Source organism: Shigella sp. SIG3 (genome assembly GCF_053555855.1).
The window spans coordinates 1-55409 of sequence record NZ_JBQZXE010000013.1 but is presented as its reverse complement, the minus strand read 5'-3'; the positions used below and the strand labels follow the sequence as shown (position 1 = coordinate 55409).

The window sequence follows — 55409 nt, the reverse complement described above, 5'->3', positions numbered from 1 at the left end:
GATTAGTCATTGCTGATTTAGCCGGTGAAAGTGAAGATCCACGTTCTGTTTGTGAACATTATTATTCTTTAATCTCACAATATCGGGAAATTCACTGGGTTTTCATGGTGTCACGCTCCTGGTATTCCCAGGCTGTAGAACTGCTCATGTGCCCTACGGCGACGTTATTGTCTGATGTTGAACCCATTGAGAATCTGGTCAAGACCGTACGTTCCGGCAATACGCATGCAGAGCGTATCAGCGCCATGCTGACCTCTCCGGCAATGACTGAAACTCATGATTTTAGCTATCGCTCCGTCATTCTCACTCTTTCAGAGCGCAAGGTACTGCGGCTATTAGGTAAAGGATGGGGCATCAACCAGATAGCTTCATTGCTTAAGAAAAGTAATAAAACTATCAGCGCCCAAAAAAACAGTGCGATGCGTCGACTGGCAATTCACAGCAACGCTGAAATGTATGCATGGATAAATAGCGCGCAGGGTGCAAGAGAACTTAACTTGCCTTCTGTTTATGGAGATGCCGCAGAATGGAACACAGCCGAATTAAGAAGAGAAATGTCGCACTCATAGAAAAATGCGTCATGAGTAGTATCGGTATTGAGAGTTTATTCAGAAAGTTTGCGGGCAACCCTTATAAGCTCCATACCTATACCAGTCAGGAGTCATTTCAGGATGCCATGTCGCGGATCTCGTTTGCGGCGGTCATTTTTTCTTTTTCTGCCATGAGAAGTGAGCGGAGAGAGGGATTATCTTGCCTGACTGAGCTGGCGATTAAGTTTCCGCGTACCCGGCGTTTAGTTATTGTGGATGATGATATTGAAGCTCGGCTGATTGGTTCATTGTCGCCATCACCGCTGGACGGTGTATTAAGTAAAGCGTCAACGCTGGAGATTTTTCATCAGGAATTCTTTTTGTCATTAAATGGTGTACGTCAGGCGACCGACCGACTGAACAATCAGTGGTACATTAACCAAAGCCGGACGTTAAGCCCGACGGAGAGAGAAATATTGCGCTTTATGTCGCGTGGCTACTCAATGACACAAATTGCCGAGCAGCTTAAACGTAATATCAAAACGATCCGAGCGCATAAATTTAATGTGATGTCGAAACTGGGCGTCAGTTCTGATGCAGGGTTGTTGGAGGCCGCAGATATTCTGTTATGTATGCGGCATTGCGAAGCAAGTAATGTGTTGCATCCCTATTAATCCGCATGATGCCGGGTTTACTTCCCCGGCAGTGCTTTCATTTCAGCGTACAATAGCCACATTGCTGCACATCCGGTAAGCGATAACGCTGGCAGCAAGTGCGGCGCACCAGCAGGCCGTCGCGCAGTACCACGGTACGCCAGAGTGGATTATCTTCACCGTTCGTGAGCGTTTTCTCAAAAAAGAGGGCATGGCGCAGCGATTCAACAGTAGCCTCGCCGAGCAGTTGCTTCATCTCAGTGAGATACCAGTTGATCAAATAACCGGTATTACTCCAGATAAGTTTGCCGTTGATCTCTCCGGTCGCTTCTAGTGCTTGCACAACCGGAACCAGCGCCTGGCTGATTAACGTTTCCATTCGCTGCTGCGGCGAATGTGGTGTTGCGTTTTTATCTTCACACACATCGACCCAGAAACAGGCGACGCGTCCGGTTTCGTGAAACTCAGCATGGAAATGTTCCGGCGACACATCTAATGCTTTTTCCTGCGTCAGTAGCGCCAGCATTAATGGTGGCACCATCAGGCCGATATACCATTGTGCCCATAGTGAGATCAGCGGTTTGTTCTCGCGGATCATCGTTGGTTGGTTGCGATAGATATGATCGGAATAGACCGCCAGTAGAGAACTTAGCGCATTCGGTGATGACCATTGCGCCAGCGTCATGGCGTTAAGCGGAGCGGGTTCATCCAGGCGGATAAACTCCAGCAAATGTTCACGATGTTTGGCGATCATCGCCCGTACGGCTTGTGCAAGCCCAGCATCCTGCGGCTGGAGATGCGTTCGCCAGATGACATCTTCATAGAGCGGTGCGGAACGATAGGCCATAATCGTGATAGTAATCTAAATGATAATGATTGCTAATCCTATCGATAGGTTTACTCGATAGCAAGGGATTTCTCTGGCTTGCAAATGATAAAAATTATCATATGATATTGGTTTTCATTATCAATGAAAGAGATGAAACCATGTTGCAACGTACGCTGGGCAGTGGCTGGGGAGTGTTGCTGCCGGGATTGCTGATTGCAGGGCTGATGTATGCGGATTTATCGCCGGATCAGTGGCGGATTGTCATTCTGATGGGATTAGTATTGACGCCGGTGATGCTGTATCACAAACAGTTGCGGCATTACATTTTGCTACCATCGTGCCTGGCGCTTATTGCTGGCATCATGCTGATGATAATGAATTTGAATCAGGGATGACAAAACAGGGAAGAAACAAGAAAGGAAGTAAAGATAATTGGTGCGAGGGGGGGGACTTGAACCCCCACGTCCGTAAGGACACTAACACCTGAAGCTAGCGCGTCTACCAATTCCGCCACCTTCGCACAGTCATCTTACTTTTTTTGATATCGCCTCGTTTGGTGCGAGGGGGGGGACTTGAACCCCCACGTCCGTAAGAACACTAACACCTGAAGCTAGCGCGTCTACCAATTCCGCCACCTTCGCCCAGTGCGAGCAATATCAACGTGGTTTTTGGTGCGAAGGGGGGGACTTGAACCCCCACGTCCGTAAGGACACTAACACCTGAAGCTAGCGCGTCTACCAATTCCGCCACCTTCGCATACCATCAATTCTTAAAAAGAATTGCTACCACGGAGGCGCATTCTAGTGGTTTTCAGCTTTTCGTCAATAGTTAATTATCGCCTGATGTGTAATTGCTGGAAAAATGTCCATCAGGAAACTAGCGTGCAGGTTTGGTAGGCATGCGGGGGCAGATGCCAGATGCGACGCTGGCGCGTCTTATCTGGCCTACGAAGGGCTAACGTGCAGGTTTTGTAGGTCGGATAAGGCGTTCACGCCGCATCCGACACGGTATGCGGCGACAGATATCAGATACTCAACCTTTCTTCGCCTGGCGGGTCATAATGGCGCGATATACCTTGAAGCGCCCGGTTTGCGTGATAACTTCATGGAAGCCAAATGTCTCATCCAGCACGTCCGGGTAAGGCAGGAAGGCGTTCGCTACAATTCGCAGCTCGCCGCCGCTATTAAGATGACGCACCGCGCCACGAATCAGCGTTTGCGCCGCATCCAGGCTGGTTTGCATCCCATCGTGGAACGGCGGGTTGGAGATGATCATATCAAAACAACCTTTCACCTCGGAAAAGACGTTGCTGGCAAAGACTTCACCTTCAACACCGTTGGCTGCAAGTGTTGCGCGGCTGGCTTCTACCGCCGGGGCAGAGACATCGCACAAGGTGAGACGAATTTTCGGCGAATGGCGCGCAAAGGCAACTGAAAGTACACCCGCGCCACAGCCGACATCCAGCACTTTACCTTTCGTGTGCGGAGTTAACGTCGAGAGCAGCAACTGGCTACCGACATCCAGACCGTCGCGGCTAAACACGCCAGGCAGCGTTTTGACCGTCAGGCCATCGACGCTGTATTCGCCCCAGAATTTATCCGCATCAAATACTGGCTGTTTTTCCAGACGACCAAAATAGAGGCCACAGCGACGAGCGCTGTCGACTTTATTCAACGGCGCATAATCTGCCAGCATCTGCTCAGCGCTGCGCACGCCGCTGCGGTTCTCGCCAACGACAAAAATATCTGTCCCCACTGGCAGCAGAGAAAGTAAATTCATCAACTGGAACTGGGCTTCCGGTTTGTTCTTCGGCCAGTAGTAAATCAGCGTATCGCAATCTGCGACATCATTCGCCGTGGCGACCAGACTAAAACGGGCGTTATCCCCCATCTGGCAGCTTAACACCTGCCAATGGTGGAATTGCTGGGTATGAGCACGGCTGGCCGCGGTATCTAAACGCGCGGGCAGGTCATCCTGTAAGTCTCCGGCAAACAGAATACGGCTTTGTTCGAAATCATCACTGTGACGCAGCAAGACTTCACTTGCCGGGGTAAATGCAGACATGGAATGCTCCTCAATTGATACTGGCGGCGATTATAGCCATATGTTGGCGCGGTATCGACGAATTTGCTATATTTGCGCCCCTGACAACAGGAGCGATTCGCTATGACATCCCGACGAGACTGGCAGTTACAGCAACTGGGCATTACCCAGTGGTCGCTGCGTCGCCCTGGCGCGTTGCAGGGGGAGATTGCCATTGCGAGCCCGGCACACGTCCGTCTGGTGATGGTGGCAAACGATCTTCCCGCCCTGACTGATCCTTTAGTGAGCGATGTTCTGCGCGCATTAACCGTCAGCCCCGATCAAGTGCTGCAACTGACGCCAGAAAAAATCGCGATGCTGCCGCAAGGCAGTCGCTGCAACAGCTGGCGGTTGGGTACTGACGAACCGCTATCATTGGAAGGCGCTCAGGTGGCATCACCGGCGCTCACCGAATTACGGGCAAACCCAACGGCACGCGCCGCGTTATGGCAACAAATTTGCACATATGAACACGATTTCTTCCCTCGAAACGACTGATTTACCAGCGGCTTACCACATTGAACAACGCGCCCACGCCTTTCCGTGGAGTGAAAAAACCTTTGCCAGCAACCAGGGCGAGCGTTATCTCAACTTTCAGTTAACGCAAAACGGCAAAATGGCGGCGTTTGCGATTACGCAAGTGGTGCTGGATGAAGCTACATTGTTCAATATTGCGGTCGATCCCGACTATCAGCGTCAGGGGCTGGGTAGGGCGCTGCTGGAACATCTGATCGACGAACTGGAAAAACGCGGCGTGGCGACACTATGGCTGGAAGTCCGTGCCTCAAATGCTGCCGCCATTGCCCTGTACGAAAGTTTAGGCTTTAACGAGGCGACGATTCGCCGCAATTACTACCCCACCACGGACGGTCGCGAAGACGCCATCATCATGGCGTTGCCAATCAGTATGTAAGACAAGGTGGAATAATGAAGTGGGACTGGATTTTCTTTGATGCCGATGAAACGCTGTTTACCTTTGACTCATTCACCGGCCTGCAGCGGATGTTTCTTGATTACAGCGTCACCTTTACCGCTGAAGATTTTCAGGACTATCAGGCCGTTAACAAGCCACTGTGGGTGGATTATCAAAACGGCGCGATCACTTCATTACAGCTTCAGCACGGGCGTTTCGAGAGCTGGGCCGAACGGCTGAAAGTTGAAGCAGGCTTGCTTAACGATGCCTTTATTAATGCGATGGCGGAAATCTGTACGCCGTTGCCGGGCGCGGTTTCTCTGCTTAACGCCATTCGTGGCAACGCTAAAATCGGCATCATCACCAACGGTTTTAGCGCCTTGCAGCAAGTGCGTCTGGAACGGACGGGCCTGCGTGATTACTTCGATTTGCTGGTGATTTCCGAAGAAGTTGGCGTTGCCAAACCGAATAAGAAAATTTTCGATTATGCGCTGGAACAGGCGGGCAATCCTGACCGTTCACGCGTGCTGATGGTTGGCGACACTGCCGAGTCCGATATTCTCGGTGGCATCAACGCCGGGCTTGCGACCTGCTGGCTGAATGCGCACAATCGCGAGCAACCAGAAGGCATCGCGCCCACCTGGACCGTTTCTTCGTTGCACGAACTGGAGCAGCTCCTGTGTAAACACTGATTGCCTCCCCCCCGTTGATGGGTAAAATAGCCGCAATTTTTCGTTTTCAACAAGCGCGGCGCGATGCCGCTTACTCAAGAAGAAAGAATTATGACGTTGTCTCCTTATTTGCAAGAGGTGGCGAAGCGCCGCACTTTTGCCATTATTTCTCACCCGGACGCCGGTAAAACTACCATCACCGAGAAGGTGCTGCTGTTCGGACAGGCCATTCAGACCGCCGGTACAGTAAAAGGCCGTGGTTCCAACCAGCACGCTAAGTCGGACTGGATGGAGATGGAAAAGCAGCGTGGGATCTCCATTACTACGTCTGTGATGCAGTTTCCGTATCACGATTGCCTGGTTAACCTGCTCGACACCCCGGGGCACGAAGACTTCTCGGAAGATACCTATCGTACCCTGACGGCGGTGGACTGCTGCCTGATGGTTATCGACGCCGCAAAAGGTGTTGAAGATCGTACCCGTAAGCTGATGGAAGTTACCCGTCTGCGCGACACGCCGATCCTCACCTTTATGAACAAACTTGACCGTGATATCCGCGACCCGATGGAACTGCTCGATGAAGTTGAGAACGAGCTGAAAATTGGCTGCGCACCGATCACCTGGCCAATTGGCTGCGGCAAGCTGTTTAAAGGCGTTTACCACCTTTATAAAGATGAAACCTATCTCTATCAGAGCGGTAAAGGGCACACCATTCAGGAAGTCCGCATTGTTAAAGGGCTGAATAACCCGGATCTCGATGCTGCGGTTGGTGAAGATCTGGCACAGCAGCTGCGTGACGAACTGGAACTGGTTAAAGGCGCGTCTAACGAGTTCGACAAAGAGCTGTTCCTTGCGGGCGAAATCACTCCGGTATTCTTCGGTACTGCGCTGGGTAACTTCGGCGTTGATCATATGCTGAATGGCCTGGTGGAGTGGGCGCCTGCGCCGATGCCGCGTCAGACCGATACCCGTACCGTAGAAGCGAGCGAAGATAAATTTACCGGCTTCGTATTTAAAATTCAGGCCAACATGGACCCGAAACACCGCGACCGCGTGGCGTTTATGCGTGTGGTGTCCGGTAAATATGAAAAAGGCATGAAACTGCGCCAGGTGCGCACTGCGAAAGATGTGGTGATCTCCGACGCGCTGACCTTTATGGCGGGTGACCGTTCGCACGTTGAAGAAGCGTATCCGGGCGATATCCTCGGCCTGCACAACCACGGCACCATTCAGATCGGCGACACCTTTACCCAGGGTGAGATGATGAAGTTCACCGGTATTCCGAACTTCGCACCAGAACTGTTCCGTCGTATCCGCCTGAAAGATCCGCTGAAGCAAAAACAGCTGCTCAAAGGGCTGGTACAGCTTTCCGAAGAGGGCGCGGTGCAGGTGTTCCGTCCAATCTCCAACAACGATCTGATCGTTGGTGCGGTTGGTGTGCTGCAGTTTGATGTGGTGGTAGCGCGCCTGAAGAGCGAATACAACGTTGAAGCAGTGTATGAGTCAGTCAACGTTGCCACTGCCCGCTGGGTAGAATGTGCAGACGCGAAGAAATTCGAAGAGTTCAAGCGTAAGAACGAAAGCCAACTGGCGCTTGATGGCGGCGATAACCTCGCTTACATCGCTACCAGCATGGTCAACCTGCGCCTGGCACAGGAACGTTATCCGGACGTTCAGTTCCACCAGACCCGCGAGCATTAATTCTTGCCTCCAGGGCGCGGTAGCCGCTGCGCCCTGTCAATTTCCCTTCCTTATTAGCCGCTTACGGAATGTTCTTAAAACATTCACTTTTGCTTATGTTTTCGCTGATATCCCGAGCGGTTTCAAAATTGTGATCTATATTTAACAAAGTGATGACATTTCTGATGGCGTTAAATACCGTTCAATGCGTAGATATCAGTATCTAAAGCCGTCGATTGTCATTCTACCGATATTAATAACTGATTCAGAGACTGTAATGGTCGTTATTCATCACCCATCGCTTTTGTGATGGCGACCATTGACTTCTGTAGAGGGTGAAGTCTCTCCCTATTCAGCAATGCAACCTCGTGTTGCTAGGCTCAAATTACGAGCAAACATACAGGAATAAATCGATGACTATGACAAGACTGAAGATTTCGAAAACTCTGCTGGCTGTAATGTTGACCTCTGCCGTCGCGACCGGCTCTGCCTACGCGGAAAACAACGCGCAGACTACCAATGAAAGCGCAGGGCAAAAAGTCGATAGCTCTATGAATAAAGTCGGTAATTTCATGGATGACAGCGCCATCACCGCGAAAGTGAAGGCGGCGCTGGTGGATCATGACAACATCAAGAGCACCGATATCTCTGTCAAAACCGATCAAAAAGTCGTGACCCTGAGCGGTTTCGTTGAAAGTCAGGCCCAGGCCGAAGAGGCAGTGAAAGTGGCGAAAGGCGTTGAAGGCGTGACCTCTGTCAGCGACAAACTGCACGTTCGCGACGCTAAAGAAGGCTCGGTGAAGGACTACGCGGGTGACACCGCCACCACCAGTGAAATCAAAGCCAAACTGCTGGCGGACGATATCGTCCCTTCACGTAAAGTGAAAGTTGAAACCACCGATGGCGTGGTTCAGCTCTCCGGTACCGTAGATTCTCAGGCACAAAGTGACCGTGCTGAAAGTATCGCCAAAGCGGTAGATGGTGTGAAAAGCGTTAAAAATGATCTGAAAACTAAGTAATTCGTCGTAATTCGTCCTCCCGAACTTTGTCGGGAGGCGCGATGTGCACCACACTAAAAATATCGCATTGAGTGATTTTCACGCTCATATCAAGCGGTGACATTAACTATGGTAAAGGAGACGCTTATGTTTCGTTGGGGCATCATATTTCTGGTTATCGCGTTAATCGCCGCCGCACTTGGGTTTGGTGGTCTGGCCGGTACCGCTGCAGGCGCAGCTAAAATTGTCTTTGTCGTCGGGATTATTCTGTTCCTAGTGAGTTTGTTCATGGGCCGAAAACGACCCTAGATTTCAGACCATTAAGAAAATTTTATCCAAAGCCAGTCCAGCGGACTGGCTTTTGCGGTTTTAGCGAATAATAAATTGCGTTACTTTGTCTTTCTTTCACAACAAAAACAGGAAGGCAGAAGTGGGGCAGAGAATACCTGTAACGCTTGGTAATATTGCGCCGTTGTCGCTAAGGCCGTTCCAGCCTGGACGAATAGCTCTGGTGTGCGAAGGCGGCGGACAGCGTGGAATTTTCACGGCTGGCGTGCTGGATGAGTTTATGCGCGCGCAGTTTAATCCTTTCGATCTTTATCTCGGCACATCTGCCGGGGCGCAGAACCTCTCGGCGTTTATCTGCAATCAGCCCGGTTACGCGCGCAAAGTCATCATGCGCTATACCACAAAACGCGAATTTTTTGATCCATTGCGCTTTGTCCGTGGAGGAAATCTTATCGATCTCGACTGGCTGGTGGAGGCCACCGCAAGCCAGATGCCGTTGCAAATGGATACCGCCGCGCGGTTGTTTGACAGCGGCAAATCGTTTTATATGTGCGCCTGTCGTCAGGATGACTACGCGCCGAATTACTTTTTACCAACCAAACAAAACTGGCTGGATGTGATTCGCGCCTCCAGTGCGATACCTGGCTTTTATCGTAGCGGAGTGTCGCTGGAAGGCATTAACTACCTGGATGGCGGGATCAGTGATGCGATTCCGGTTAAAGAGGCGGCAAGGCAGGGCGCTAAAACGTTGGTCGTCATCCGCACTGTGCCGTCACAAATGTACTACACGCCGCAGTGGTTCAAACGCATGGAACGCTGGCTGGGTGACAGTAGCCTGCAGCCGCTGGTCAATCTGGTGCAGCATCATGAAACCAGCTATCGTGACATTCAGCAATTTATTGAGAAACCACCGGGCAAGCTGCGGATATCCGAAATTTATCCGCCGAAGCCATTACATAGTATCGCGCTTGGCAGTCGGATTCCGGCGCTGCGTGAAGACTATAAACTTGGGCGTTTATGCGGTCGTTATTTCCTCGCCACGGTTGGCAAGCTATTAACTGAAAAAGCGCCGCTTACCCGCCATCTGGTGCCAGTGGTGACGCCGGAATCGATTGTCATTCCGCCTGCGCCAGTCGCCAACGATACGCTGGTTGCCGAAGTGAGCGACGCTCCGCAGGCGAACGACCCGACATTTAACAATGAGGATCTGGCTTGATTTGCCGTTTTATCGACACTCACTGCCATTTTGATTTCCCGCCTTTTATTGGCGATGAAGAGGCCAGCCTGCAACGCGCGGCACAAGCGGGCGTAGGCAAGATCATTGTTCCGGCGACAGAGGCGGAAAATTTTGCCCGCGTGCAGGCGTTAGCGGAAAATTATCAACCGCTGTATGCCGCATTGGGCTTGCATCCTGGTATGTTGGAAAAACATAGCGATGTGTCTCTTGAGCAGCTACAGCAGGCGCTGGAAAGGCGTCCGGCGAAGGTGGTGGCGGTGGGGGAGATCGGTCTGGATCTCTTCGGCGACGATCCGCAATTTGAGAGGCAGCAGTGGTTACTCGACGAACAACTGAAACTGGCGAAACGCTACGATCTGCCGGTGATCCTGCATTCACGGCGCACGCACGACAAACTGGCGATGCATCTTAAACGCCACGATTTGCCGCGTGCTGGTGTTGTCCACGGATTTTCTGGCAGCCAGCAACAGGCTGAACGGTTTGTACAGCTGGGCTACAAAATCGGCGTAGGCGGTACTATCACCTATCCACGCGCCAGTAAAACCCGCGATGTCATCGCAAAATTACCGCTGGCATCGTTGTTGCTGGAAACCGATGCGCCGGATATGCCGCTCAACGGTTTTCAGGGGCAGCCTAACCGCCCGGAACAGGCTGCCCGTGTGTTTGCCGTGCTTTGCGAGTTACGCCCGGAACCCGCGGATGAGATTGCCGAAGTGTTGCTTAATAACACGTATGCGGTGTTTAACGTTCGTGGGTAGTTTGCCCTTCGTAGGCAGCATCCGGCAGTCGGCGCATAATGCCTGATGCGACGCTTAACGCGTCTTATCAGGCCTACAGGTTTGTGCCGAACCGTAGGCCGGATAAGGCGTTCACGCCGCATCCGGCAGTTGGCGCACAATGCCTGATGCGACGCTTGACGCGTCTTATCAGGCCTACAAGTCTGTGCCGAACCGTAGGCCGTATCCGGCATGTCACAAATAGAGCGCCGGAAATATCAACCGGCTCACCCCGCGCACCTTTAATGCATCAGCCAACGGCTCAACGTCTTCCGGCGTGGCGCTCGCCCAGCTTTGCGCCTCGCCATACACGCCGTGGGCATGAAACGCGTTCAGGCGAACCGGAACATCTCCAAGTCCCTTGATAAACGCCGCCAGTTCTTCGATGTGTTGCAAATAATCCACCTGGCCTGGGATCATCAGCAAACGCAGTTCCGCCAGCTTGCCGCGCTCTGCCAGCAAATAGATGCTGCGCTTAATCTGTTGATTATCGCGTCCGGTTAATTGTTGATGACATTCGCTACCCCATGCTTTGAGATCGAGCATTGCGCCGTCACACACCGGGAGTAATTTTTCCCAGCCGGTTTCGCTCAACATACCGTTACTGTCCACCAGACAGGTGAGATGGCGCAGTTGCGGATCGTTTTTGATAGCAGTAAACAGCGCCACTACAAACGGCAGTTGGGTCGTGACTTCGCCGCCGCTTACCGTTATCCCTTCAATAAACAGCACCGCTTTGCGCACATGGCTAAGCACTTCGTCCACGCTCATGGATTGCGCCATTGGTGTGGCATGTTGCGGACACATCTTCAGGCAGGTATCACATTGCTCGCAGACCACAGCGTTCCACACCACTTTGCCGTCAACAATCTGCAACGCCTGATGCGGACACTGTGGCACGCACTCCCCACAGTCATTGCAACGTCCCATCGTCCACGGATTGTGACAGTTTTTGCAGCGCAGATTGCAGCCCTGCAAAAACAGAGCCAGACGACTGCCTGGCCCGTCAACGCAGGAGAAGGGGATAATCTTACTGACTAAAGCGCATCTGCTGTTCATGGCTTATCACGCGCGGCTGGCGTTCCAGAATACGAGTGTTGCGTGCGGCTTCTTCGCCCAGCCAGGTGGTGTTGGTGCGTGAACCTTCGGCGCGATATTTTTCTAAATCCGACAAACGCACCATATAACCGGTAACGCGAACCAGATCGTTACCGCTGACATTGGCGGTAAATTCACGCATTCCGGCTTTAAAGGCACCGAGGCAAAGCTGTACCAGTGCCTGCGGGTTACGTTTGATGGTTTCGTCGAGCGTCAGAATGTCGCTGATGCCGGAATAATAATAAGCATGATGCGGGGCGACAGTTTGCAGATGGGTGATCGGATCTGGCTCATCGCCATACGGCAAACGCGCGCCCGGCGTGGTGCCGATATCGGAACTGATCCCCGACTGTGCGTGTAACATGGCGCGTTTTTGCCAGCCATATTTCACGGGGGTATTGGCGACAAACTCCGCCAGTTGCGCGCTGATGCGATAACCCACTTCATTTGCGGCGGCTTCTTTACCGTAGCGCGCGGCAATCCCTTCTTTCTCACACAGCAAGTTAACCGCTTCCGCCAGCCCATACATGCCAAACATTGGCACAAAACGTTCAGGGTTAATCAGCCCTTCTTTCACCAGGAAGCTATTCTCAAAGAAGTGTGATTGTTGATAGAGGAATTCACACCGCGTATCGATGATGGCGATCTGCTGCTGGCAGTAGTGCGGTAGAGTGCGCGTAAAGAAGTCATCCAGCGATTCGCTGCGCTCGGCAATGGCTTTCAGGTTAAGGCGTACCAGCGTGCTGCCACCACCCGCCAGCGGCAGTGAGTTGTAACAGCTCACAATCCCGTAGCCCCCTTTTGTGAAAATTTTATCATGCACCGGACCGTTGGCGATGTGCGGTTTGCTACATTCACAGATGTTCTTCGCCACTTCCAGCAGCAGGTCATCAGGGGTGATTTCAGGATCGTAGATAAAGGTCAGGTTCGGTGAAACCTGCGCGTCTGCACGTAAGATCGCGCGGGTAATGGGCGAATCAGACGGGCCGATATTGGCGTGCATAAAGGCATCTGGCAGGGTTCTGTCGAGGTAACGCCAGAAACGTTTTATTCGAACATCGATCTCGTTTTGTGTTAGAATTCTAACATACGGTTGCAACAACGCATCCAGTTGCCCCAGGTAGACCGGCATCGATGTGACCGACGGTACGTGGTGGTAAAGAATGGTCAGCAGAGAGAGTGCGTCATCAAGATCTTTCGCGCCTTCCAGCTCCAGCCATTCGGAACCGTTCGCCAGAAAACGAGCGTAATCGGGTAAGACATAGCGCGGTTTGTACGGCGCATGACCTTCAAACATATCGCAGATTACACCTTCATCCAGCGCGCGGCGGGCTTCGGCAGGAAGCTGTGGGTAAGGCAGATTGTTTTCTGCTTCCAGTGCCAGAAAATGGCGCTTCTGCTCCGGGCTAAGCACTGGGCTGGTGACAATTTGCTGGCAACGTTGTTGCAGTGCATTTTCATGAGAAGTGGGCATCTTCTTTTCCTTTTATGCCGAAGGTGATGCGCCATTGTAAGAAGTTTCGTGATGTTCACTTTGATCCTGATGCGTTTGCCACCACTGACGCATTCATTTGAAAGTGAATTATTTGAACCAGATCGCATTACAGTGATGCAAACTTGTAAGTAGATTTCCTTAATTGTGATGTGTATCGAAGTGTGTTGCGGAGTAGATGTTAGAATACTAACAAACTCGCAAGGTGAATTTTATTGGCGACAAGCCAGGAGAATGAAATGACTGATCTGAAAGCAAGCAGCCTGCGTGCACTGAAATTGATGGACCTGACCACCCTGAATGACGACGACACCGACGAGAAAGTAATTGCTCTGTGTCATCAGGCCAAAACTCCGGTCGGCAATACCGCCGCTATCTGTATCTATCCTCGTTTTATCCCGATTGCTCGCAAAACTCTGAAAGAGCAGGGCACCCCGGAAATCCGTATCGCTACGGTAACCAACTTCCCACACGGTAACGACGACATCGAAATCGCGCTGGCAGAAACCCGTGCGGCAATCGCCTACGGTGCTGATGAAGTTGACGTGGTATTCCCGTACCGCGCGCTGATGGCGGGTGACGAGCAGGTTGGTTTTGACCTGGTGAAAGCCTGTAAAGAGGCTTGCGCGGCAGCGAATGTACTGCTGAAAGTGATCATCGAAACCGGCGAACTGAAAGACGAAGCGCTGATCCGTAAAGCGTCTGAAATCTCCATCAAAGCGGGTGCGGACTTCATCAAAACCTCTACCGGTAAAGTGGCTGTGAACGCGACGCCGGAAAGCGCTCGCATCATGATGGAAGTGATCCGTGATATGGGCGTAGAAAAAACCGTTGGTTTCAAACCGGCGGGCGGCGTGCGTACTGCGGAAGATGCGCAGAAATATCTCGCCATCGCAGATGAACTGTTCGGTGCTGACTGGGCTGATGCGCGTCACTACCGCTTTGGTGCTTCCAGCCTGCTGGCAAGCCTGCTGAAAGCGCTGGGCCACGGCGACGGTAAGAGCGCCAGCAGCTACTAAGTAAGATGCTTTACGCCTGATGCGCTGCGCTTATCAGGCCTACGAGACGTATCTACCCGTAGGCCGGATAAGGCGTAGACGCATCCGGCAAAAGCCGCCTCATACTCTTTTCCTCGGGAGGTTACCTTGTTTCTCGCACAAGAAATTATTCGTAAAAAACGTGATGGTCATGCGCTGAGCGATGAAGAAATTCGTTTCTTTATCAACGGTATTCGCGACAACACTATTTCCGAAGGGCAGATTGCCGCCCTCGCGATGACCATTTTCTTCCACGATATGACAATGCCTGAGCGTGTCTCGCTGACCATGGCGATGCGAGATTCAGGAACCGTTCTCGACTGGAAAAGCCTGCATCTGGATGGCCCGATTGTTGATAAACACTCGACCGGCGGCGTCGGCGATGTCACTTCGCTGATGTTGGGGCCGATGGTCGCAGCCTGCGGCGGCTATATTCCGATGATCTCCGGTCGCGGCCTCGGTCATACTGGCGGTACGCTCGACAAACTGGAATCCATCCCTGGCTTCGACATTTTCCCGGATGACAACCGTTTCCGCGAAATTATTAAAGACGTCGGCGTGGCGATTATCGGTCAGACCAGTTCACTGGCTCCGGCTGATAAACGTTTCTACGCGACCCGTGATATTACCGCAACCGTGGACTCCATCCCGCTGATCACTGCCTCGATCCTGGCGAAGAAACTGGCGGAAGGTCTGGACGCGCTGGTGATGGACGTGAAAGTGGGTAGCGGCGCGTTTATGCCGACCTACGAACTCTCTGAAGCCCTTGCCGAAGCGATTGTTGGCGTGGCTAACGGCGCTGGCGTGCGCACCACCGCGCTGCTCACCGACATGAATCAGGTACTGGCCTCCAGTGCAGGTAACGCGGTTGAAGTTCGTGAAGCGGTGCAGTTCCTGACGGGTGAGTATCGTAACCCGCGTCTGTTTGATGTCACGATGGTGCTGTGCGTGGAGATGCTGATCTCCGGCAAACTGGCGAAAGATGACGCCGAAGCGCGCGCGAAATTGCAGGCGGTGCTGGACAACGGTAAAGCGGCAGAAGTCTTTGGTCGTATGGTAGCGGCACAAAAAGGCCCGACCGACTTCGTTGAGAACTACGCGAAGTATCTGCCGACAGCGATGCTGACGAAAGCAGTCTATGCTGATACCGAAGGTTTTGTCAGTGAAATGGATACCCGCGCGCTGGGGATGGCAGTGGTTGCAATGGGCGGCGGTCGTCGTCAGGCATCTGACACCATCGATTACAGCGTCGGCTTTACTGATATGGCGCGTCTGGGCGACCAGGTAGACGGTCAGCGTCCGCTGGCGGTTATCCTCGCGAAAGACGAAAACAGCTGGCAGGAAGCGGCGAAAGCGGTGAAAGCGGCAATTAAACTTGCCGATAACGCACCGGAAAGCACACCAACTGTCTATCGCCGTATCAGCGAATAACGGTATACTGATCTGATCATTTAAATTTGAAGCACTGAGTACGGAGAACATATGAAACGTGCATTTATTATGGTGCTGGACTCATTCGGCATCGGCGCTACAGAAGATGCAGAACGCTTTGGTGACGTCGGGGCTGACACCCTGGGTCATATCGCAGAAGCTTGTGCCAAAGGCGAAGCTGATAATGGTCGTAAAGGGCCGCTCAATCTGCCAAATCTGATCCGTCTGGGGCTGGCGAAAGCACACGAAGGTTCTACCGGTTTCATTCCGGCGGGAATGGACGGCAACGCTGAAGTTATCGGCGCGTACGCATGGGCGCACGAAATGTCATCCGGTAAAGATACCCCGTCTGGTCACTGGGAAATCGCCGGTGTCCCGGTTCTGTTTGAGTGGGGATATTTCTCCGATCACGAAAACAGCTTCCCGCAAGAGCTGCTGGATAAACTGGTCGAACGCGCTAATCTGCCGGGTTACCTCGGTAACTGCCACTCTTCCGGTACGGTCATTCTGGATCAACTGGGCGAAGAGCACATGAAAACCGGCAAGCCGATTTTCTATACCTCCGCTGACTCCGTGTTCCAGATTGCCTGCCATGAAGAAACTTTCGGTCTGGATAAACTCTACGAACTGTGCGAAATCGCCCGTGAAGAGCTGACCAACGGCGGCTACAATATCGGTCGTGTTATCGCTCGTCCGTTTATCGGTGACAAAGCTGGTAACTTCCAGCGTACCGGTAACCGTCACGACCTGGCTGTTGAGCCGCCAGCACCGACCGTGCTGCAGAAACTGGTTGATGAAAAACACGGCCAGGTGGTTTCTGTCGGTAAAATTGCAGACATCTACGCCAACTGCGGTATCACCAAAAAAGTGAAAGCGACTGGCTTGGACGCGCTGTTTGACGCCACCATCAAAGAGATGAAAGAAGCGGGTGATAACACCATCGTCTTCACCAACTTCGTTGACTTCGACTCTTCCTGGGGCCACCGTCGCGACGTCGCCGGTTATGCTGCGGGTCTGGAACTGTTCGACCGCCGTCTGCCGGAGCTGATGTCTCTGCTGCGCGATGACGACATCCTGATCCTCACCGCTGACCACGGTTGCGATCCGACCTGGACCGGTACTGACCACACGCGTGAACACATTCCGGTACTGGTATATGGCCCGAAAGTAAAACCGGGCTCACTGGGTCACCGTGAAACCTTCGCGGATATCGGCCAGACTCTGGCAAAATATTTTGGTACTTCTGATATGGAATATGGCAAAGCCATGTTCTGATGGATTTGGGCGGAGCGTTGACTCCGCCTTTGTTATGTCACAAAAAGGATAAAACAATGGCTACCCCACACATTAATGCAGAAATGGGCGATTTCGCTGACGTAGTTTTGATGCCAGGCGACCCGCTGCGTGCGAAGTATATTGCTGAAACTTTCCTTGAAGATGCCCGTGAAGTGAACAACGTTCGCGGTATGCTGGGCTTCACTGGTACTTACAAAGGCCGCAAAATTTCCGTAATGGGTCACGGTATGGGTATCCCGTCCTGCTCCATCTACACCAAAGAACTGATCACCGATTTCGGCGTGAAGAAAATTATCCGCGTTGGTTCCTGTGGCGCAGTTCTGCCGCACGTAAAACTGCGCGACGTCGTTATCGGTATGGGGGCCTGCACCGATTCCAAAGTTAACCGCATCCGTTTTAAAGACCATGACTTTGCCGCTATCGCTGACTTTGACATGGTGCGTAACGCAGTAGATGCAGCTAAAGCACTGGGCGTTGATGCTCGCGTGGGTAACCTGTTCTCCGCTGACCTGTTCTACTCTCCGGACGGCGAAATGTTCGACGTGATGGAAAAATACGGCATCCTCGGCGTGGAAATGGAAGCGGCTGGTATCTACGGCGTGGCTGCAGAGTTTGGCGCGAAAGCCCTGACCATCTGCACCGTGTCTGACCACATCCGCACTCACGAGCAGACCACTGCCGCTGAGCGTCAGACCACCTTCAACGACATGATCAAAATCGCACTGGAATCCGTTCTGCTGGGCGATAAAGAGTAATTGTGTTTCGCTGAAAGGCGATTGTCGTGTTAAGCCGGAGTGGGGGACTGCTCCGGCTTTTTAGTATCTATTCATCAATAGCAACTGATTTATAGATTTACTATTATTTTTCATATGGATAGAAAATAAAATACATTCAAGTATCTATTCACGAATCTATTCATTTATGTTCAGCCGTCATCCAGGAAGGGCATATCAGCAACTCTGGTGGACAACCATAAATTTCTGCCATTTTGCTTTTGATGTTTGAGCTAAGCCGTTCCGTCTTTTCGATCTGTTTTAGAGAATTAATCGAGATACCTAACATTTTACTTACTTCAGCAAGCGATAATTTATGCCTGATACGCACGGCGGCTAGCCAGGAAATACGCTGGCTGAACATTAAATTGATAATCTCCCGTTCCTGGTTTTCCAGATCGATCATATTTCCTTCCTTGGATATTTTAATCAGCGAGTTACCTTACCGCCCCCGCTATCCACGTCGACAACTCCCGTAGCTCTTTTTCCTGGTCCGGGAAGTCAACCAACAGCGCTTCGCACTCTTGTTGCAGCATATCCGCGCGGTACAGGCAGCCTTGCAGTCGCCCGGCGAGGGCTTCCAGCGGCGCGGGGTTGAGGCTGTCGGTAAATACCTGGGCGCGGGTGATATGGCCTTTTTCAACGTCGAAATGCAGTTCCACGCCGCCCCAGCTAAAGCGTTCATCCAGCAGATGCGAGAATGCCGGAGCCTGACCGAAGTTCCACTCTCAGCTACTCTGACGGGCAAAGGTTTCGGCGAAGTTTGGCAAGTCTGGCGTTTTGTCCGGGGAGATGATTTCCGCTTCCACGTGCTCGCCATAATGGGCGAAAAAGGCCTCGGTTATGGCCTCGCAAACCTGCTCATGGGTGAGCCCCGGCAGCAGCTCGGTGAGGTTGGTCACGCGGGAACGCACTGAAGTAATGCCTTTCGCCGCCAGTTTCTTTTTATCCGGATTGAGATAGTTTGCCAGGCGGCTGAGGTCGGCATTGAGTAGCAAGGTGCCGTGGTGGAAGCCGCGATCTTTGGTTTCGCGATAGGCCGAGCCTGAGACTTTGCGGTCGCCTTCGACGGTTTTCACCACCAGATCGTTACGTCCGGACGCTTCGGCGCTGACGCCGAGCGCGTTCAGCGCATTGAGCACAATCGACGTGGAGATAGTTTTATCGTACTCCGGCTTGCCAGCCATAAAGGTAAAGCAGGTATTGCCGAGATCGTGGAACACCGCGCCGCCACCGCTACTGCGCCGCGCCAGGCGGACGTTATCTTCTTCCATCCGCCGGGTATTACACTCTTTCCACGGGTTCTGCGCGCGACCAATTACTACCGTGTCGGCATTGCGCCAGAGAAACAGAACGCGCTGCGTGGCGGGCATTTGGCGAAAAATACACTCTTCCACCGCCAGGTTAAACCACGGGTCGTAAGAGTCAGAGATGAGCAGGCGTAATGTGGACATAACGATTTCCTTTCTTGTAGTAATGGGTCACTCTTTTTTCTCGCTTTCTTCCTCTTCCGGCACCGGTTTGCTGGCGGTTAACAGGAAGGGCGATTGCTGCCAGCGGGTGCGTTTACCCTGTAGCAGCGTGCGGGTCAGCACTACGCCGATTGCCAGTGAGAGCAGCAACATCAGGCGTAAAATGTTAGTGGTGTTATCCACCTGTTGGGCTTCGGTGGCGAGCGTATGGGTGTCGAGTGTCAGGCGCAGATAGCCGAGCGGTCCGTTTTTACCCGCAATTGGCTCGACAATCTGCTGGTTAAAATAGCCGCCTGCTTTTTTACCGTCGAGCGCCAGCCGATCGCGCACTTCGACGCTTTCGCCAGAACGTGCGATAAGATCGCCTTGTTCGTCATACACACCCGCGTCGAGGATACGGCTTTCATCCGTTAACTGATCGAGGATCGCCTGAATGCGTTTTTCATCCGGTGAGTCGGTACGCATCAGCGGTGCAACGTTCAGCGTCACCTGACGCGCCAGGGTGCGGGCCAGTTCTTCCAGCTGTGGATTACGCTGTCGCTGGTGGTTTTGACTAAACCATGACGCTCCCTGCATCAGTGCCACTAACAAGGCAAGACAGAACAGGACAATCACTGCCCGATGTAGCCGGAATTTCAGTTTTGTGCGAGCCATCTTCCACCCTTTGAAAATTTGAGACTTAATGTTGCCAGAAGCAATGGATACAAGGTAGCCTCATGCGTTATTTTCCCTGCTTCGAACGATTTTACAGGAGCCTTAATGCCTAACATTACCTGGTGCGACCTGCCTGAAGATGTCTCTTTATGGCCGGGTCTGCCTCTTTCATTAAGTGGTGATGAAGTGATGCCACTGGATTACCACGCAGCTCGTAGCGGCTGGCTGCTGTATGGTCGTGGGCTGGATAAACAGCGTCTGACCCAATACCAGAGCAAACTGGGTGCGGCGATGGTGATTGTTGCCGCCTGGTGCGTGGAAGATTATCAGGTGATTCGTCTGGCAGGTTCACTCACCGCACGGGCTACACGCCTGGCCCACGAAGCGCAGCTGGATGTCGCCCCGCTGGGGAAAATCCCGCACCTGCGCACGCCGGGTTTGCTGGTGATGGACATGGATTCCACCGCCATCCAGATTGAATGTATTGATGAAATTGCCAAGCTGGCCGGAACGGGCGAGATGGTAGCGGAGGTAACCGAACGGGCGATGCGCGGCGAACTCGATTTTACCGCCAGCCTGCGCAGCCGCGTGGCGACGCTGAAAGGCGCTGACGCCAATATTCTGCAACAGGTGCGTGAAAATCTGCCGCTGATGCCAGGCTTAACGCAGCTGGTGCTCAAGCTGGAAACGCTGGGCTGGAAAGTGGCGATTGCCTCCGGCGGCTTTACTTTCTTTGCTGAATACCTGCGCGACAAGCTGCGCCTGACAGCCGTGGTAGCCAATGAACTGGAGATCATGGACGGTAAATTTACCGGCAATGTGATCGGCGACATCGTAGACGCACAGTACAAAGCGAAAACTCTGACTCGCCTCGCGCAGGAGTATGAAATCCCGCTGGCGCAGACCGTGGCGATTGGCGATGGAGCTAATGACCTGCCGATGATCAAAGCAGCAGGGCTGGGGATTGCCTACCATGCCAAGCCAAAAGTGAATGAAAAGGCGGAAGTCACCATCCGTCACGCTGACCTGATGGGGGTATTCTGCATCCTCTCTGGCAGCCTGAATCAGAAGTAATTGCCTGCCCGTCATCCTGCGGGCGGCACAGCATTAACGAGGTACACCGTGGCAAAAGCTCCAAAACGCGCCTTTGTTTGTAATGAATGCGGGGCCGATTATCCGCGCTGGCAGGGGCAGTGCAGTGCCTGTCATGCCTGGAACACCATCACCGAGGTGCGTCTTGCTGCGTCGCCAACGGTGGCGCGTAACGAGCGTCTCAGCGGCTATGCCGGTAGCGCCGGGGTGGCAAAAGTCCAGAAACTCTCCGATATCAGCCTTGAAGAGCTGCCGCGTTTTTCCACCGGATTTAAAGAGTTCGACCGCGTACTAGGCGGCGGCGTGGTGCCAGGAAGTGCCATTCTGATTGGCGGTAACCCTGGTGCGGGGAAATCCACGCTGTTGCTGCAAACGCTGTGCAAACTGGCCCAGCAGATGAAAACGCTGTATGTCACCGGCGAAGAGTCGCTGCAACAGGTGGCAATGCGCGCTCATCGCCTTGGCCTGCCGACTGACAATCTCAATATGTTGTCGGAAACCAGCATCGAGCAGATCTGCCTGATTGCCGAAGAAGAGCAACCGAAGCTGATGGTAATTGACTCGATCCAGGTGATGCATATGGCGGATGTACAATCATCGCCTGGTAGCGTGGCGCAGGTGCGTGAAACGGCGGCTTATCTGACGCGTTTCGCCAAAACGCGCGGTGTGGCGATTGTCATGGTTGGACACGTAACCAAAGATGGTTCGCTGGCTGGCCCGAAAGTGCTGGAACACTGTATCGACTGTTCGGTGCTTCTGGATGGCGATGCCGACTCTCGTTTTCGCACCTTACGCAGCCATAAAAACCGCTTCGGCGCGGTGAATGAGCTGGGCGTCTTCGCGATGACCGAACAGGGGCTGCGTGAAGTCAGCAACCCTTCGGCAATTTTCTTAAGTCGCGGAGATGAAGTGACCTCCGGCAGCTCCGTGATGGTGGTGTGGGAAGGAACGCGTCCGTTGCTGGTGGAGATTCAGGCGCTGGTCGATCACTCGATAATGGCGAATCCGCGCCGCGTGGCAGTGGGGCTGGAACAAAACCGTCTGGCAATCCTGCTGGCTGTCTTGCACCGTCACGGTGGTCTGCAAATGGCCGATCAGGATGTGTTTGTGAACGTGGTCGGCGGCGTGAAGGTAACCGAAACCAGCGCCGACTTAGCGTTACTGCTGGCGATGGTTTCCAGCCTGCGTGACAGACCGCTGCCACAGGATCTGGTGGTGTTTGGTGAAGTCGGGCTGGCAGGGGAGATCCGCCCGGTGCCCAGTGGCCAGGAGCGGATTTCTGAAGCGGCGAAACACGGTTTTCGCCGGGCGATTGTTCCGGCGGCTAACGTACCGAAAAAAGCGCCGGAAGGGATGCAGATTTTTGGCGTTAAAAAACTCTCCGACGCGCTTAGCGTGTTCGACGACTTATAATGAGAGATACGGAGGGAGATATGTCGTCATTTGATTACCTGAAAACTGCCATCAAGCAACAGGGCTGCACGCTACAGCAGGTAGCTGATGCCAGCGGTATGACCAAAGGGTATTTAAGCCAGTTACTGAATGCCAAAATTAAAAGCCCCAGCGCGCAAAAGCTGGAGGCATTGCACCGTTTTTTGGGGCTTGAATTTCCCCGGCAGAAGAAAACCATTGGTGTCGTATTCGGTAAGTTCTACCCGCTGCATACCGGACATATCTACCTTATCCAGCGCGCCTGTAGCCAGGTTGACGAGCTGCATATCATTATGGGTTTTGACGATACCCGCGACCGCGCGTTGTTTGAAGACAGCGCCATGTCGCAGCAGCCCACGGTGCCGGATCGTCTGCGCTGGCTATTGCAAACCTTTAAATATCAGAAAAATATCCGTATTCATGCTTTCAACGAAGAGGGCATGGAGCCGTATCCGCATGGCTGGGATGTGTGGAGCAACGGCATCAAAAAGTTTATGGCTGAAAAGGGGATCCAGCCGGACCTGATCTACACCTCGGAAGAAGCCGATGCGCCACAGTATATGGAACATCTGGGGATCGAGACGGTGCTGGTCGATCCGAAACGTACCTTTATGAGTATCAGCGGTGCGCAGATCCGCGAAAACCCGTTCCGCTACTGGGAATATATTCCTACCGAAGTGAAGCCGTTTTTTGTGCGTACCGTGGCGATCCTTGGCGGCGAGTCGAGCGGTAAATCCACCCTGGTAAACAAACTTGCCAATATCTTCAACACCACCAGTGCGTGGGAATATGGCCGCGATTATGTCTTTTCACACCTCGGCGGTGATGAGATCGCATTGCAGTATTCCGACTACGATAAAATCGCGTTGGGCCACGCACAATACATTGATTTTGCAGTGAAATACGCCAATAAAGTGGCGTTTATTGACACCGATTTTGTCACTACCCAGGCGTTCTGCAAAAAGTACGAAGGGCGTGAGCATCCGTTCGTGCAGGCGCTGATTGATGAATACCGTTTCGATCTGGTGATCCTGCTGGAGAACAACACGCCGTGGGTGGCGGATGGTTTACGCAGCCTCGGCAGTTCGGTGGATCGCAAAGAGTTCCAGAACTTGCTGGTGGAGATGCTGGAAGAGAACAATATCGAATTCGTGCGGGTTGAAGAGGACGATTACGACAGCCGTTTCCTGCGCTGCGTGGAGCTGGTGCGGGAGATGATGGGGGAGCAAGGATAACCGTGACGAAACTGCTCAAAGGCGAGGTATAAAATGAGTTTTTTTGATGAGTTGAAAACCTCTCTGGAAGAGGCTGTCGAGATTAAACAAGGTTTGAAAAAACCTGCACGGGTGACCCGCCACGAAATTGAGGATGCTAAGGCTGTTGTAGACCGGAAAAGGTGTTCACGCCGCATCCGGCATTCGGTGCTCAATGCCTGATGCGACGCTTACCGCGTCTTATCAGGCCTACAGTTTTACAACGTATTGAAATTGCTGGTTTTGTAGGCCGGATAAGGCGTTCGCGCCGCATCCGGCATTTTACGCATTACTTCGCAATACGCTTGTACTTGATACGCTTCGGCTCCAGCGCGTCTGCGCCCAGCGTGCGTTTTTTGTACTCTTCGTACTCAGTAAAGTTACCTTCGAAGAACTCAACTTTACCTTCATCCTGGTAGTCCAGGATGTGCGTGGCGATACGGTCGAGGAACCAACGGTCGTGCGAGATAACCATCGCACAGCCCGGGAACTCCAGCAGGGCGTTTTCCAGCGCGCGCAGGGTTTCGATATCCAGGTCGTTGGTTGGTTCGTCGAGCAGCAGCATGTTGCCGCCAACCTGCAGCAGCTTCGCCAGATGCAGACGACCGCGCTCACCACCGGAAAGTTCGCCAACACGTTTACCCTGATCAACCCCTTTAAAGTTAAAGCGGCCAACGTAGGCGCGGCTTGGCATCTCGGTGTTGCCGATCTTCATAATATCCAGCCCGCCGGAAACTTCTTCCCAAACGGTTTTGCTGTTATCCATTGAGTCACGGAACTGATCAACCGATGCCAGTTTCACCGTTTCACCCAAAGTGATGGTGCCGCTGTCCGGCTGTTCCTGACCGGAGATCATACGGAACAGGGTCGATTTACCCGCGCCGTTCGGACCGATGATCCCGACGATCGCCCCTTTCGGGATCGAGAAGCTCAGGTCATCAATCAGCAGGCGATCGCCGTAGGATTTACGCAGGTTGCTGACTTCCAGCACTTTATCGCCCAGACGCGGTCCAGGTGGAATAAACAGTTCGTTGGTTTCGTTACGTTTCTGGTATTCGGTGCTGTTCAGCTCTTCAAAGCGTGCCAGACGTGCTTTACCTTTCGACTGGCGGCCTTTAGTTCCCTGACGTACCCACTCCAGCTCTTTCTCGATCGACTTACGACGCGCCGCTTCTTGTGAAGCTTCCTGCGCCAGACGCTGATCTTTCTGCTCCAGCCAGGAGGAGTAGTTACCTTCCCACGGAATACCTTCACCGCGGTCCAGTTCGAGGATCCAGCCTGCAACGTTATCGAGGAAGTAACGGTCGTGAGTAATCGCCACCACGGTGCCTTCGAAGTCGTGCAGGAAGCGTTCCAGCCACGCCACGGATTCGGCATCCAGGTGGTTGGTCGGTTCGTCGAGCAGCAGCATGTCTGGTTTTTCCAGCAGCAGGCGGCACAACGCCACGCGACGACGCTCACCACCGGAGAGGTTAGCGATTTTCGCGTCCCAATCTGGCAGACGCAGCGCATCCGCCGCACGCTCCAGCTGTACGTTCAGGTTATGACCGTCGTGAGCCTGAATGATCTCTTCCAGACGGCCTTGTTCAGCGGCCAGCTTGTCAAAATCGGCATCCGGATCGGCGTACAGCGCATACACTTCATCCAGGCGTTTCAGGGCGTTAACCACTTCTGAAACCGCTTCTTCAATGGACTCACGCACGGTGTGTTCCGGGTTCAGCTGCGGTTCCTGCGGCAGATAACCAATCTTGATGTCTGGCTGCGGACGCGCTTCACCTTCGATGTCTTTATCAATGCCCGCCATAATGCGCAGCAGGGTGGACTTACCCGCGCCGTTCAGACCCAGGACACCAATTTTTGCCCCAGGGAAGAAACTCAGAGAGATGTTTTTCAAAATATGACGTTTCGGCGGAACAACTTTGCCGACACGATGCATGGTATAAACGAATTGAGCCACGTTGGACTTCGCCTCTATGTTTATCGTGATGATGAGTTTTCAAAGGCGAAGTGTAGCCTGTTTCCCCGCCTAATCCCAGTTGGTCGATCACCTTCGCAGTAAAAGTAAAAAAGTGTCCGTAACGTGGCGTAAACGGCAATGACTGGTTAGCATAAATCTATTACGCGGTATGACGCTGCATTGATGTATTTACACTTAGAGGATGCGCTTGTGGAAAAAGCCAAACAAGTTACCTGGCGGCTGTTGGCTGCCGGTGTCTGTCTGCTGACGGTCAGCAGCGTGGCGCGAGCCGACTCACTGGATGAGCAGCGTAGCCGTTACGCGCAAATCAAGCAGGCCTGGGATAATCGACAGATGGATGTGGTCGAACAAATGATGCCTGGACTGAAGGATTATCCGCTTTATCCCTACCTGGAATACCGCCAGATCACCGATGACCTGATGAATCAACCGGCGGTGACGGTCACTAACTTTGTTCGCGCTAACCCCACGCTTCCTCCCGCTCGCACGCTGCAATCTCGTTTCGTCAATGAACTGGCGCGGCGTGAAGACTGGCGTGGCTTGTTAGCCTTTAGCCCGGAAAAGCCCGGAACTACCGAAGCGCAATGTAATTACTACTATGCGAAATGGAACACCGGGCAGAGTGAAGAAGCCTGGCAAGGGGCGAAAGAGCTGTGGCTAACCGGCAAGAGCCAGCCTAACGCCTGTGACAAGTTATTTAGCGTCTGGCGTGCGTCAGGTAAACAAGATCCGCTGGCGTATTTAGAGCGTATCCGTCTGGCGATGAAAGCGGGTAACACAGGCCTGGTAACAGTGCTGGCAGGGCAGATGCCTGCCGATTACCAGACTATCGCCTCGGCAATCATTTCACTGGCGAACAACCCTAATACGGTACTGACCTTCGCGCGTACAACCGGCGCGACCGATTTTACCCGTCAAATGGCGGCGGTGGCGTTTGCCAGTGTGGCGCGGCAGGATGCCGAAAATGCACGGCTGATGATCCCGTCGCTTGCCCAGGCGCAGCAGCTTAATGAAGATGAGATTCAGGAGCTGCGCGATATCGTCGCCTGGCGTTTGATGGGCAATGATGTCACCGATGAGCAGGCGAAATGGCGCGATGACGCCATTATGCGCTCGCAATCCACGTCGTTGATTGAACGCCGTGTGCGAATGGCGCTTGGCACCGGCGATCGTCGCGGCCTGAATACCTGGCTGGCGCGTCTGCCGATGGAAGCAAAAGAGAAAGATGAATGGCGTTACTGGCAGGCGGATTTATTGCTGGAACGCGGACGTGAAGCTGAAGCGAAAGAGATTTTGCATCAACTCATGCAACAGCGTGGTTTCTACCCGATGGTTGCAGCACAACGCATCGGTGAAGAGTATGAGCTGAAGATTGATAAAGCGCCGCAGAATGTTGACAGCACCCTGACTCAGGGGCCGGAGATGGCGCGCGTGCGCGAGTTGATGTACTGGAATCTCGATAATACCGCGCGTAGCGAGTGGGCCAATCTGGTGAAGAGCAAGTCAAAAACAGAGCAGGCTCAACTGGCTCGGTATGCTTTCAATAACCAATGGTGGGATCTTAGCGTTCAGGCAACGATCGCCGGGAAGCTTTGGGATCATCTGGAAGAGCGATTCCCGCTGGCTTACAACGATCTTTTCAAACGTTACACCAGTGGGAAAGAGATCCCGCAAAGCTATGCGATGGCGATTGCCCGTCAGGAGAGCGCCTGGAATCCGAAAGTGAAATCACCGGTAGGGGCCAGCGGCCTGATGCAGATTATGCCTGGTACAGCGACCCATACGGTGAAGATGTTCTCTATTCCTGGTTATAGCAGCCCTGGGCAATTGCTGGATCCGGAAACGAACATCAACATTGGCACCAGTTACCTGCAATATGTTTATCAGCAGTTTGGCAATAACCGTATTTTCTCCTCAGCAGCTTATAACGCCGGACCTGGACGGGTGCGAACCTGGCTTGGCAACAGCGCCGGGCGTATCGACGCTGTGGCATTTGTCGAGAGTATTCCGTTCTCCGAGACGCGCGGTTATGTGAAGAACGTGCTGGCTTATGATGCTTACTACCGCTATTTCATGGGGGATAAACCGACGTTGATGAGCGCCACGGAATGGGGACGTCGTTACTGATCCGCACGTTTATGATATGCTATCGTACTCTTTAGCGAGTACAACCGGGGGAGTCATTTTGCTTCCCCCGCTAACAATGGCGACATATTATGGCCCAACAATCACCCTATTCAGCAGCGATGGCAGAACAGCGTCACCAGGAGTGGTTACGTTTTGTCGACCTGCTTAAGAATGCCTACCAAAACGATCTCCATTTACCGTTGTTAAACCTGATGCTGACGCCAGATGAGCGCGAAGCGTTGGGGACTCGCGTGCGTATTGTCGAAGAGCTGTTGCGTGGCGAAATGAGTCAGCGTGAGTTAAAAAATGAACTCGGCGCGGGCATCGCGACGATTACGCGTGGATCTAACAGCCTGAAAGCCGCGCCCGTGGAGCTGCGTCAGTGGCTGGAAGAGGTGTTGCTGAAAAGCGATTGATTTTGTAGGCCTGATAAGACGCGGCAGCGTCGCATCAGGCATCGTGCACCGAATGTCGGATGCGGCGTGAACGCCTTATCCGTCCTACAATGCCTGATACACGGCATTGTGAAACGGACTCAGCGCCAGGATCACCGCCTGGTGATAGACGCTGGCGCGAGTGAGTTTCCCGGCGGTAAACACGCCGATCGCCCCTTCCTTACGGCCAATCTCATCAATACCGGTATAACGCGACATCACGGGACCAAGCGCCTCGCCTTCACGAACTTTTTCCAGAATCACCGCAGGTAACGGCAAAGTTGCCGAACGCGCCTCGCCGCGCTGGCTGGCGTTTTCAATCACCACCCAACTGAAAGTGCTGTCGCCATCAATGCCAGCTTCAATCGCCACCCAAAAATCAGCCTCTGGAAGTAAACGGCGGGCATTTGCTACCCGATTTCGTGCGCCAGCGCGCGTTTCCTCACTGCCAAAGGGTTGTTCCGGTACACCGCTCTCGACGGCAACGGATGCAATATGGCAGGATCCTTCGCCGAAGATCTCGTGAAATGCCTGCAGAATGGCCTGAATTTTAGCGGGATTGGTGGTCGCACAGACAACTTGGTGCATAATCAGCATTACTCAGAAAATTAACGTTACAGCAGTATACGGAAAAAAAGCATGTTACAGGTATACCTAGTCCGCCACGGTGAAACGCAGTGGAACGCCGAGCGACGTATTCAGGGCCAGTCTGACAGCCCGCTGACCGCCAAAGGTGAGCAACAGGCGATGCAGGTGGCAACCCGTGCCAAAGAGCTTGGCATTACGCATATTATCAGTAGCGATTTAGGACGCACCCGGCGTACGGCGGAAATCATCGCCCAGGCCTGCGGCTGTGACATCATCTTTGATTCTCGCCTGCGTGAATTAAACATGGGTGTGCTGGAAAAAAGACATATCGATTCTCTGACCGAAGAAGAAGAGAACTGGCGTCGGCAGCTGGTCAATGGCACCGTTGACGGGCGTATTCCTGAAGGCGAGTCAATGCAGGAGCTCAGCGATCGCGTCAATGCGGCACTGGAATCTTGCCGGGACTTACCGCAGGGAAGCCGACCGCTGCTGGTGAGCCATGGTATTGCACTGGGATGTCTGGTGAGTACGATTCTCGGATTACCAGCATGGGCAGAGCGCCGCTTACGTCTGCGTAACTGTTCTATTTCGCGCGTGGATTATCAGGAAAGCCTGTGGCTGGCGTCTGGCTGGGTCGTTGAAACCGCAGGGGACATCTCGCATCTGGACGCCCCTGCATTAGATGAGCTGCAGCGTTAACGGCGGATAGGAATCAGCAGTTCACAGCGCAGATTAATTGGGCGATCTCCCGCTTTGGCGTCTTCTGCCGGGTAGTATCGCTCAATATCCTGACCTTTACGGCGCGTCAGATTGAGCATTGGCATGCACGTTCCGTATACCGTCAGGATAAACTCCTGCACGCCGGTTCCCAGACCTTCATAGGTAAACATCACATATTCGCCGCCCTGCAGCATCACCGGATGCCCCGTCAGTACATAGCCATCTGCCTGATCCTGGGCTAACGCGGTGGTATAGAATACCTCTTGTTCGTCGTCTTTATCCTGACTCGGACGCGTTTCATTCAGGCCGTAGAGCACCGGCGGAATGGTCGGCGCGTTGCCGAGAAAATCGTGCCAGAACTGATAACGCATTTCATGGCGGAAATCAGAGATTTGCTCCAGCGAACAGGAGTAGCTCTGGGTAACACCAATCAGCGGCGTATCTTCCAGGGTGACAAATTTGTGCTCTGGCATTGTGAATTTACCCAGACGTAGCGGCGGGCGAATACCAAAGGCGCTCCATTCAGGAGAACGGCGGTAAAGTGCAGGAGTCTGGGCAAACTGCTTCTTGAATGCGCGGGTAAATGTCTGTTGAGAGTCGAAGCGGTATTGCAGCGCGATGTCCAGAATCGGACGCGCAGTCAGGCGTAGTGCGACCGCCGATTTCGACAAACGACGAGCACGAATATACGCGCCAATAGCATGGCCAGTGACATCTTTAAACATTCTCTGTAAGTGCCACTTGGAATAACCTGCTTTCGCCGCTACATTGTCGAGCGACAGGGGCTGATCCAGATGACCTTCCAGCCAGATTAAAAGGTCGCGAATAATGCCGGCCTGATCCATAAAATATCCTCATCCTTTCAACAACGAGCACCTGACATCAGGTAATTGGATAATAGCATTTTTTGCTGTTTTAGCATTCAGTGTTTTTTTCTTAGTAGAGTATGTTTTAGGGCCTGACGGAAATAAAAGAATTGAGATTTTGTTCTTAATCAATATGTTATTTACCGTGACGAACTAATTGCTCGTGTAATAGATAAAAATGGTAACAATATGAAATACAAGCATTTGATCCTGTCTTTAAGCCTGATAATGCTGGGGCCATTGGCTCATGCAGAAGAGATTGGTTCGGTCGACACCGTATTTAAAATGATCGGCCCGGATCACAAAATTGTTGTGGAAGCCTTTGACGATCCCGATGTGAAAAATGTCACCTGTTATGTGAGCCGGGCGAAAACCGGTGGTATTAAAGGGGGATTGGGCCTGGCAGAAGATACCTCCGATGCGGCCATTTCTTGTCAGCAAGTCGGGCCGATTGAACTGTCGGATCGTATTAAAAACGGCAAAGCTCAGGGCGAGGTAGTATTCAAAAAACGCACGTCCCTGGTCTTTAAGTCGTTACAGGTCGTGCGCTTTTATGACGCCAAACGCAACGCGCTCGCTTATCTGGCTTACTCCGACAAAGTTGTAGAAGGTTCGCCGAAAAACGCGATTAGCGCGGTTCCTGTCATGCCGTGGCGGCAATAACAGAGGCGATTTATGCAACGGGAAACGGTCTGGTTAGTGGAAGATGAGCAAGGGATAGCCGACACGCTGGTCTACATGTTGCAGCAGGAAGGTTTTGCCGTCGAGGTCTTTGAGCGAGGTTTGCCGGTGCTGGATAAAGCTCGCCAGCAGGTTCCCGACGTCATGATTCTCGACGTTGGTTTGCCTGATATCAGTGGCTTTGAATTGTGCCGCCAGTTACTGGCGCTCCATCCGGCGTTACCTGTACTGTTCCTGACGGCCCGAAGTGAAGAGGTCGATCGCCTGCTTGGGCTGGAAATTGGCGCTGACGACTATGTGGCTAAACCGTTTTCACCCCGCGAAGTGTGCGCCAGGGTGCGCACCTTACTGCGTCGGGTGAAGAAGTTCTCGACGCCGTCTCCCGTCATCCGTATTGGTCATTTTGAATTGAATGAACCCGCGGCGCAGATCAGCTGGTTTGACACGCCATTAACGCTGACGCGGTATGAGTTTTTATTGCTGAAGACGTTACTCAAGTCGCTAGGCCGCGTCTGGTCCCGCCAGCAACTAATGGATAGCGTGTGGGAAGATGCGCAGGACACCTACGATCGCACCGTCGATATCCACATTAAAACGCTGCGTGCCAAGCTGCGCGCCATCAACCCCGATCTTTCACCGATTAATACTCATCGCGGCATGGGATATAGCCTGAGGGGCTTGTAATGCGTATCGGCATGCGGTTGCTGCTGGGCTATTTTTTACTGGTGGCGGTGGCGGCCTGGTTCGTACTGGCTATTTTTGTCAAAGAAGTTAAACCGGGCGTGCGAAGAGCAACGGAGGGGACGTTGATCGACACGGCAACGTTACTTGCGGAGCTGGCGCGTCCCGATTTGCTCTCTGGGGACCCAACGCATGGGCAACTGGCGCAGGCGTTTAATCAGCTACAACATCGCCCGTTTCGCGCCAATATTGGTGGCATTAACAAAGTGCGCAATGAATATCATGTCTATATGACCGATGCGCATGGCAAAGTATTGTTCGATTCGGCAAATAAAGCCGTTGGACAGGATTATTCGCGCTGGAATGACGTCTGGCTAACGTTGCGTGGTCAGTATGGTGCGCGCAGCACGTTGCAAAATCCTGCCGATCCCGAAAGTTCGGTGATGTATGTTGCCGCGCCGATTATGGGCGGCTCGCGGCTTATTGGCGTTTTGAGCGTAGGCAAACCGAACGCGGCGATGGCTCCGGTCATTAAACGCAGCGAGCGGCGAATTTTATGGGCCAGCGCCATTTTGTTGGGGATTGCACTGGTGATTGGCGCAGGCATGGTTTGGTGGATCAACCGCTCCATTGCCCGGCTCACTCGCTATGCTGATTCCGTCACTGACAATAAGCCCGTTCCTCTTCCCGATCTCGGTAGTAGCGAGCTGCGTAAACTCGCGCAGGCGCTGGAAAGTATGCGCGTGAAGCTGGAAGGGAAAAACTATATTGAGCAGTATGTTTATGCGTTAACCCATGAGCTAAAAAGCCCACTGGCGGCGATTCGTGGCGTGGCGGAAATTTTACGCGAAGGTCCGCCGCCTGAAGTAGTGGCTCGTTTTACTGACAACATTCTGACACAAAATGCGCGAATGCAGGCGCTGGTGGAAACGTTACTACGCCAGGCAAGACTGGAGAATCGTCAGGAAGTCGTTCTGACTGCTGTTGATGTGGCGGCATTATTTCGCCGCGTCAGCGAAGCGCGCACCGTGCAGTTGGCAGAAAAAAACATCACTTTGCATGTTATGCCCACCGAGGTTAATGTTGCTGCTGAACCGGCGTTACTGGATCAGGCGCTGGGGAATTTACTGGATAACACCATCGATTTTACTCCCGAGAGCGGTTGCATAACGCTAAGCGCCGAAGTGGATCAGGAACACGTCACGCTTAAGGTGCTGGATACCGGTAGTGGTATTCCTGACTACGCGCTGTCACGTATTTTTGAACGCTTTTACTCTTTGCCGCGTGCAAATGGGCAAAAAAGCAGCGGTCTGGGGTTGGCGTTCGTCAGTGAGGTCGCCCGTTTGTTTAACGGCGAAGTCACGCTGCGCAACGTGCAGGAAGGTGGCGTGCTGGCCTCGCTACGACTTCACCGTAACTTCACATAGCTTCAAATTCTTCCCACATAGCCTTCGTATCCTGCTGCCATTGCAAAGGAGAAGACTATGTTGAAATCCCCCCTGTTCTGGAAAATGACCACCTTGTTTGGTGCAGTATTGCTGTTGTTGATTCCGATAATGCTGATTCGGCAAGTGATTGTCGAACGTGCCGATTACCGTAGCGATGTGGAAGATGCGATTCGCCAAAGTACCAGCGGGCCGCAAAAACTCGTTGGGCCGCTTATCGCTATTCCTGTGACCGAGCTTTATACGGTGCAGGAAGAGGATAAAACCGTGGAGCGGAAACGAAGTTTTATCCATTTTTGGTTACCTGAGTCATTGATGGTTGATGGCAATCAGAACGTGGAAGAACGCAAGATAGGGATTTATACCGGTCAGGTCTGGCACAGTGATTTAACGCTAAAAGCCGATTTCGATGTTTCGCGTCTTAGCGAGCTCAACGCGCCAAATATCATCTTAGGCAAGCCCTTTATTGTGATTAGCGTCGGGGATGCGCGTGGTATTGGTGTGGTGAAAGCGCCTGAAGTTAACGGAACGGCACTGACCATTGAACCCGGTACCGGGTTAGAGCAAGGCGGGCAGGGCGTGCATATCCCTTTACCCGAAGGGGACTGGCGGAAGCAGAACCTGCAGCTGAATATGGCACTGAATTTAAGCGGTACCGGCGATCTTTCTGTGGTGCCTGCCGGGCGTAATAGCGAAATGACCTTAACCAGCAACTGGCCGCATCCCAGTTTTTTAGGTGATTTTCTACCAGCCAAACGGGAAGCTAGCGAGTCAGGTTTTCAGGCGCAATGGCAAAGCAGCTGGTTTGCTAATAATCTCGGTGAGCGTTTTGCTTCAGGCAATGATACCGGCTGGGAAAACTTCCCCGCGTTTAGCGTCGCAGTGACGACGCCAGCCGATCAATACCAATTAACGGACCGGGCGACTAAGTACGCCATTCTGCTGATTGCACTGACTTTTATGGCGTTCTTTGTTTTTGAAACGCTCACCGCGCAACGTTTACACCCAATGCAATATTTGCTGGTGGGGCTTTCATTGGTGATGTTTTATTTGCTCTTGCTGGCGCTTTCTGAACATATCGGTTTTACCGTGGCATGGATAATCGCCAGTCTGATTGGGGCGTTAATGAACGGTATTTATTTGCAGGCGGTATTGAAAGGCTGGCGCAATAGCATGTTGTTTACCCTCGCGCTGTTGTTGCTGGATGGAGTGATGTGGGGACTGCTCAACTCTGCCGATAGCGCGCTGTTGTTGGGAACCAGTGTGCTGGTGGTGGCGCTGGCCGGCATGATGTTTGTGACTCGTAATATCGACTGGTATGCGTTTTCACTGCCGAAAATGAAAGCCAGTAAAGAAGTTACAACGGACGATGAATTACGTATCTGGAAATAAGGTTGAAAAATAAAAACGGCGCTAAAAAGCGCCGTTTTTTTGACGGTGGTAAAGCCGATTAATCTTCCAGATCACCGCAGAAGCGATAACCTTCACCGTGAATGGTGGCGATGATTTCCGGCGTATCCGGCGTAGATTCGAAATGTTTACGAATACGGCGGATCGTCACGTCTACAGTACGGTCGTGCGGTTTCAGCTCACGGCCGGTCATTTTCTTCAGCAGTTCAGCACGAGACTGAATTTTGCCTGGGTTTTCACAGAAGTGAAGCATGGCGCGGAACTCGCTGCGCGGCAGCTTGTACTGCTCGCCATCAGGGCCGATCAACGAACGGCTGTTGATGTCCAGTTCCCAACCATTGAACTTGTAGCTTTCAACGCTACGACGTTCTTCGCTGACAGTACCCAGATTCATGGTACGGGACAGCAGGTTGCGTGCACGAATCGTCAGTTCACGCGGGTTGAACGGTTTGGTGATGTAGTCATCTGCACCGATTTCGAGGCCGAGAATTTTATCGACTTCGTTGTCACGGCCAGTCAGGAACATCAACGCAACATTCGCCTGCTCGCGCAGTTCACGCGCTAACAGAAGACCGTTCTTACCCGGCAGATTGATATCCATGATCACCAGGTTGATGTCATATTCAGAGAGGATCTGATGCATTTCCGCGCCATCTGTCGCTTCGAAAACATCATAGCCTTCCGCTTCGAAAATACTTTTCAACGTGTTGCGTGTTACCAACTCGTCTTCAACGATAAGAATGTGCGGGGTCTGCATGTTTGCTACCTAAATTGCCAACTAAATCGAAACAGGAAGTACAAAAGTCCCTGACCTGCCTGATGCATGCTGCAAATTAACATGATCGGCGTAACATGACTAAAGTACGTAATTGCGTTCTTGATGCACTTTCCATCAACGTCAACAACATCATTAGCTTGGTCGTGGGTACTTTCCCTCAGGACCCGACAGTGTCAAAAACGGCTGTCATCCTAACCATTTTAACAGCAACATAACAGGCTAAGAGGGGCCGGACACCCAATAAAACTACGCTTCGTTGACATATATCAAGTTCAATTGTAGCACGTTAACAGTTTGATGAAATCATCGTATCTAAATGCTAGCTTTCGTCACATTATTTTAATAATCCAACTAGTTGCATCATACAACTAATAAACGTGGTGAATCCAATTGTCGAGATTTATTTTTTATAAAATTATCCTAAGTAAACAGAAGGATATGTAGCATTTTTTAACAATTAAACCGTTAGTGCAGTCAGAAAATAGTTTAGCCTTTTTTAAGCTAAGTAAAGGGCTTTTTCTGCGGCTTACGTTAAGAATTTGTAAATTCGCACCGCGTAATAAGTTGACAGTGATCACCCTGTTCGCGGTTATTTGGTCAAGAAGAGTGGCAATATGCGTATAACGATTATCCTGGTCGCACCCGCCAGAGCAGAAAATATTGGGGCAGCGGCGCGGGCAATGAAAACGATGGGTTTTAGCGAACTGCGGATTGTCGATAGTCAGGCACACCTGGAGCCAGCCACCCGCTGGGTCGCACATGGATCTAGTGATATTATTGATAATATTAAAGTTTTCCCGACACTGGCTGAATCGTTACACGATGTCGATTTCACTGTCGCCACCACTGCGCGTAGTCGGGCGAAATATCATTACTACGCCACGCCAGTAGAACTGGTGCCGCTGTTAGAGGAAAAATCTTCATGGATGAGCCATGCCGCGCTGGTGTTTGGTCGCGAAGATTCCGGGCTGACTAACGAAGAGTTAGCGTTGGCTGACGTGCTTACTGGTGTGCCGATGGTGGCGGATTATCCTTCGCTCAATCTGGGGCAGGCGGTGATGGTCTATTGCTATCAATTAGCAACATTAATACAACAACCGGCGAAAAGTGACACAACGGCAGACCAACATCAACTGCAAGCTTTACGCGAACGAGTCATGGCATTGCTGACGACTCTGGCAGTGGCAGATGACATAAAACTGGTCGACTGGTTACAGCAACGCCTGGGGCTTTTAGAGCAACGAGACACGGCAATGTTGCACCGTTTGCTGCATGATATTGAAAAAAATATCACCAAATAAAAAACGCCTTAGTAAGTATTTTTCAGCTTTTCATTCTGACTGCAACGGGCAATATGTCTCTGTGTGGATTAAAAAAAGAGTGTCTGATAGCAGCTTCTGAACTGGTTACCTGCCGTGAGTAAATTAAAATTTTATTGACTTAGGTCACTAAATACTTTAACCAATATAGGCATAGCGCACAGACAGATAAAAATTACAGAGTACACAACATCCATGAAACGCATTAGCACCACCATTACCACCACCATCACCATTACCACAGGTAACGGTGCGGGCTGACGCGTACAGGAAACACAGAAAAAAGCCCGCACCTGACAGTGCGGGCTTTTTTTTCGACCAAAGGTAACGAGGTAACAACCATGCGAGTGTTGAAGTTCGGCGGTACATCAGTGGCAAATGCAGAACGTTTTCTGCGTGTTGCCGATATTCTGGAAAGCAATGCCAGGCAGGGGCAGGTGGCCACCGTCCTCTCTGCCCCCGCCAAAATCACCAACCACCTGGTGGCGATGATTGAAAAAACCATTAGCGGCCAGGATGCTTTACCCAATATCAGCGATGCCGAACGTATTTTTGCCGAACTTTTGACGGGACTCGCCGCCGCCCAGCCGGGGTTCCCGCTGGCGCAATTGAAAACTTTCGTCGATCAGGAATTTGCCCAAATAAAACATGTCCTGCATGGCATTAGTTTGTTGGGGCAGTGCCCGGATAGCATCAACGCTGCGCTGATTTGCCGTGGCGAGAAAATGTCGATCGCCATTATGGCCGGCGTGTTAGAAGCGCGTGGTCACAACGTTACCGTTATCGATCCGGTCGAAAAACTGCTGGCAGTGGGGCATTACCTCGAATCTACCGTCGATATTGCTGAGTCCACCCGCCGTATTGCGGCAAGCCGCATTCCGGCTGATCACATGGTGTTGATGGCAGGTTTCACCGCCGGTAATGAAAAAGGCGAACTGGTGGTGCTTGGACGTAACGGTTCCGACTACTCCGCGGCGGTGCTGGCTGCCTGTTTACGCGCCGATTGTTGCGAGATTTGGACGGACGTTGACGGGGTCTATACCTGCGACCCGCGTCAGGTGCCCGATGCGAGGTTGTTGAAGTCGATGTCCTACCAGGAAGCGATGGAGCTTTCCTACTTCGGCGCTAAAGTTCTTCACCCCCGCACCATTACCCCCATCGCCCAGTTCCAGATCCCTTGCCTGATTAAAAATACCGGAAATCCTCAAGCACCAGGTACGCTCATTGGTGCCAGCCGTGATGAAGACGAATTACCGGTCAAGGGCATTTCCAATCTGAATAACATGGCAATGTTCAGCGTTTCCGGCCCGGGGATGAAAGGGATGGTTGGCATGGCGGCGCGCGTCTTTGCTGCAATGTCACGCGCCCGTATTTCCGTGGTGCTGATTACGCAATCATCTTCCGAATACAGTATCAGTTTCTGCGTTCCACAAAGCGACTGTGTGCGAGCTGAACGGGCAATGCAGGAAGAGTTCTACCTGGAACTGAAAGAAGGCTTACTGGAGCCGCTGGCGGTGACGGAACGGCTGGCCATTATCTCGGTGGTAGGTGATGGTATGCGCACCTTGCGTGGGATCTCGGCGAAATTCTTTGCCGCGCTGGCCCGCGCCAATATCAACATTGTCGCCATTGCTCAGGGATCTTCTGAACGCTCAATCTCTGTCGTGGTAAATAACGATGATGCGACCACTGGCGTGCGCGTTACTCATCAGATGCTGTTCAATACCGATCAGGTTATCGAAGTGTTTGTGATTGGCGTCGGTGGCGTTGGCGGTGCGCTGCTGGAGCAACTGAAGCGTCAGCAAAGCTGGCTGAAGAATAAACATATCGACTTACGTGTCTGCGGCGTTGCCAACTCGAAGGCTCTGCTCACTAGTGTGCATGGCCTTAATCTGGAAAACTGGCAGGAAGAACTTGCACAAGCCAAAGAGCCGTTTAATCTCGGGCGCTTAATTCGCCTCGTGAAAGAATATCATCTGCTGAACCCGGTCATTGTTGACTGCACCTCCAGCCAGGCAGTGGCGGATCAATATGCCGACTTCCTGCGCGAAGGTTTCCACGTTGTCACGCCGAACAAAAAGGCCAACACCTCGTCGATGGATTACTATCATCAGTTGCGTTATGCGGCGGAAAAATCGCGGCGTAAATTCCTCTATGACACCAACGTTGGGGCTGGATTACCGGTTATTGAGAACCTGCAAAATCTGCTCAATGCAGGTGATGAATTGGTGAAGTTCTCCGGCATTCTTTCAGGTTCGCTTTCTTATATCTTCGGCAAGTTAGACGAAGGCATGAGTTTCTCCGAGGCGACCACGCTGGCGCGGGAAATGGGTTATACCGAACCGGACCCGCGAGATGATCTTTCTGGTATGGATGTGGCGCGTAAACTATTGATTCTCGCTCGTGAAACGGGACGTGAACTGGAGCTGGCGGATATTGAAATTGAACCTGTGCTGCCCGCAGAGTTTAACGCCGAGGGTGATGTTGCCGCTTTTATGGCGAATCTGTCACAGCTCGACGATCTCTTTGCCGCGCGCGTGGCGAAGGCCCGTGATGAAGGAAAAGTTTTGCGCTATGTTGGCAATATTGATGAAGATGGTGTCTGCCGCGTGAAGATTGCCGAAGTGGATGGGAATGATCCGCTGTTCAAAGTGAAAAATGGCGAAAACGCCCTGGCCTTTTATAGCCACTATTATCAGCCGCTGCCGTTGGTGCTGCGCGGATATGGTGCGGGCAATGACGTTACCGCTGCCGGTGTCTTTGCCGATCTGCTACGTACCCTCTCATGGAAGTTAGGAGTCTGACATGGTTAAAGTTTATGCCCCGGCTTCCAGTGCCAATATGAGCGTCGGGTTTGATGTGCTCGGGGCGGCGGTGGCACCCGTTGATGGTGCATTGCTCGGAGATGTAGTCACGGTTGAGGCGGCAGAGACATTCAGTCTCAACAACCTCGGACGCTTTGCCGATAAGCTGCCGTCAGAACCACGGGAAAATATCGTTTATCAGTGCTGGGAGCGTTTTTGCCAGGAGCTTGGCAAGCAAATTCCAGTGGCGATGACTCTGGAAAAGAATATGCCGATCGGTTCGGGCTTAGGCTCCAGCGCCTGTTCGGTGGTCGCGGCGCTGATGGCGATGAATGAACACTGCGGCAAGCCGCTTAATGACACTCGTTTGCTGGCTTTGATGGGCGAGCTGGAAGGACGTATCTCCGGCAGCATTCATTACGACAACGTGGCACCGTGTTTTCTTGGTGGTATGCAGTTGATGATCGAAGAAAACGACATCATCAGCCAGCAAGTGCCAGGGTTTGATGAGTGGCTGTGGGTGCTGGCGTATCCGGGAATTAAAGTCTCGACGGCAGAAGCCCGGGCTATTTTACCGGCGCAGTATCGCCGCCAGGATTGCATTGCGCACGGGCGACATCTGGCTGGCTTCATTCACGCCTGCTATTCCCGTCAGCCTGAGCTTGCCGCGAAGCTGATGAAAGATGTTATCGCTGAACCCTACCGTGAACGGTTACTGCCTGGCTTCCGGCAGGCGCGGCAGGCGGTCGCGGAAATCGGCGCGGTAGCGAGCGGTATCTCCGGCTCCGGCCCGACCTTGTTCGCTCTATGTGACAAGCCGGATACCGCCCAGCGCGTTGCCGACTGGTTGGGTAAGAACTACCTGCAAAATCAGGAAGGTTTTGTTCATATTTGCCGGCTGGATACGGCGGGCGCACGAGTACTGGAAAACTAAATGAAACTCTACAATCTGAAAGATCACAACGAGCAGGTCAGCTTTGCGCAAGCCGTAACCCAGGGGTTGGGCAAAAATCAGGGGCTGTTTTTTCCGCACGACCTGCCGGAATTCAGCCTGACTGAAATTGATGAGATGCTGAAGCTGGATTTTGTCACCCGCAGTGCGAAGATCCTCTCGGCGTTTATTGGTGATGAAATCCCACAGGAAATCCTGGAAGAGCGCGTGCGCGCGGCGTTTGCCTTCCCGGCTCCGGTCGCCAATGTTGAAAGCGATGTCGGTTGTCTGGAATTGTTCCACGGGCCAACGCTGGCATTTAAAGATTTCGGCGGTCGCTTTATGGCACAAATGCTGACCCATATTGCGGATGATAAGCCAGTGACCATTCTGACCGCGACCTCCGGTGATACCGGAGCTGCAGTGGCTCATGCTTTCTACGGTTTGCCGAATGTGAAAGTGGTTATCCTCTATCCACGAGGCAAAATCAGTCCACTGCAAGAAAAACTGTTCTGTACGTTGGGCGGCAATATCGAAACGGTTGCCATCGACGGCGATTTCGATGCCTGTCAGGCGCTGGTGAAGCAGGCGTTTGATGATGAAGAACTGAAAGTGGCGCTGGGGTTAAACTCGGCTAACTCGATTAACATCAGCCGTTTGCTGGCGCAGATTTGCTACTACTTTGAAGCTGTTGCGCAGCTGCCGCAGGAGGCGCGCAACCAGCTGGTTGTCTCGGTGCCAAGCGGAAACTTCGGCGATTTGACGGCGGGTCTGCTGGCGAAGTCATTCGGTCTGCCGGTGAAACGTTTTATTGCTGCGACCAACGTGAACGATACCGTGCCACGTTTCCTGCACGACGGTCAGTGGTCACCCAAAGCGACTCAGGCGACGTTATCCAACGCGATGGACGTGAGTCAGCCGAACAACTGGCCGCGTGTGGAAGAGTTGTTCCGCCGCAAAATCTGGCAACTGAAAGAGCTGGGTTATGCAGCCGTGGATGATGAAACCACGCAACAGACAATGCGTGAGTTAAAAGAACTGGGCTACACCTCGGAGCCGCACGCTGCCGTAGCGTATCGTGCGCTGCGTGACCAGTTGAATCCAGGCGAATATGGCTTGTTCCTCGGCACCGCGCATCCGGCGAAATTTAAAGAGAGCGTGGAAGCGATTCTCGGTGAAACGTTGGATCTGCCAAAAGAGCTGGCAGAACGTGCTGATTTACCCTTGCTTTCACATAATCTGCCCGCCGATTTTTCTGCGTTGCGTAAATTGATGATGAATCATCAGTAAAATCTATTCATTATCTCAATCAGGCCGGGTTTGCTTTTATGCAGCCCGGCTTTTTTATGAAGAAATTATGGAGAAAAACGACAGGGAAAAAGGAGAAATTATCAATAAATGCGGTAACTTAGAGATTAGGATTGCGGAGAATAACAACCGTCGTTCTCATCGCGTAATCTCCGGATATCGACCCATAACGGGCAATGATAAAAGGAGTAACCTGTGAAAAAGATGCAATCTATCGTACTCGCACTTTCCCTGGTTCTGGTCGCTCCCATGGCAGCACAGGCTGCGGAAATTACGTTAGTCCCGTCAGTAAAATTACAGATAGGCGATCGTGATAATCGTGGCTATTACTGGGATGGAGGTCACTGGCGCGACCACGGCTGGTGGAAACAACATTATGAATGGCGAGGCAATCGCTGGCACCCACACGGACCGCCGCCACCGCCGCGCCACCATAAGAAAGCTCCTCATGATCATCACGGCGGTCATGGTCCAGGCAAACATCACCGCTAAATGACAAATGCCGGGTAACAATCCGGCATTCAGCGCCTGATGCGACGCTGGCGCGTCTTATCAGGCCTACGTTAATTCTGCAATATATTGAATCTGCATGCTTTTGTAGGCCGGATAAGGCGTTCACGCCGCATCCGGCATTGACTACAAACTTAACGCTGCTCGTAGCGTTTAAACACCAGTTCGCCATTGCTGGAGGAATCTTCATCAAAGAAGTAACCTTCGCTATTAAAACCAGTCAGTTGCTCTGGTTTGGTCAGCCGATTTTCAATAATGAAACGACTCATCAGACCGCGTGCTTTCTTAGCGTAGAAGCTGATGATCTTAAATTTGCCGTTCTTCTCATCGAGGAACACCGGCTTGATAATCTCGGCATTCAATTTCTTCGGCTTCACCGATTTAAAATACTCATCTGACGCCAGATTAATCACCACATTATCGCCTTGTGCTGCGAGCGCCTCGTTCAGCTTGTTGGTGATGATATCTCCCCAGAATTGATACAGATCTTTCCCTCGGGCATTCTCAAGACGGATCCCCATTTCCAGACGATAAGGCTGCATTAAATCGAGCGGGCGCAGTACGCCATACAAGCCGGAAAGCATTCGCAAATGCTGTTGGGCAAAATCGAAATCGTCTTCGCTGAAGGTTTCGGCCTGCAAGCCGGTGTAGACATCACCTTTAAACGCCAGAATCGCCTGGCGGGCATTCGCCGGCGTGAAATCTGGCTGCCAGTCATGAAAGCGAGCGGCGTTGATACCCGCCAGTTTGTCGCTGATGCGCATCAGCGTGCTAATCTGCGGAGGCGTCAGTTTCCGCGCTTCATGGATCAACTGCTGGGAATTGTCTAACAGCTCCGGCAGCGTATAGCGCGTGGTGGTCAACGGGCTTTGGTAATCAAGCGTTTTCGCAGGTGAAATAAGAATCAGCATATCCAGTCCTTGCAGGAAATTTATGCCGACTTTAGCAAAAAAAGAGAATGAGTTGATCGATAGTTGTGATTACTCCTGCGAAACATCATCCCACGCGTCCGGAGAAAGCTGGCGACCGATATCCGGATAACGCAACGGATCAAACACCGGGCGCACGCCGAGTTTACGCTGGCGTAGATAATCACTGGCAATGGTATGAACCACAGGCGAGAGCAGTAAAATGGCGGTCAAATTGGTAATAGCCATGCAGGCCATTATGATATCTGCCAGTTGCCACATCAGCGGAAGGCTTAGCAAGGTGCCGCCGATGACCGTTGCGAAGGTGCAGATCCGCAAACACCAGATCGCTTTAGGGTTGTTCAGGCGTAAAAAGAAGAGATTGTTTTCGGCATAAATGTAGTTGGCAACGATGGAGCTGAAGGCAAACAGAATAACCACGAGGGTAACAAATTCAGCACCCTAGGAACCCATTAGCACCCGCATCGCCTTCTGGATAAGCTGAATACCTTCCAGCGGCATGTAGGTTGTGCCGTTACCCGCCAGTAATATCAGCATGGCGCTTGCCGTACAGATGACCAGGGTGTCGATAAAAATGCCAATCATCTGGACAATCCCTTGTGCTGCCGGATGCGGAGGCCAGGATGCCGCTGCCGCTGCCGCTGCCGCTGCCGCTGCCGCTGCCGCGTTTGGCGTCGATCCCATTCCCGCCTCATTGGAAAACATACTGCGCTGAAAACCGTTAGTAATCGCCTGGCTTAAGGTATATCCCGCCGCGCCGCCTGCCGCTTCCTGCCAGCCAAAAGCACTCTCAAAAATAGACCAAATGACGTGGGGAAGTTGCCCAATATTTATTACGCAAATCACCAGGCTGGTCAGTACCCAGATTATCGCCATCAACGGGACAAACCCCTGCATGAGCCGGGCGACGCCATGAAGACCGCGAGTGATTGCCAGCAGAGCAAAGACAGCGAGAATAATGCCCGTCACCAGCGGAGGAAAATCAAAAGAAAAACTCAGGGCTCGGGCAACGGCGTTCGCCTGAACTCCGCTGAAAATTATGCCGTAGGCGATGAGCAAAAAGACGGCGAACAGAACGCCCATCCAGCGCATCCCCAGCCCGCGCGCCATATACCATGCCGGTCCGCCACGAAACTGCCCATTGACGTCACGTTCTTTATAAAGTTGTGCAAGGGAACATTCGGCAAACGAGGTCGCCATGCCGATAAACGCAGCAACCCACATCCAAAAGACGGCACCTGGTCCACCGGCGGTAATTGCCAGCGCAACGCCGGCCAGGTTGCCGCTACCCACGCGCGCCGCAAGACTGGTACACAATGACTGAAATGAGGTTAAACCGCCTGGCTGTGGATGAATGCTATTTTTAAGACTTTTGCCAAACTGGCGGATGTAGCGAAACTGCACAAATCCGGTGCGAAAAGTGAACCAACAACCTGCGCCGAAGAGCAGGTAAATCATTACCGATCCCCAAAGGACGCTGTTAATAAAGGAGAAAAAATCTGGCATGCATATCCCTCTTATTGCCGGTCGCGATGACTTTCCTGTGTAAACGTTACCAATTGTTTAAGAAGTATATACGCTACGAGGTACTTGATAACTTCTGCGTAGCATACATGAGGTTTTGTATAAAAATGGCGGGCGATATCAACGCAGTGTCAGAAATCCGAAACAGTCTCGCCTGGCGATAACCGTCTTGTCGGCGGTTGCGCTGACGTTGCGTCGTGATATCATCAGGGCAGACCGGTTACATCCCCCTAACAAGCTGTTTAAAGAGAAATACTATCATGACGGACAAATTGACCTCCCTTCGTCAGTACACCACCGTAGTGGCCGACACTGGGGACATCGCGGCAATGAAGCTGTATCAACCGCAGGATGCCACAACCAACCCTTCTCTCATTCTTAACGCAGCGCAGATTCCGGAATACCGTAAGTTGATTGATGATGCTGTCGCCTGGGCGAAACAGCAGAGCAACGATCGCGCGCAGCAGATCGTGGACGCGACCGACAAACTGGCAGTAAATATTGGTCTGGAAATCCTGAAACTGGTTCCGGGCCGTATCTCAACTGAAGTTGATGCGCGTCTTTCCTATGACACCGAAGCGTCAATTGCGAAAGCAAAACGCCTGATCAAACTCTACAACGATGCAGGTATTAGCAACGATCGTATTCTGATCAAACTGGCTTCTACCTGGCAGGGTATCCGTGCTGCAGAACAGCTGGAAAAAGAAGGTATCAACTGTAACCTGACCCTGCTGTTCTCCTTCGCTCAGGCTCGTGCTTGTGCGGAGGCGGGCGTGTTCCTGATCTCGCCGTTTGTTGGCCGTATTCTTGACTGGTACAAAGCGAATACCGATAAGAAAGAGTACGCTCCGGCAGAAGATCCGGGCGTGGTTTCTGTATCTGAAATCTACCAGTACTACAAAGAGCACGGTTATGAAACCGTGGTTATGGGCGCAAGCTTCCGTAACATCGGCGAAATTCTGGAACTGGCAGGCTGTGACCGTCTGACCATCGCACCGGCACTGCTGAAAGAGCTGGCGGAGAGCGAAGGGGCTATCGAACGTAAACTGTCTTACACCGGCGAAGTGAAAGCGCGTCCGGCGCGTATCACTGAGTCCGAGTTCCTGTGGCAGCACAACCAGGATCCAATGGCAGTAGATAAACTGGCGGAAGGTATCCGTAAGTTTGCTATTGACCAGGAAAAACTGGAAAAAATGATCGGCGATCTGCTGTAATCATTCTTAGCGTGACCGGGAAGTCGGTCACGCTACCTCTTCTGAAGCCTGTCTGTCACTCCCTTCGCAGTGTATCATTCTGTTTAACGAGACTGTTTAAACGGAAAAATCTTGATGAATACTTTACGTATTGGCTTAGTTTCCATCTCTGATCGCGCATCCAGCGGCGTTTATCAGGATAAAGGCATTCCAGCGCTGGAAGAATGGCTGACATCGGCGCTAACCACGCCGTTTGAACTGGAAACCCGCTTAATCCCCGATGAGCAGGCGATCATCGAGCAAACGTTGTGTGAGCTGGTGGATGAAATGAGTTGCCATCTGGTGCTCACCACGGGCGGAACTGGCCCGGCGCGTCGTGACGTAACGCCCGATGCGACGCTGGCAGTAGCGGACCGCGAGATGCCTGGCTTTGGTGAACAGATGCGCCAGATCAGCCTGCATTTTGTACCAACTGCGATCCTTTCGCGTCAGGTGGGCGTGATTCGCAAACAGGCGCTGATCCTTAACTTACCCGGTCAGCCGAAGTCTATTAAAGAGACGCTGGAAGGTGTGAAGGACGCTGAGGGTAACGTTGTGGTGCATGGTATTTTTGCCAGCGTACCGTACTGCATTCAGTTGCTGGAAGGGCCATACGTTGAAACGGCACCAGAAGTGGTTGCTGCATTCAGACCGAAGAGTGCAAGACGCGACGTTAGCGAATAAAAAAATCCCCCCGAGCGGGGGGATCTCAAGACAATTAGTGGGATTCACCAATCGGCAGAACGGTGCGACCAAACTGCTCGTTCAGCACTTCACCCATCGCCAGATAGATTGCGCTGGCACCGCAGATCAGACCAATCCAGCCGGCAAAGTGGATGATCGCGGCATTACCGGCAATGTTACCGATCGCCAGCAGGGCAAACAGCACGGTCAGGCTAAAGAAAACGAATTGCAGGACGCGTGCGCCTTTCAGAGTGCCGAAGAACATAAACAGCGTAAATACGCCCCACAGACCCAGGTAGACACCAAGGAACTGTGCATTTGGCGCATCGGTCAGACCCAGTTTCGGCATCAGCAGAATCGCAACCAGCGTCAGCCAGAAAGAACCGTAAGAGGTGAATGCGGTTAAACCGAAAGTGTTGCCTTTTTTGTACTCCAGCAGACCAGCAAAAATTTGCGCGATGCCGCCGTAGAAAATGCCCATGGCAAGAATAATACCGTCCAGAGCGAAATAACCCACGTTGTGCAGGTTAAGCAGAATGGTGGTCATGCCGAAGCCCATCAGGCCCAGCGGTGCCGGATTAGCCAACTTAGTGTTGCCCATAATTCCTCAAAAATCATCATCGAATGAATGGTGAAATAATTTCCCTGAATAACTGTAGTGTTTTCAGGGCGCGGCATAATAATCAGCCAGTGGGGCAGTGTCTACGATCTTTTGAGGGGAAAATGAAAATTTTCCCCGGTTTCCGGTATCAGACCTGAGTGGCGCTAACCATCCGGCGCAGGCAGGCGATTTGCAGTACGGCTGGAATCGTCACGCGATAGGCGCTGCCGCTGACCGCTTTAACCCCATTTAATGCTGCGCCCACAGGGCCTCCCAGCCCCGCTCCGCGCAGCAAACCATGCCCAAGTACGCTCATTGCTGCGTGGGTGCGTAAAATGCGGGTCAGTTGGCTGGAAAGCAAATGCGACACACCTTTTGCCAATAATTTGTCTTTCATCAGCAGCGGCAGCAGCTCTTCCAGCTCATTCACCCTGGCATCGACCGCGTGCAGAAACTCCTGCTTATGTTCCTCGTCCATTTTCTTCCAGGTATTACGCAGAAATTGTTCCAGTAACTGTTGCTCAATTTCAAACGTAGACATCTCTTTGTCGGCTTTCAGCTTCAATCGCTTTGAAACATCGAGCAAAATGGCCCGATACAATTTACCGTGTCCGCGCAGTTTGTTGGCGATACTATCGCCACCAAAATGCTGTAATTCTCCGGCAATCAGCTGCCAGTTGCGGCGATGTTGCTCGGGATGCCCTTCCATCGATTTAAACAGTTCGTTGCGCATCAGTACGCTGGAGAGGCGAGTTTTGCCTTTTTCATTATGGGTGAGCAATCGGGCGAAATTTGCCAACTGTTCCTCACTACAATGCTGAAGAAAATCCAGATCTGAATCATTCAGGTAATTAACATTCATTTTTTGTGGCTTCTATATTCTGGCGTTAGTCGTCGCCGATAATTTTCAGCGTGGCCATATCCGATGAGTTCACCGTATGACCGGAAAAGGTGATTTTTGAGACGCAGCGTTTATTGTCGTTATCGCTGTTAATGTTGATCCAGTCAGTGGTTTGCCCTTCTTTTATTTCTGAAGGAATATTCAGGCTCTGACTGGCGCTACGGGCGGCTTTGAAATAAACCGATGCACCGCTTAACTGTAAATCGCCATGGTCGGCAGAGAGTTGTATGCGTTTCACAATGCGACAAACAGGAAGTTTCAGCGCCAGATCGTTGGTTTCGTTACGCGGCATTGCAATGACGCCGAGGAGTTTATGGTCGTTTGCCTGCGCCGTGCAGCACAGCATCAGGCTAATCGCCAGGCTGGCGGAAATCGTAAAAACGGATTTCATAAGGATTCTCTTAGTGGGAAGAGGTAGGGGGATGAATACCCACTAGTTTACTGCTGATAAAGAGAAGATTCAGGCACGTAATCTTTTCTTTTTATTACAATTTTTTGATGAATGCCTTGGCTGCGATTCATTCTTTATATGAATAAAATTGCTGTCAATTTTACGTCTTGTCCTGCCATATCGCGAAATTTCTGCGCAAAAGCACAAAAAATTTTTGCATCTCCCCCTTGATGACGTGGGTTACGACCCCATTTAGTAGTCAACCGCAGTGAGTGAGTCTGCAAAAAAATGAAATTGGGCAGTTGAAACCAGACGTTTCGCCCCTATTACAGACTCACAACCACATGATGACCGAATATATAGTGGAGACGTTTAGATGGGTAAAATAATTGGTATCGACCTGGGTACTACCAACTCTTGTGTAGCGATTATGGATGGCACCATTCCTCGCGTGCTGGAGAACGCCGAAGGCGATCGCACCACGCCTTCTATCATTGCCTATACCCAGGATGGTGAAACTCTGGTTGGTCAGCCGGCTAAACGTCAGGCAGTGACGAACCCGCAAAACACCCTGTTTGCGATTAAACGCCTGATTGGCCGCCGCTTCCAGGACGAAGAAGTACAGCGTGATGTTTCCATCATGCCGTTCAAAATTATTGCTGCTGATAACGGCGACGCATGGGTCGAAGTTAAAGGCCAGAAAATGGCACCGCCGCAGATTTCTGCTGAAGTGCTGAAAAAAATGAAGAAAACCGCTGAAGATTACCTGGGTGAACCGGTAACTGAAGCTGTTATCACCGTACCGGCATACTTTAACGATGCTCAGCGTCAGGCAACCAAAGACGCAGGCCGTATCGCTGGTCTGGAAGTAAAACGTATCATCAACGAACCGACCGCAGCTGCGCTGGCTTACGGTCTGGACAAAGGCACTGGCAACCGTACTATCGCGGTTTATGACCTGGGGGGTGGTACTTTCGATATTTCTATTATCGAAATCGACGAAGTTGACGGCGAAAAAACCTTCGAAGTTCTGGCAACCAACGGTGATACCCACCTGGGTGGTGAAGACTTCGACAGCCGTCTGATCAACTATCTGGTTGAAGAATTCAAGAAAGATCAGGGCATTGACCTGCGCAACGATCCGCTGGCAATGCAGCGCCTGAAAGAAGCGGCAGAAAAAGCGAAAATCGAACTGTCTTCCGCTCAGCAGACCGACGTTAACCTGCCATACATCACTGCAGACGCGACCGGTCCGAAACACATGAACATCAAAGTGACTCGTGCGAAACTGGAAAGCCTGGTTGAAGATCTGGTAAACCGTTCCATTGAGCCGCTGAAAGTTGCACTGCAGGATGCTGGCCTGTCCGTATCTGATATCGACGACGTTATCCTCGTTGGTGGTCAGACTCGTATGCCAATGGTTCAGAAGAAAGTTGCTGAGTTCTTTGGTAAAGAGCCGCGTAAAGACGTTAACCCGGACGAAGCTGTAGCAATCGGTGCTGCTGTTCAGGGTGGTGTTCTGACTGGTGACGTAAAAGACGTACTGCTGCTGGACGTTACCCCGCTGTCTCTGGGTATCGAAACCATGGGCGGTGTGATGACGACGCTGATCGCGAAAAACACCACTATCCCGACCAAGCACAGCCAGGTGTTCTCTACCGCTGAAGACAACCAGTCTGCGGTAACCATCCATGTGCTGCAGGGTGAACGTAAACGTGCGGCTGATAACAAATCTCTGGGTCAGTTCAACCTAGATGGTATCAACCCGGCACCGCGCGGCATGCCGCAGATCGAAGTTACCTTCGATATCGATGCTGACGGTATCCTGCACGTTTCCGCGAAAGATAAAAACAGCGGTAAAGAGCAGAAGATCACCATCAAGGCTTCTTCTGGTCTGAACGAAGATGAAATCCAGAAAATGGTACGCGACGCAGAAGCTAACGCCGAAGCTGACCGTAAGTTTGAAGAGCTGGTACAGACTCGCAACCAGGGCGACCATCTGCTGCACAGCTCCCGTAAGCAGGTTGAAGAAGCAGGCGACAAACTGCCGGCTGACGACAAAACTGCTATCGAGTCTGCGCTGACTGCACTGGAAACTGCTCTGAAAGGTGAAGACAAAGCCGCTATCGAAGCGAAAATGCAGGAACTGGCACAGGTTTCCCAGAAACTGATGGAAATCGCCCAGCAGCAACATGCCCAGCAGCAGACTGCCGGTGCTGATGCTTCTGCAAACAACGCGAAAGATGACGATGTTGTCGACGCTGAATTTGAAGAAGTCAAAGACAAAAAATAATCGCCTTATAAACGGGTAATTATACTGACACGGGCGAAGGGGAATTTCCTCTCCGCCCGTGCATTCATCTAGGGGCAATTTAAAAAAGATGGCTAAGCAAGATTATTACGAGATTTTAGGCGTTTCCAAAACAGCGGAAGAGCGTGAAATCAGAAAGGCCTACAAACGCCTGGCCATGAAATACCACCCGGACCGTAACCAGGGTGACAAAGAGGCCGAGGCGAAATTTAAAGAGATCAAGGAAGCTTATGAAGTTCTGACCGACTCGCAAAAACGTGCGGCATACGATCAGTATGGTCATGCTGCGTTTGAGCAAGGAGGCATGGGCGGCGGTGGTTTTGGCGGCGGCGCAGACTTCAGCGATATTTTTGGTGACGTTTTCGGCGATATTTTTGGCGGCGGACGTGGTCGTCAACGTGCGGCGCGCGGTGCTGATTTACGCTATAACATGGAGCTCACCCTCGAAGAAGCTGTACGTGGCGTGACCAAAGAAATCCGCATTCCGACTCTGGAAGAGTGTGACGTTTGCCACGGTAGCGGTGCAAAACCAGGTACACAGCCGCAGACCTGTCCGACCTGTCATGGTTCTGGTCAGGTGCAGATGCGCCAGGGATTCTTCGCTGTACAGCAGACCTGTCCACACTGTCAGGGCCGCGGTACGCTGATCAAAGATCCGTGCAACAAATGTCATGGTCATGGTCGTGTTGAGCGCAGCAAAACGCTGTCCGTTAAAATCCCGGCAGGGGTGGACACTGGAGACCGCATCCGTCTTGCGGGCGAAGGTGAAGCGGGCGAGCATGGCGCACCGGCAGGCGATCTGTACGTTCAGGTTCAGGTTAAACAGCACCCGATTTTCGAGCGTGAAGGCAACAACCTGTATTGCGAAGTCCCGATCAACTTCGCTATGGCGGCGCTGGGTGGCGAAATCGAAGTACCGACCCTTGATGGTCGCGTCAAACTGAAAGTGCCTGGCGAAACCCAGACCGGTAAGCTATTCCGTATGCGCGGTAAAGGCGTCAAGTCTGTCCGCGGTGGTGCACAGGGTGATTTGCTGTGCCGCGTTGTCGTCGAAACACCGGTAGGCCTGAACGAAAAGCAGAAACAGCTGCTGCAAGAGCTGCAAGAAAGCTTCGGTGGCCCAACCGGCGAGCACAACAGCCCGCGCTCAAAGAGCTTCTTTGATGGTGTGAAGAAGTTTTTTGACGACCTGACCCGCTAACCTCCCCAAAAGCCTGCCCGTGGGCAGGCCTGGGTAAAAATAGGGTGCGTTGAAGATATGCGAGCACCTGTAAAGTGGCGGGGATCACTCCCCGCCGTTGCTCTTACTCGGATTCGTAAGCCGTGAAAACAGCAACCTCCGTCTGGCCAGTTCGGATGTGAACCTCACAGAGGTCTTTTCTCGTCACCAGCGCCGCCACTACGGCGGTGATACAGATGACGATCAGGGCGACAATCATCGCCTTATGCTGCTTCATTGCTCTCTTCTCCTTGACCTTACGGTCAGTAAGAGGCACTCTACATGTGTTCAGCATATAGGAGGCCTCGGGTTGATGGTAAAATATCACTCGGGGCTTTTCTCTATCTGCCGTTCAGCTAATGCCTGAGACAGACAGCCTCAAGCACCCGCCGCTATTATATCGCTCTCTTTAACCCATTTTGTTTTATCGATTCTAATCCTGAAGACGCCTCGCATTTTTGTGGCGTAATTTTTTAATGATTTAATTATTTAACTTTAATTTATCTCTTCATCGCAATTATTGACGACAAGCTGGATTATTTTTGAAATATTGGCCTAACAAGCATCGCCGACTGACAACAAATTAATTATTACTTTTCCTAATTAATCCCTCAGGAATCCTCACCTTAAGCTATGATTATCTGGGCTTAGGGTCACTCGTGAGCGCTTACAGCCGTCAAAAACGCATCTCACCGCTGATGGCGCAAATTCTTCAATAGCTCGTAAAAAACGAATTATTCCTACACTATAATCTGATTTTAACGATGATTCGTGCGGGGTAAAATAGTAAAAACGATCTATTCACCTGAAAGAGAAATAAAAAGTGAAACATCTGCATCAATTCTTTAGCAGTGATGCCTCGGGAGGCATTATTCTTATCATTGCCGCTATCCTGGCGATGATTATGGCCAACAGCGGCGCAACCAGTGGATGGTATCACGACTTTCTGGAGACGCCGGTTCAGCTCCGGGTTGGTTCACTCGAAATCAACAAAAACATGCTGTTATGGATAAATGACGCGCTGATGGCGGTATTTTTCCTGTTAGTCGGTCTGGAAGTTAAACGTGAACTGATGCAAGGATCGCTAGCCAGCTTACGCCAGGCCGCATTTCCAGTTATCGCCGCTATTGGTGGGATGATTGTGCCGGCATTACTCTATCTGCCTTTTAACTATGCCGATCCGATTACCCGCGAAGGGTGGGCGATCCCGGCGGCTACTGACATTGCTTTTGCACTTGGTGTACTGGCGCTGTTGGGAAGTCGTGTTCCGTTAGCGCTGAAGATCTTTTTGATGGCTCTGGCTATTATCGACGATCTTGGGGCCATCATTATCATCGCATTGTTCTACACTAATGACTTATCGATGGCCTCTCTTGGCGTCGCGGCTGTAGCAATTGCGGTACTCGCGGTATTGAATCTGTGTGGTGTACGCCGCACGGGCGTCTATATTCTTGTTGGCGTGGTGTTGTGGACTGCGGTGTTGAAATCGGGGGTTCACGCAACTCTGGCGGGGGTAATTGTCGGCTTCTTTATTCCTTTGAAAGAGAAGCATGGGCGTTCTCCAGCGAAGCGACTGGAGCATGTGTTGCACCCGTGGGTGGCGTATCTGATTTTGCCGCTGTTTGCATTTTCTAATGCTGGCGTTTCACTGCAAGGCGTCACGCTGGATGGCTTGACCTCCATTCTGCCATTGGGGATCATCGCTGGCTTGCTGATTGGCAAACCGCTGGGGATTAGTCTGTTCTGCTGGTTGGCGCTGCGTTTGAAACTGGCGCATCTGCCTGAGGGAACGACTTATCAGCAAATTATGGTGGTGGGGATCCTGTGCGGTATCGGTTTTACTATGTCTATCTTTATTGCCAGCCTGGCCTTTGGTAGCGTAGATCCAGAACTGATTAACTGGGCGAAACTCGGTATCCTGGTCGGTTCTATCTCTTCGGCGGTAATTGGATACAGCTGGTTACGCGTTCGTTTGCGTCCATCAGTTTGACAGGACGGTTTACCGGGGAGCCATAAACGGCTCCCTTTTCATTGTTATCAGGGAGAGAAATGAGCATGTCTCATATCAATTACAACCACTTGTATTACTTCTGGCATGTCTATAAAGAAGGTTCCGTGGTTGGCGCAGCGGAGGCGCTTTATTTAACTCCACAAACCATTACCGGACAGATTCGAGCGCTGGAAGAGCGCCTGCAAGGCAAATTATTTAAACGCAAGGGACGTGGTCTCGAACCCAGCGAGCTGGGAGAACTGGTCTATCGCTATGCCGATAAAATGTTCACCTTAAGCCAGGAAATGCTGGATATTGTGAACTATCGCAAAGAATCCAATTTATTGTTTGACGTTGGCGTGGCTGATGCACTTTCCAAACGCCTGGTCAGTAGCGTACTTAACGCCGCAGTGGTAGAAGGCGAGCCCATTCATCTTCGCTGCTTCGAATCCACCCACGAAATGCTGCTGGAGCAATTAAGTCAGCATAAACTGGATATGATCATTTCTGACTGTCCGATAGACTCTACGCAGCAGGAAGGCCTGTTCTCCGTGAGAATTGGCGAATGTGGCGTGAGTTTCTGGTGTACAAATCCACCACCAGAAAAACCGTTCCCGGCTTGTCTGGAAGAACGGCGACTTTTGATTCCTGGGCGACGTTCAATGTTAGGGCGCAAATTGCTTAACTGGTTTAACTCCCAGGGATTAAACGTAGAAATCCTCGGCGAGTTTGATGATGCCGCTTTGATGAAAGCTTTTGGTGCGATGCACAATGCAATCTTCGTTGCCCCAACGCTTTATGCATATGATTTTTATGCCGATAAAACTGTCGTAGAAATTGGTCGCGTCGAGAATGTGATGGAAGAGTACCATGCTATTTTTGCTGAGCGGATGATTCAGCACCCGGCGGTACAGCGAATCTGCAATACGGATTATTCTGCGCTTTTTAGTCCAGCGGTGCGTTAATCGGCAGCTCCCCCAAAGTTAAGGTGGGGGAGATAGATTAGTTGTACATTACCACGATTTTGACTCGGCTCATTATTTGCCCGCTTGAGACATTGTTTCCATATGTACGCGGGCGAATAAATAGAGGAATCTGATTACTTCCTTCATGGGGATGCTGAAAAGAGTAGTAATTGCTTTTACCATACTGGATTTCATTCGTACCATCATTGGAGAGTTGAAAGCCTATTTGACCCGCACCGTCCTCACTGTTTTCTAACTCATTTTTTAATATGCTGGTTCCTGACTCCTGTATCGTCACTGGTTCAAAGTAATATTCAACGTCACTGGGTTCAAAAACTAATTCACCTTGCTCGCCCTGGATGCAGTCAAATCTTATATGATGAAACTGATAATTTT

The 55409-nt window shown here is 51.9% G+C and carries 54 protein-coding genes, 3 tRNA genes, 3 pseudogenes and 1 other annotated feature; of the genes and pseudogenes, 39 read left to right on the top strand and 21 right to left on the bottom strand.

Annotation, left to right across the window (positions count from 1 at the left end; all coding sequences use genetic code 11):
• Together ACUU1I_RS04910 and bglJ are read left to right on the top strand one after the other, a co-directional pair.
• On the top strand, nucleotides 1-569 hold a 569-nt coding region (locus ACUU1I_RS04910), incomplete at its 5' end, for a helix-turn-helix domain-containing protein (RefSeq protein ID WP_449144254.1).
• Complete coding sequence (gene bglJ / locus ACUU1I_RS04905; protein ID WP_024260588.1) at nucleotides 527-1204, top strand: DNA-binding transcriptional activator BglJ; 678 nt, start codon at nucleotides 527-529, stop codon at nucleotides 1202-1204. The genes ACUU1I_RS04910 and bglJ, both read left to right, overlap by 43 nt.
• A gap of 37 nt (nucleotides 1205-1241) precedes the next feature.
• On the opposite strand, the gene fhuF is transcribed toward bglJ, so the two are convergent.
• A complete protein-coding gene (gene fhuF / locus ACUU1I_RS04900; RefSeq protein WP_000331583.1) occupies nucleotides 1242-2030 on the bottom strand; it encodes a siderophore-iron reductase FhuF in 789 nt (262 codons plus the stop codon).
• Between the two features lie 140 nt (nucleotides 2031-2170).
• On the opposite strand from fhuF, the gene ACUU1I_RS04895 reads away from it, so the two are divergent.
• Nucleotides 2171-2407: a DUF1435 domain-containing protein gene (locus ACUU1I_RS04895; RefSeq protein ID WP_001423769.1), complete on the top strand. Its 237-nt coding sequence runs from the start codon at nucleotides 2171-2173 to the stop codon at nucleotides 2405-2407.
• A 38-nt stretch (nucleotides 2408-2445) separates the two neighbouring features.
• Here the strand turns inward: ACUU1I_RS04895 and ACUU1I_RS04890 are convergent.
• The 4 genes from ACUU1I_RS04890 to rsmC form a co-directional block, all read right to left on the bottom strand.
• Nucleotides 2446-2532, bottom strand: a tRNA-Leu gene (locus ACUU1I_RS04890).
• 34 nt (nucleotides 2533-2566) lie between these two features.
• Nucleotides 2567-2653 (bottom strand) — tRNA-Leu (locus ACUU1I_RS04885).
• 28 nt (nucleotides 2654-2681) lie between these two features.
• A tRNA-Leu gene (locus ACUU1I_RS04880) sits at nucleotides 2682-2768 on the bottom strand.
• 276 nt (nucleotides 2769-3044) lie between these two features.
• Nucleotides 3045-4076, bottom strand: coding sequence for a 16S rRNA (guanine(1207)-N(2))-methyltransferase RsmC (gene rsmC, locus ACUU1I_RS04875; protein WP_001272300.1), 1032 nt, complete (start codon nucleotides 4074-4076; stop codon nucleotides 3045-3047).
• A gap of 102 nt (nucleotides 4077-4178) precedes the next feature.
• Here rsmC and holD point away from each other — a divergent pair, with 102 nt between their 5' ends.
• From holD to ACUU1I_RS04835, 8 genes are all read left to right on the top strand, one after another.
• Nucleotides 4179-4592, top strand: a complete 414-nt coding sequence (gene holD, locus ACUU1I_RS04870) for a DNA polymerase III subunit psi (protein ID WP_000204032.1) — start codon at nucleotides 4179-4181, stop codon at nucleotides 4590-4592.
• Nucleotides 4561-5007: a ribosomal protein S18-alanine N-acetyltransferase gene (gene rimI, locus ACUU1I_RS04865; RefSeq protein ID WP_001092461.1), complete on the top strand. Its 447-nt coding sequence runs from the start codon at nucleotides 4561-4563 to the stop codon at nucleotides 5005-5007. The genes holD and rimI overlap by 32 nt, the downstream gene beginning before the upstream one ends.
• 14 nt (nucleotides 5008-5021) lie before the next feature.
• Nucleotides 5022-5699: a pyrimidine 5'-nucleotidase gene (gene yjjG / locus ACUU1I_RS04860; protein ID WP_000870701.1), complete on the top strand. Its 678-nt coding sequence runs from the start codon at nucleotides 5022-5024 to the stop codon at nucleotides 5697-5699.
• 90 nt (nucleotides 5700-5789) lie between these two features.
• Nucleotides 5790-7379, top strand: coding sequence for a peptide chain release factor 3 (gene prfC, locus ACUU1I_RS04855; RefSeq protein WP_000175952.1), 1590 nt, complete (start codon nucleotides 5790-5792; stop codon nucleotides 7377-7379).
• A 392-nt stretch (nucleotides 7380-7771) separates the two neighbouring features.
• A complete protein-coding gene (osmY, locus tag ACUU1I_RS04850) occupies nucleotides 7772-8377 on the top strand; it encodes a molecular chaperone OsmY (protein WP_005114785.1) in 606 nt (201 codons plus the stop codon).
• Nucleotides 8378-8503: 126 nt separating this feature from the next.
• Nucleotides 8504-8665 (top strand): DUF1328 domain-containing protein, encoded by a 162-nt coding sequence (locus ACUU1I_RS04845; RefSeq protein WP_000490275.1) that lies wholly within the window; start codon nucleotides 8504-8506, stop codon nucleotides 8663-8665.
• A 121-nt stretch (nucleotides 8666-8786) separates the two neighbouring features.
• A complete protein-coding gene (locus tag ACUU1I_RS04840; protein WP_005053752.1) occupies nucleotides 8787-9860 on the top strand; it encodes a patatin-like phospholipase family protein in 1074 nt (357 codons plus the stop codon).
• Nucleotides 9857-10639: a metal-dependent hydrolase gene (locus ACUU1I_RS04835; protein WP_000563017.1), complete on the top strand. Its 783-nt coding sequence runs from the start codon at nucleotides 9857-9859 to the stop codon at nucleotides 10637-10639. Before ACUU1I_RS04840 ends, ACUU1I_RS04835 begins: the two co-directional genes overlap by 4 nt.
• A 213-nt stretch (nucleotides 10640-10852) precedes the next feature.
• Here ACUU1I_RS04835 and ACUU1I_RS04830 read toward each other — a convergent pair whose 3' ends face one another.
• Together ACUU1I_RS04830 and ACUU1I_RS04825 are read right to left on the bottom strand one after the other, a co-directional pair.
• Nucleotides 10853-11716, bottom strand: a complete 864-nt coding sequence (locus ACUU1I_RS04830; RefSeq protein ID WP_001088392.1) for a YjjW family glycine radical enzyme activase — start codon at nucleotides 11714-11716, stop codon at nucleotides 10853-10855.
• A complete protein-coding gene (locus ACUU1I_RS04825; RefSeq protein WP_001143272.1) occupies nucleotides 11688-13229 on the bottom strand; it encodes a YjjI family glycine radical enzyme in 1542 nt (513 codons plus the stop codon). Before ACUU1I_RS04825 ends, ACUU1I_RS04830 begins: the two co-directional genes overlap by 29 nt.
• 257 nt (nucleotides 13230-13486) lie before the next feature.
• Here ACUU1I_RS04825 and deoC point away from each other — a divergent pair, with 257 nt between their 5' ends.
• From deoC to deoD, 4 genes are all read left to right on the top strand, one after another.
• On the top strand, nucleotides 13487-14266 hold the full coding sequence (gene deoC / locus ACUU1I_RS04820) for a deoxyribose-phosphate aldolase (RefSeq protein ID WP_005053747.1): 780 nt from the start codon (nucleotides 13487-13489) through the stop codon (nucleotides 14264-14266).
• Between the two features lie 126 nt (nucleotides 14267-14392).
• Nucleotides 14393-15715 (top strand): thymidine phosphorylase, encoded by a 1323-nt coding sequence (gene deoA, locus ACUU1I_RS04815; protein WP_000477796.1) that lies wholly within the window; start codon nucleotides 14393-14395, stop codon nucleotides 15713-15715.
• Nucleotides 15716-15766: 51 nt separating this feature from the next.
• Nucleotides 15767-16990, top strand: a complete 1224-nt coding sequence (deoB, locus tag ACUU1I_RS04810) for a phosphopentomutase (RefSeq protein ID WP_000816463.1) — start codon at nucleotides 15767-15769, stop codon at nucleotides 16988-16990.
• A 56-nt stretch (nucleotides 16991-17046) separates the two neighbouring features.
• Complete coding sequence (deoD, locus tag ACUU1I_RS04805) at nucleotides 17047-17766, top strand: purine-nucleoside phosphorylase (RefSeq protein WP_000224879.1); 720 nt, start codon at nucleotides 17047-17049, stop codon at nucleotides 17764-17766.
• Between the two features lie 160 nt (nucleotides 17767-17926).
• Here deoD and ACUU1I_RS04800 read toward each other — a convergent pair whose 3' ends face one another.
• The 3 genes and pseudogenes from ACUU1I_RS04800 to ACUU1I_RS04790 form a co-directional block, all read right to left on the bottom strand.
• Nucleotides 17927-18190 (bottom strand): helix-turn-helix domain-containing protein, encoded by a 264-nt coding sequence (locus ACUU1I_RS04800; protein ID WP_000566150.1) that lies wholly within the window; start codon nucleotides 18188-18190, stop codon nucleotides 17927-17929.
• A gap of 31 nt (nucleotides 18191-18221) precedes the next feature.
• Nucleotides 18222-19238: pseudogene (lplA, locus tag ACUU1I_RS04795) on the bottom strand (lipoate--protein ligase LplA).
• Between the two features lie 27 nt (nucleotides 19239-19265).
• Complete coding sequence (locus ACUU1I_RS04790; RefSeq protein WP_000124615.1) at nucleotides 19266-19910, bottom strand: YtjB family periplasmic protein; 645 nt, start codon at nucleotides 19908-19910, stop codon at nucleotides 19266-19268.
• A 105-nt stretch (nucleotides 19911-20015) separates the two neighbouring features.
• On the opposite strand from ACUU1I_RS04790, the gene serB reads away from it, so the two are divergent.
• The 4 genes from serB to nadS are packed head-to-tail and all read left to right on the top strand — an operon-like array spanning nucleotide 20016 to nucleotide 23869.
• Nucleotides 20016-20984, top strand: a complete 969-nt coding sequence (serB, locus tag ACUU1I_RS04785) for a phosphoserine phosphatase (RefSeq protein WP_001132940.1) — start codon at nucleotides 20016-20018, stop codon at nucleotides 20982-20984.
• 48 nt (nucleotides 20985-21032) lie between these two features.
• A complete protein-coding gene (gene radA / locus ACUU1I_RS04780) occupies nucleotides 21033-22415 on the top strand; it encodes a DNA repair protein RadA (protein WP_005053736.1) in 1383 nt (460 codons plus the stop codon).
• A gap of 20 nt (nucleotides 22416-22435) precedes the next feature.
• A complete protein-coding gene (gene nadR, locus ACUU1I_RS04775) occupies nucleotides 22436-23668 on the top strand; it encodes a multifunctional transcriptional regulator/nicotinamide-nucleotide adenylyltransferase/ribosylnicotinamide kinase NadR (RefSeq protein WP_000093812.1) in 1233 nt (410 codons plus the stop codon).
• 33 nt (nucleotides 23669-23701) lie between these two features.
• Nucleotides 23702-23869 (top strand): NadS family protein, encoded by a 168-nt coding sequence (gene nadS, locus ACUU1I_RS04770; protein ID WP_000007444.1) that lies wholly within the window; start codon nucleotides 23702-23704, stop codon nucleotides 23867-23869.
• Between the two features lie 106 nt (nucleotides 23870-23975).
• Here nadS and ettA read toward each other — a convergent pair whose 3' ends face one another.
• Nucleotides 23976-25643: an energy-dependent translational throttle protein EttA gene (gene ettA / locus ACUU1I_RS04765; protein WP_000046749.1), complete on the bottom strand. Its 1668-nt coding sequence runs from the start codon at nucleotides 25641-25643 to the stop codon at nucleotides 23976-23978.
• A 210-nt stretch (nucleotides 25644-25853) separates the two neighbouring features.
• On the opposite strand from ettA, the gene sltY reads away from it, so the two are divergent.
• Together sltY and trpR are read left to right on the top strand one after the other, a co-directional pair.
• Complete coding sequence (sltY, locus tag ACUU1I_RS04760; protein WP_005065895.1) at nucleotides 25854-27791, top strand: murein transglycosylase; 1938 nt, start codon at nucleotides 25854-25856, stop codon at nucleotides 27789-27791.
• Nucleotides 27792-27880: 89 nt separating this feature from the next.
• The gene (gene trpR / locus ACUU1I_RS04755) at nucleotides 27881-28207 is read left to right on the top strand and encodes a trp operon repressor (RefSeq protein WP_000068679.1); all 327 of its coding nucleotides are present in this window, start codon (nucleotides 27881-27883) and stop codon (nucleotides 28205-28207) included.
• An 84-nt stretch (nucleotides 28208-28291) separates the two neighbouring features.
• Here trpR and yjjX read toward each other — a convergent pair whose 3' ends face one another.
• On the bottom strand, nucleotides 28292-28813 hold the full coding sequence (yjjX, locus tag ACUU1I_RS04750; protein ID WP_001341279.1) for an inosine/xanthosine triphosphatase: 522 nt from the start codon (nucleotides 28811-28813) through the stop codon (nucleotides 28292-28294).
• A gap of 51 nt (nucleotides 28814-28864) precedes the next feature.
• Between yjjX and gpmB the strand changes: the two genes are divergently transcribed.
• Nucleotides 28865-29512, top strand: a complete 648-nt coding sequence (gpmB, locus tag ACUU1I_RS04745) for a 2,3-diphosphoglycerate-dependent phosphoglycerate mutase GpmB (RefSeq protein ID WP_000942344.1) — start codon at nucleotides 28865-28867, stop codon at nucleotides 29510-29512.
• Here the strand turns inward: gpmB and robA are convergent.
• Nucleotides 29509-30378, bottom strand: coding sequence for an MDR efflux pump AcrAB transcriptional activator RobA (gene robA / locus ACUU1I_RS04740; protein ID WP_000371675.1), 870 nt, complete (start codon nucleotides 30376-30378; stop codon nucleotides 29509-29511). The two genes, gpmB and robA, sit on opposite strands and share 4 nt — an antisense overlap.
• 210 nt (nucleotides 30379-30588) lie before the next feature.
• On the opposite strand from robA, the gene creA reads away from it, so the two are divergent.
• The 4 genes from creA to creD are packed head-to-tail and all read left to right on the top strand — an operon-like array spanning nucleotide 30589 to nucleotide 34598.
• The gene (gene creA / locus ACUU1I_RS04735) at nucleotides 30589-31062 is read left to right on the top strand and encodes a protein CreA (protein WP_000875487.1); all 474 of its coding nucleotides are present in this window, start codon (nucleotides 30589-30591) and stop codon (nucleotides 31060-31062) included.
• Between the two features lie 12 nt (nucleotides 31063-31074).
• Entirely contained in the window at nucleotides 31075-31764 is a 690-nt protein-coding gene (creB, locus tag ACUU1I_RS04730) for a two-component system response regulator CreB (protein WP_001188672.1), read from the top strand.
• On the top strand, nucleotides 31764-33188 hold the full coding sequence (gene creC, locus ACUU1I_RS04725) for a two-component system sensor histidine kinase CreC (RefSeq protein ID WP_001219566.1): 1425 nt from the start codon (nucleotides 31764-31766) through the stop codon (nucleotides 33186-33188). Before creB ends, creC begins: the two co-directional genes overlap by 1 nt.
• 57 nt (nucleotides 33189-33245) lie before the next feature.
• Nucleotides 33246-34598, top strand: a complete 1353-nt coding sequence (gene creD, locus ACUU1I_RS04720) for a cell envelope integrity protein CreD (protein WP_000920341.1) — start codon at nucleotides 33246-33248, stop codon at nucleotides 34596-34598.
• A gap of 58 nt (nucleotides 34599-34656) precedes the next feature.
• Here creD and arcA read toward each other — a convergent pair whose 3' ends face one another.
• Nucleotides 34657-35373: a two-component system response regulator ArcA gene (gene arcA / locus ACUU1I_RS04715; protein ID WP_001194358.1), complete on the bottom strand. Its 717-nt coding sequence runs from the start codon at nucleotides 35371-35373 to the stop codon at nucleotides 34657-34659.
• A 95-nt stretch (nucleotides 35374-35468) separates the two neighbouring features.
• On the opposite strand from arcA, the gene yjjY reads away from it, so the two are divergent.
• From yjjY to ACUU1I_RS04680, 7 genes are all read left to right on the top strand, one after another.
• Entirely contained in the window at nucleotides 35469-35609 is a 141-nt protein-coding gene (gene yjjY, locus ACUU1I_RS04710; RefSeq protein WP_001303782.1) for a YjjY family protein, read from the top strand.
• A 399-nt stretch (nucleotides 35610-36008) separates the two neighbouring features.
• Nucleotides 36009-36695: a tRNA/rRNA methyltransferase gene (locus ACUU1I_RS04705; RefSeq protein ID WP_025759296.1), complete on the top strand. Its 687-nt coding sequence runs from the start codon at nucleotides 36009-36011 to the stop codon at nucleotides 36693-36695.
• Between the two features lie 213 nt (nucleotides 36696-36908).
• Nucleotides 36909-36974, top strand: a complete 66-nt coding sequence (gene thrL / locus ACUU1I_RS04700) for a thr operon leader peptide (protein WP_001386572.1) — start codon at nucleotides 36909-36911, stop codon at nucleotides 36972-36974.
• Nucleotides 36910-37029, top strand: a sequence feature (Thr leader region). (Overlaps the previous gene by 65 nt.)
• 25 nt (nucleotides 37030-37054) lie before the next feature.
• A complete protein-coding gene (gene thrA / locus ACUU1I_RS04695) occupies nucleotides 37055-39517 on the top strand; it encodes a bifunctional aspartate kinase/homoserine dehydrogenase I (protein WP_001264716.1) in 2463 nt (820 codons plus the stop codon).
• A 1-nt stretch (nucleotide 39518) separates the two neighbouring features.
• Nucleotides 39519-40451: a homoserine kinase gene (thrB, locus tag ACUU1I_RS04690; RefSeq protein ID WP_000241642.1), complete on the top strand. Its 933-nt coding sequence runs from the start codon at nucleotides 39519-39521 to the stop codon at nucleotides 40449-40451.
• Nucleotides 40452-41738 carry a threonine synthase gene (thrC, locus tag ACUU1I_RS04685; protein WP_000781046.1) on the top strand — a complete coding sequence of 429 codons (1287 nt, stop codon included), beginning with the start codon at nucleotides 40452-40454 and terminating at the stop codon, nucleotides 41736-41738. It begins immediately after the preceding gene.
• A gap of 213 nt (nucleotides 41739-41951) precedes the next feature.
• Nucleotides 41952-42248 carry a DUF2502 domain-containing protein gene (locus tag ACUU1I_RS04680; protein ID WP_000738723.1) on the top strand — a complete coding sequence of 99 codons (297 nt, stop codon included), beginning with the start codon at nucleotides 41952-41954 and terminating at the stop codon, nucleotides 42246-42248.
• Between the two features lie 152 nt (nucleotides 42249-42400).
• Here the strand turns inward: ACUU1I_RS04680 and yaaA are convergent, their stop codons facing one another.
• Together yaaA and ACUU1I_RS04670 are read right to left on the bottom strand one after the other, a co-directional pair.
• Nucleotides 42401-43177 carry a peroxide stress protein YaaA gene (yaaA, locus tag ACUU1I_RS04675; RefSeq protein WP_000906197.1) on the bottom strand — a complete coding sequence of 259 codons (777 nt, stop codon included), beginning with the start codon at nucleotides 43175-43177 and terminating at the stop codon, nucleotides 42401-42403.
• Nucleotides 43178-43246: 69 nt separating this feature from the next.
• Nucleotides 43247-44701: pseudogene (locus ACUU1I_RS04670) on the bottom strand (alanine/glycine:cation symporter family protein).
• A 278-nt stretch (nucleotides 44702-44979) separates the two neighbouring features.
• Between ACUU1I_RS04670 and tal the strand changes: the two are divergent.
• Nucleotides 44980-45933 carry a transaldolase gene (gene tal / locus ACUU1I_RS04665; protein WP_000130185.1) on the top strand — a complete coding sequence of 318 codons (954 nt, stop codon included), beginning with the start codon at nucleotides 44980-44982 and terminating at the stop codon, nucleotides 45931-45933.
• A 114-nt stretch (nucleotides 45934-46047) separates the two neighbouring features.
• Nucleotides 46048-46635, top strand: coding sequence for a molybdopterin adenylyltransferase (gene mog / locus ACUU1I_RS04660; protein WP_001295414.1), 588 nt, complete (start codon nucleotides 46048-46050; stop codon nucleotides 46633-46635).
• Between the two features lie 34 nt (nucleotides 46636-46669).
• Here the strand turns inward: mog and satP are convergent, their stop codons facing one another.
• The 3 genes from satP to ACUU1I_RS04645 form a co-directional block, all read right to left on the bottom strand.
• Nucleotides 46670-47236 carry an acetate uptake transporter gene (gene satP, locus ACUU1I_RS04655; protein ID WP_000528538.1) on the bottom strand — a complete coding sequence of 189 codons (567 nt, stop codon included), beginning with the start codon at nucleotides 47234-47236 and terminating at the stop codon, nucleotides 46670-46672.
• Nucleotides 47237-47384: 148 nt separating this feature from the next.
• On the bottom strand, nucleotides 47385-48098 hold the full coding sequence (gene msyB / locus ACUU1I_RS04650) for an acidic protein MsyB (protein ID WP_001102367.1): 714 nt from the start codon (nucleotides 48096-48098) through the stop codon (nucleotides 47385-47387).
• A 25-nt stretch (nucleotides 48099-48123) separates the two neighbouring features.
• Nucleotides 48124-48528, bottom strand: a complete 405-nt coding sequence (locus ACUU1I_RS04645) for a DUF2541 family protein (RefSeq protein ID WP_000843568.1) — start codon at nucleotides 48526-48528, stop codon at nucleotides 48124-48126.
• A gap of 376 nt (nucleotides 48529-48904) precedes the next feature.
• On the opposite strand from ACUU1I_RS04645, the gene dnaK reads away from it, so the two are divergent.
• The gene (gene dnaK / locus ACUU1I_RS04640; protein WP_000516120.1) at nucleotides 48905-50821 is read left to right on the top strand and encodes a molecular chaperone DnaK; all 1917 of its coding nucleotides are present in this window, start codon (nucleotides 48905-48907) and stop codon (nucleotides 50819-50821) included.
• 88 nt (nucleotides 50822-50909) lie between these two features.
• Nucleotides 50910-52040 carry a molecular chaperone DnaJ gene (gene dnaJ / locus ACUU1I_RS04635; RefSeq protein ID WP_001118475.1) on the top strand — a complete coding sequence of 377 codons (1131 nt, stop codon included), beginning with the start codon at nucleotides 50910-50912 and terminating at the stop codon, nucleotides 52038-52040.
• Nucleotides 52041-52143: 103 nt separating this feature from the next.
• Here the strand turns inward: dnaJ and mokC are convergent, their stop codons facing one another.
• A complete protein-coding gene (gene mokC, locus ACUU1I_RS04630; protein ID WP_000809168.1) occupies nucleotides 52144-52296 on the bottom strand; it encodes a type I toxin-antitoxin system toxin MokC in 153 nt (50 codons plus the stop codon).
• 585 nt (nucleotides 52297-52881) lie between these two features.
• Here mokC and nhaA point away from each other — a divergent pair.
• Nucleotides 52882-54048 carry a Na+/H+ antiporter NhaA gene (nhaA, locus tag ACUU1I_RS04625; RefSeq protein WP_000681334.1) on the top strand — a complete coding sequence of 389 codons (1167 nt, stop codon included), beginning with the start codon at nucleotides 52882-52884 and terminating at the stop codon, nucleotides 54046-54048.
• Nucleotides 54049-54113: 65 nt separating this feature from the next.
• Complete coding sequence (gene nhaR / locus ACUU1I_RS04620) at nucleotides 54114-55013, top strand: transcriptional activator NhaR (protein ID WP_001338226.1); 900 nt, start codon at nucleotides 54114-54116, stop codon at nucleotides 55011-55013.
• A 37-nt stretch (nucleotides 55014-55050) separates the two neighbouring features.
• Here nhaR and ACUU1I_RS04615 read toward each other — a convergent pair.
• A pseudogene (locus ACUU1I_RS04615) lies at nucleotides 55051-55409 on the bottom strand (fimbrial family protein); the annotation flags it as partial.

Excerpts from the sequence above, each read along its gene's own strand:
- dnaJ (WP_001118475.1), top strand. The coding sequence starts at position 50,910 with ATGGCTAAGCAAGATTATTACGAGATTTTAGGCGTTTCCAAAACAGCG.
- creB (WP_001188672.1), top strand. The coding sequence starts at position 31,075 with ATGCAACGGGAAACGGTCTGGTTAGTGGAAGATGAGCAAGGGATAGCC.
- satP (WP_000528538.1), bottom strand. The coding sequence starts at position 47,236 with ATGGGCAACACTAAGTTGGCTAATCCGGCACCGCTGGGCCTGATGGGC.
- thrB (WP_000241642.1), top strand. The coding sequence starts at position 39,519 with ATGGTTAAAGTTTATGCCCCGGCTTCCAGTGCCAATATGAGCGTCGGG.
- creD (WP_000920341.1), top strand. The coding sequence starts at position 33,246 with ATGTTGAAATCCCCCCTGTTCTGGAAAATGACCACCTTGTTTGGTGCA.
- arcA (WP_001194358.1), bottom strand. The coding sequence starts at position 35,373 with ATGCAGACCCCGCACATTCTTATCGTTGAAGACGAGTTGGTAACACGC.
- creC (WP_001219566.1), top strand. The coding sequence starts at position 31,764 with ATGCGTATCGGCATGCGGTTGCTGCTGGGCTATTTTTTACTGGTGGCG.
- dnaK (WP_000516120.1), top strand. The coding sequence starts at position 48,905 with ATGGGTAAAATAATTGGTATCGACCTGGGTACTACCAACTCTTGTGTA.
- robA (WP_000371675.1), bottom strand. The coding sequence starts at position 30,378 with ATGGATCAGGCCGGCATTATTCGCGACCTTTTAATCTGGCTGGAAGGT.
- ACUU1I_RS04800 (WP_000566150.1), bottom strand. The coding sequence starts at position 18,190 with ATGATCGATCTGGAAAACCAGGAACGGGAGATTATCAATTTAATGTTC.
- ACUU1I_RS04790 (WP_000124615.1), bottom strand. The coding sequence starts at position 19,910 with ATGGCTCGCACAAAACTGAAATTCCGGCTACATCGGGCAGTGATTGTC.
- msyB (WP_001102367.1), bottom strand. The coding sequence starts at position 48,098 with ATGAATGTTAATTACCTGAATGATTCAGATCTGGATTTTCTTCAGCAT.
- nadR (WP_000093812.1), top strand. The coding sequence starts at position 22,436 with ATGTCGTCATTTGATTACCTGAAAACTGCCATCAAGCAACAGGGCTGC.
- serB (WP_001132940.1), top strand. The coding sequence starts at position 20,016 with ATGCCTAACATTACCTGGTGCGACCTGCCTGAAGATGTCTCTTTATGG.
- ACUU1I_RS04845 (WP_000490275.1), top strand. The coding sequence starts at position 8,504 with ATGTTTCGTTGGGGCATCATATTTCTGGTTATCGCGTTAATCGCCGCC.
- ACUU1I_RS04705 (WP_025759296.1), top strand. The coding sequence starts at position 36,009 with ATGCGTATAACGATTATCCTGGTCGCACCCGCCAGAGCAGAAAATATT.
- deoB (WP_000816463.1), top strand. The coding sequence starts at position 15,767 with ATGAAACGTGCATTTATTATGGTGCTGGACTCATTCGGCATCGGCGCT.
- tal (WP_000130185.1), top strand. The coding sequence starts at position 44,980 with ATGACGGACAAATTGACCTCCCTTCGTCAGTACACCACCGTAGTGGCC.
- prfC (WP_000175952.1), top strand. The coding sequence starts at position 5,790 with ATGACGTTGTCTCCTTATTTGCAAGAGGTGGCGAAGCGCCGCACTTTT.
- deoD (WP_000224879.1), top strand. The coding sequence starts at position 17,047 with ATGGCTACCCCACACATTAATGCAGAAATGGGCGATTTCGCTGACGTA.
- thrA (WP_001264716.1), top strand. The coding sequence starts at position 37,055 with ATGCGAGTGTTGAAGTTCGGCGGTACATCAGTGGCAAATGCAGAACGT.
- mog (WP_001295414.1), top strand. The coding sequence starts at position 46,048 with ATGAATACTTTACGTATTGGCTTAGTTTCCATCTCTGATCGCGCATCC.
- yjjY (WP_001303782.1), top strand. The coding sequence starts at position 35,469 with ATGACTAAAGTACGTAATTGCGTTCTTGATGCACTTTCCATCAACGTC.
- mokC (WP_000809168.1), bottom strand. The coding sequence starts at position 52,296 with ATGAAGCAGCATAAGGCGATGATTGTCGCCCTGATCGTCATCTGTATC.
- nadS (WP_000007444.1), top strand. The coding sequence starts at position 23,702 with ATGAGTTTTTTTGATGAGTTGAAAACCTCTCTGGAAGAGGCTGTCGAG.
- thrC (WP_000781046.1), top strand. The coding sequence starts at position 40,452 with ATGAAACTCTACAATCTGAAAGATCACAACGAGCAGGTCAGCTTTGCG.
- creA (WP_000875487.1), top strand. The coding sequence starts at position 30,589 with ATGAAATACAAGCATTTGATCCTGTCTTTAAGCCTGATAATGCTGGGG.
- gpmB (WP_000942344.1), top strand. The coding sequence starts at position 28,865 with ATGTTACAGGTATACCTAGTCCGCCACGGTGAAACGCAGTGGAACGCC.
- yjjX (WP_001341279.1), bottom strand. The coding sequence starts at position 28,813 with ATGCACCAAGTTGTCTGTGCGACCACCAATCCCGCTAAAATTCAGGCC.
- nhaR (WP_001338226.1), top strand. The coding sequence starts at position 54,114 with ATGTCTCATATCAATTACAACCACTTGTATTACTTCTGGCATGTCTAT.
- ACUU1I_RS04825 (WP_001143272.1), bottom strand. The coding sequence starts at position 13,229 with ATGCCCACTTCTCATGAAAATGCACTGCAACAACGTTGCCAGCAAATT.
- rimI (WP_001092461.1), top strand. The coding sequence starts at position 4,561 with ATGAACACGATTTCTTCCCTCGAAACGACTGATTTACCAGCGGCTTAC.
- osmY (WP_005114785.1), top strand. The coding sequence starts at position 7,772 with ATGACTATGACAAGACTGAAGATTTCGAAAACTCTGCTGGCTGTAATG.
- fhuF (WP_000331583.1), bottom strand. The coding sequence starts at position 2,030 with ATGGCCTATCGTTCCGCACCGCTCTATGAAGATGTCATCTGGCGAACG.
- ACUU1I_RS04645 (WP_000843568.1), bottom strand. The coding sequence starts at position 48,528 with ATGAAATCCGTTTTTACGATTTCCGCCAGCCTGGCGATTAGCCTGATG.
- ACUU1I_RS04830 (WP_001088392.1), bottom strand. The coding sequence starts at position 11,716 with ATGAACAGCAGATGCGCTTTAGTCAGTAAGATTATCCCCTTCTCCTGC.
- bglJ (WP_024260588.1), top strand. The coding sequence starts at position 527 with ATGGAACACAGCCGAATTAAGAAGAGAAATGTCGCACTCATAGAAAAA.
- ACUU1I_RS04895 (WP_001423769.1), top strand. The coding sequence starts at position 2,171 with ATGTTGCAACGTACGCTGGGCAGTGGCTGGGGAGTGTTGCTGCCGGGA.
- yaaA (WP_000906197.1), bottom strand. The coding sequence starts at position 43,177 with ATGCTGATTCTTATTTCACCTGCGAAAACGCTTGATTACCAAAGCCCG.
- deoC (WP_005053747.1), top strand. The coding sequence starts at position 13,487 with ATGACTGATCTGAAAGCAAGCAGCCTGCGTGCACTGAAATTGATGGAC.
- holD (WP_000204032.1), top strand. The coding sequence starts at position 4,179 with ATGACATCCCGACGAGACTGGCAGTTACAGCAACTGGGCATTACCCAG.
- rsmC (WP_001272300.1), bottom strand. The coding sequence starts at position 4,076 with ATGTCTGCATTTACCCCGGCAAGTGAAGTCTTGCTGCGTCACAGTGAT.
- yjjG (WP_000870701.1), top strand. The coding sequence starts at position 5,022 with ATGAAGTGGGACTGGATTTTCTTTGATGCCGATGAAACGCTGTTTACC.
- trpR (WP_000068679.1), top strand. The coding sequence starts at position 27,881 with ATGGCCCAACAATCACCCTATTCAGCAGCGATGGCAGAACAGCGTCAC.